Raw genomic sequence first — 55,033 nt, 5'->3', positions numbered from 1 at the left:
GGAGCGCACCCGATTCCGCCACGATCCGGGCGATGGCCGCCTCCACCGCGTCGAGCACCGTCACCTGCAGGAACAGGTCCTCGATGGCGTAGGCCGAGACGCAGAGCTCCGGGAACACCGCCACGGCGACCCCGGCGCGATCGCAGGACCGGGCGAGGGCGAGGATCGCCTCGGCGTTGCGGGCGGGGTCGGCCGGGTGGCTGCGGCCGGTGCAGGCGGCGACCCGGGCGAAGCCGTGCCGGTAGAGGGAGCGGAAGCCGGGATCGGCCGAGGGACTGGTCGCCGAGGGACTGGACAAGGGGCGGGGCTCCGGGCTGGTCGCGGCGGCACCTTAACCCCTGCCGCCATCCGCCTCCAGCGCAAGGGTTAAGCGCCGTGCCGGGGCGGTGCCGGGGCGCTCCGCAGGGAGGCCGGCCGAGCGGGCCGGGCGAGGGGGCTTCGGGTTCGGAGGACGGGTTCCGTGGTCTTCGCGAAGGCGATCGCGCGCCGTTCGCGGGGTCGGATCAAGCGTCTGTTAACGACGATGCCCCTAACTCAGCGCTGAACCGCGCCGCTCCCGGCGGCGGACCCGTTTTGAGTACATCCGGCCAATCATGCGCGCATCGGGACGGCTCCCCTACTCCCATCGTGATCCTTCGCGCCCCGTTCGCGGCGGCGACCGTCTCGGCCTGTCGATCGGCGCCCTGGCGCACCGGTTGATGAACCTGCGGGCGACCCTCTCGCGCCGCCTCGCCGGTCCGCCGCAGCGGCAGGACTACACCGTGGCGGCCACCCGCCCGACCCCGAGCTGGATGACGAGCCCGCAGGCCCTGGTCGGCCGCAACGAGGTCGGCCTCGCCTTCCGGCCCGCCCCCGCGATCCAGGCCTGGCCCGCCCAGGTCTTCGACGACCGCGCCACCCTCGACATGATCCCGAGCCGCGCCGCCCCCGCGGCCCGATTCGACGACGCCCTGACGGAGGCCGATTCGCCCGCCCCGCGGGTCCTGATCCGGACGCCGCGCCGTCCGGCCGCGATCATGGCGGAAGCGGGCGAGGCGCCCGCCTACGCCGCCCCGGCTCCGGCCGGCCCGGCCGTGCGCTACACCCGCACCCCCGATCCGGTCCTGCACGAGCGGCGCCAGCGGGCGCTGGACGCCGAGCGCGCCGCCCGCGCCCAGGCCCATGCGGAGGCCGAGGCCGAGGCCCTGCGGCTCCAGGCCGAGCAGGACGCGCGCCGCTTCGAGGCCGAGGCGCAGGAGCGCGCCGCCCTCGCGGCGCAGGCCGAGGCCGAGGCCCTGGCCGCCCAGGTGCCCGAGCCCCTCTGGCGCCAGCCCTTCGTCGCGCCCCCCGGCGTGCGCTTCTTCCGCAGCCCCGACCGGCGCCAGGTCCGCCCCGATACCGAGGCCGCCGCGCCCGCGCCGGAACCCGAGACCGGTCACGCCGAGACCGTTCAGGCGGAGGCCGCTCCGGTCGAGACCCTTCACGCCGAGACCCTTCATGCTGAGACCGCCGTGATCCCCGACGACCGCGACTGGTCGGACGTGCCGGACTGGTCCGAGGTCCATGCCTGGTTCGACGGGCGCGACGGCGCCGCGCTCGACGCCTGGTCGGCGATCCAGGCCGAGCCCGCGCCGGCGCCGGCGGCTCCTGAAAGCGTGGCGTCCGAGGCCGGCATCCTCCCGGCGGACGCGGCCGTCGAGGCGCCGGCCCGCGCCGCCTACCGCCTGGAACACCTCGTGCGGTTCGAGCCCTTCGGCCCGCCGCGTCCGGTCGAGGGCCAGGACAACGCGGTTCCGGGGGCCGCGCCGGTCCGTCCGGCCCCGCTCCACGCCATGGCCGCCCGCGCGGCGATCCGCGCGGGCCGGACCACGGTCCCGCCCGCCGCCCCGGTGGTCGCCGCTCCGATCCCGGCCCCCTCCCCTGCCCTGCCGGAGGCGATGCCGTTCGTGCCCGTCGCGGCCTTCGCGCCGGTCCCCGTCGCACCTGTCCCCTTCGTGCCGGCGCCCCGGGCGGCCGAGCCCGCCTTCGTGCCGACCCCGATCCCGGCGCGACCGGTGCTGCTGCGCAACCCCAAGGGCCTGTCCGCCCCCGAGGAGGCCGAGCCGTCCGCGTCCGTCGCCTCGACCGGTCCGGTCGACGCGCCGGTCCCGGTCGAGGCGCCCGTCGCCGAGGCGGAGGCGGCCGCGGTGCCGGAGGCTCCGGCCGTCCACATGCCGCGCGCGATCCTGCCCGAGCGCCCGCTCCTCATCCCCGCCGGCCGGCACGTGCCGATGTCCTTCGTGGAGAACGCCGACTACGAGCACCCCGCCCTCGACCTCCTGGCCGAGCCGCCCCCGAACGACACGGAGGAGGTCGATGCCGACGTGCTGGAGCAGAACGCCCTCAACCTCCAGCAGACGGTCCAGGATTTCGGCGTGCGCGGCGACATCCTGGCGGTGCGCCCCGGCCCGGTCGTCACCCTCTACGAGCTCGAGCCGGCGCCCGGTACCAAGTCGAGCCGCGTGATCTCGCTCTCGGACGACATCGCCCGCTCGATGTCGGCGGTCTCGGCCCGCGTCGCCGTGGTCCCGGGCCGCAACGTCATCGGCATCGAGCTGCCCAACGACACCCGCGAGACCGTCTACCTGCGCGAGCTCCTCGCCTCGGCCGATTTCGGGATGAGCAAGCACAAGCTCGCCCTGTGCCTCGGCAAGAACATCGGCGGCGAGCCGATCATCGCGGATCTGGCCAAGATGCCCCACCTGCTGGTGGCCGGCACCACGGGCTCGGGCAAGTCGGTGGCGATCAACACCATGATCCTCAGCCTGCTCTACCGGATGAAGCCGGAGGAGTGCCGCCTGATCATGGTCGATCCCAAGATGCTAGAGCTCTCCGTCTACGACGGCATCCCGCACCTGCTCTCCCCCGTTGTCATCGACCCGAAGAAGGCGGTCATCGCCCTCAAATGGGCCGTGCGCGAGATGGAGGAGCGCTACAAGAAGATGTCCAAGATCGCCGTGCGCAACATCGACGGCTACAACGCCCGCATGGCGGAGGCCCGGGCCAAGGGCGAGGTGATCACCCGCGAGGTCCATACCGGCTTCAACCGCGAGACCGGCCAGGCCGTCTACGAATCGTGGTCGACGAGATGGCCGACCTGATGATGGTGGCGGGCAAGGACATCGAGGGCGCGATCCAGCGTCTGGCCCAGATGGCGCGCGCGGCCGGCATCCACCTGATCATGGCCACCCAGCGCCCCTCGGTCGACGTGATCACGGGCACGATCAAGGCCAACTTCCCGACCCGGATCTCCTTCCAGGTCACGTCGAAGATCGACAGCCGCACGATCCTGGGCGAGATGGGCGCCGAGCAGCTGCTGGGCCAGGGCGACATGCTGTTCATGGCCGGCGGCGGGCGCACGACGCGCGTGCACGGGCCGTTCTGCTCGGATGCGGAGGTCGAGAGCGTGGTCGCCCACCTCAAGCGCCAGGGCCGGCCCTCCTACCTCGAGGCCGTCACGGCCGACNGTGCACGGGCCGTTCTGCTCGGATGCGGAGGTCGAGAGCGTGGTCGCCCACCTCAAGCGCCAGGGCCGGCCCTCCTACCTCGAGGCCGTCACGGCCGACGACGGCAGCGGCGACGAGAAGCCCGCCAAGGGCGCGAAGGCCGACAAGGCCGACCGGGCCGAGAAGGCCCAGGCCGCCGAGATCGAGGACAGCGACGCTCCGATCTTCGACGCGGGCGCCTATGCGGGCAGCGGCGGCATCGACCCCGGCGCCGAGCTCTACGACCAGGCCGTGCAGGTGGTGATGCGCGACCGCAAGGCCTCGACGAGCTACATCCAGCGCCGCCTGCAGATCGGCTACAACCGCGCCGCCTCGATCATGGAGCGGATGGAGATCGAGGGCATCGTCGGCCCGGCCAACCATGCCGGCAAGCGCGAGATCCTGATGGAGGGCGGCCACGCCGCCTCCGGCATGATGGACTACGACGACTGAGCCGGACCCTCCGGGTGGGGCATTCGCCGCCCCACCCGTCGCATATTCGCCACAGGGCGGGCTTCTAAGCGGGCACCACCCGCACGCCTTCGCATCGCCTCAAGGGAGCGTCCCGATGATCGGCCGCCGTCACCGCCTCGCCGCCGGTCCGTTGCTCGTCCTGGCGGCCAGCCTCGCCCAGCCGCAGCCGGCCGCCGCCCAGGTCTCCTCGTTCCTCGACGGCCTGTTCGGCCGCAAGGAGCAGCCGGCCCCGGCCCCCGAGCCGGAGCCCGCCCCGGCGGCCCCGCCCCCGGCCACCGCGCCGAAGAAGCCCGTCGCCCAGGCGCCGAAGGCCGGCAAGCCGTCCGACAAGGCGGCCGCGGACAGGGCGGCCAAGGGCGAGGGGAAGGCCCCCAAGGGCGAGGCCAAGGCCCTCGACCCGAAGGCCACCGACGCGAAGGCCGCCAAGGTCGCGGCCGTGGGCGCGCCCGCCGCGGCGGCGACCGCGGCGGAGGCGGACGACGCCACCGTGATCGCGCAGGCCAACGCCTACTTCAACGGCATGACCACGCTCACCGGCAACTTCGTCCAGGTCGGCCCGGACGGACGCCGGATCGGCGGCAAGCTGACCCTCGCCAAGCCCGGCCGCCTGCGCTTCGACTACGACCAGCCCTCTCCCCTGGAGATCGTGGCCGACGGCACCTCGGTGGCGGTCAAGGACCGCAAGCTCGGCACGCAGGATCTCTACTTCATCTCGCAGACGCCCCTGAAATTCCTGCTGCGCGAGAAGATCGACCTCGCCCGCGACCTCTCCGTCACCGACGTGGCGAACGATCCGGGTGGCCTGCGCATCTCCCTGGAGGACCGCTCCACGCTCGGCGGCACCTCGAAGATCCAGCTCTTCTTCGACCCCGAGGTGAAGACCCTGAGCCAGTGGCGGATCACCGACCCGCAGGGCTACCAGACCACGGTTCAGCTCGCGAACCTGCAGAAGGGCCGCCCCGTCGAGGGCAACCTGTTCTTCATCAATTACGGACGCAGCGAGGACAAGGCGGCCGAGCGCCAGATCCGCGCGCAGTAGCGGGCTCGCGCGCCGCCGCGCTTGTCGCGCCCGTGCCGATGCGGCTAAGCGTCGGGCTCGCATCCTACGAGCCTCAGCCCATGCACGACATCCGCGCCATCCGCGAGAATCCGGACGCCTTCGACGAGGCCCTGCGCCGCCGCGGCCTGGCGCCGCTCGCCGCCGAGCTGATCGCCCTGGACGACGCGCGCAAGTCCGCGATCTCGGCCGCGCAAGCCAACCAGGAGCGCCGCAACGCGCTGGCCAAGGAGATCGGCGGCGCCAAGAAGGCCCGGGACGAGGACCGGGCGCAGGCGCTGATGGCCGAGGTCGCCCGCCTGAAGGACGAGGCGCCGGCCCTGGACTCCGCCCAGGCCGAGGCGGGCAGGATCCTCGACGACCGCCTCGCCGCGATCCCGAATCGCCCGAACCCGGAGGTGCCGGAGGGCGCCGACGAGCACGGCAACGTCGAATACCGGCGCTTCGAGGCCCAGCGCCCGCGGCTCGCCACGGGCAAGCAGCATTTCGAGATCGGCGAGGCCTCCGGCCTGATGGATTTCGAGGCCGCCGCCCGGATGTCCGGTGCCCGCTTCGTGGTGCTCAAGGGCCAGCTCGCCCGGCTGGAGCGGGCGCTCGGGCAGTTCATGCTCGACCTGCACACCGGCGAGCACGGCTATACCGAGGTGGCCCCTCCCCTCATGGTCCGCGACGAGGCGATGTTCGGCACGGCGCAGTTGCCGAAGTTCCGCGACGACCAGTTCCAGGCGGGCGAGCACTGGCTCATCCCCACCGCGGAAGTCCCCCTCACCAACCTCGTCCGCGAGAGCATCCTGCGCGAGGAGGAGCTCCCCTTGCGCTTCACCGCCCTCACCCCGTGCTTCCGGGCCGAGGCCGGCTCGGCGGGGCGCGACACCCGCGGCATGCTGCGCCAGCACCAGTTCAACAAGGTCGAGCTCGTCTCGATCACCACGCCGGAGCAGTCGGCGGAGGAGCACGAGCGCATGCTCGGCTCGGCCGAGGCCGTGCTGAAGAAGCTCGACCTGCCCTACCGGATCATGACGCTGTGCACCGGCGACATGGGTTTCGCGAGCCAGAAGACCTACGACATCGAGGTCTGGATGCCGGGCCAGGAGACCTTCCGCGAGATCTCGTCCTGCTCGGTCTGCGGCGAGTTCCAGGCGCGGCGGATGAACGCGCGGGTGCGCGCCCGGGATGGCAAGGCGGTGAATTTCGTCCACACCCTCAACGGGTCCGGCGTGGCCGTGGGCCGCGCGCTCATCGCCGTGATGGAGAACTACCAGAACCCGGATGGCAGCGTCACGGTGCCGTCGGTGCTGAAGGCCTATATGGGCGGGATCGAGCGGATCGAGGGGTTCAAGAGCTGATGCGCATTCTCGTCACCAACGACGACGGCATCCACGCGCCGGGTCTCGAGACCCTGGAGGGGATCGCCCGGGCCATCTCGGACGACGTCTGGGTGGTGGCGCCGGAGACCGACCAGTCCGGCGTCTCGCACTCGCTCTCGCTGAACGACCCCCTGCGCCTGCGCCAGGTCGCGGAGAAGCGCTTCGCCGTGAAGGGCACGCCGTCCGACTGCGTGATCATGGGCGTGCGCCACATCCTCAAGGACCACGGGCCCGACCTCGTGCTCTCGGGGGTCAATCGTGGCCAGAACGTCGCCGAGGACGTGACCTACTCGGGCACCATCGCGGCGGCCATGGAGGGCACCATCCTCAACGTGCGCTCCATCGCCCTGAGCCAGGCCTACGGCGCCGGCGGGCGCGGCGCCATCAAGTGGCAGACCGCCGCCGAGCACGGCCCCGCCGTGGTGCGCAGGATCCTCGAGATCGGGATCGAGCCCGGCATCGTGATCAACGTGAACTTTCCGGATTGCGAGCCCGAGGAGGTGCTGGGCACGGCGGTGGCCGCGCAGGGCTTCCGCAACCAGGCGCTGCTGGCCATCGATGCCCGCCAGGACGGGCGCGGCAACCCCTATTTCTGGCTCGCCTTCGCCAAGGCGACGTTCCAGCCCGGCAACGGCACCGACCTCAAGGCCATCGCCGAGAAGCGCATCTCCGTCACGCCGCTGCGCCTCGACCTCACCGACGAGCCGAGCCTGACGCGCTTCGCGCAAGGATTCTCGGACAAAGGGTTCTCGGGCAAAGGGTTCTCGGGCAAGGGCTCTTCGCAGTAGCCCGACGGACCCGGAACCGGTCGAGATCCAGCCATGATGCACGAGGGCTCGATCGAGGATGCCGCCTTCGTCATGGCCCTGCGCGGCCGCGGCGTGCGCGACACCGACACCCTGCGGGCGATGGAGCGGGTGCCGCGCGAGCGCTTCGCCCCCGCCCATCACCGCGACCTCGCCCGGCGCGACCTCGCCCTGCCGCTGGCCTGCGGCCAGACCATGACGGCGCCCACCACGGTGGCGGCGATGCTGAAGGCGCTGGCCCTGCGCCCGGGCGCCCGCATCCTCGAGATCGGCACCGGCTCGGGCTACGTCACGGCCCTGATGCTGCGCCTCGGCGCCGCCCACGTCCACAGCGTCGAGCGCTACGCCACCCTGGCGGACGACGCCCGCGACAACCTCGTGCCGGAGGACCGGCTCCTGGCGACGATCGCCGTCGGGGACGGCCTGCACCCGGCGACCCTGCGGGGGGCGGAGCCCTTCGACGGCATCCTCCTCAACGGCACGGTCCCGGCGATTCCCGAGCACCTCGCGGCCCTGCTCGGCCCCGGCGGCCGCCTCGTCGCCCCGGTCGGGCGGCCGGAGGCGGCGGGCCTCGTCACCTGGACCCGGGCCCCGGACGGCACCCTGGAGCCGCGCCCGGGCGCGGCCGTCCGGCTGGCGCCCCTCACCCCCGGCCGCGCCCGCGTCCTCTAGGGCGAAAGGTTCCCGCAGGGGTCCCTTCGTGGCGCAAACGTGGTGAATCGGAACGGTTGCTTAACCTGAATCCGGTTTGAATGACGTCATCAAGTTGCGTCAGGCAAACAGGTGCGTCGATGCGGGTTCGCGGGACTGGTCGAGGGTTGAGGACGCTGTCGCGTTTCGCGCTCATCGGCGTGATTGGGGGCGGCGCGGCCGCCTGTTCTTCGGATGCGTCCCGGTTGGGCGATCCCTTCGGCAATCCGTTTGCCTCCAACCTGTCGAGCGAGCCCGCCGCGACGGGCAGCCTGCCCGACGGCGAGATCGCCCCGGCGCCGGTGGTGCGCACCAGCCGCATCCAGTCCCAGGCCCTCGGGGCCCCGGGCGCCGCGATGTCGCCCACCGCCATGTCGCCCCGCCCGATGGCGGCGGCCCCCGCCCCGGCCCGTGCCCAGACCACCCGCCTCGCCTCCACCGAGCCGGTCTCGGGTGGCATGACGTCCGGTGGCATGACCGGTTCGGCGGTCTCGGGCATGAACCCCGACGCGGCCCGCATGAGCACCCGCGCGGTGCCCGCCGCGCCGGCCCCGAAGGTGATCGACCGGGCCGCCGAGAAGCGCGCCGCCGACGCCCGCCGCGAGGCGGAGGCCGCCGAGGCCAGACGCGAATCCGAGGCGGCCAAGCTCGCCGAAGCCCGCAAGGCCCTGGAGGCCGGAAAGGCCGCCGAGGCCCGCAAGGCCGCGGACAAGGCGGCGAGCGCCGCCAAGCTCGCCGAGGCGCGCAGGGTCGTGGAGGCCGCCAAGGTCGCCGAGACCAAGGCTGCCGATGCCCGCAAGGCCCATGTTCGTCCCGGGCAGGCCGTCGCCAAGGCCGAGGACAAGCCGGTCCGCAAGATCGAGATCAAGGAAGCCAAGGCCGAGGTGAAGGCCGAGGCGGCCAAGGACGCGGCCAAGGACGCGGCGAAGAAGGCCGAGGCGGCCCGCAGGACGGCCGAGGCCGAGGTGGCCAAGCAGGCCAAGGCCGATGCCGCCAAGGACGCGGCCCGCAAGGTCGCCGAGGCGAAGGCCGCCGAGGCCAAGGCCGCGGAAGCCAGCAAGGCGCCCGTGAAGGTCGCCGCGGTCGAGGCCCCCAAGGCCGAGCCCGCCACCACCAGCTCGGTGCCGGAGCAGTCGTTCCGCTGGCCCGCCAAGGGCCGGGTGATCTCGGGCTACGGCACCTCCGGCAACGAGGGCATCAACATCTCGGTGCCCGAGGGCACCGCGGTGAAGGCGGCCGAGGACGGCACCGTCGCCTATGCCGGCTCCGACGTGAAGGGCTACGGCAAGCTCGTCCTGGTGCGCCACTCCAACGGCTACGTCTCGGCCTACGCCCATAACGGCGAGCTCGACGTGCGCCCCGGCGAGAAGGTCAAGCGCGGCCAGACCATCGCGAAGTCCGGCGCCTCCGGCAACGTGACCTCGCCCCAGCTCCACTTCGAGATCCGCAAGGGCGCGACCCCGGTCGACCCGATGCCCCACCTCGCCAGCAACTGACCCTCCGGCCGGAGCGTCCGACAGGAAAACGGCGGCCCCTCGGGGCCGCCGTTCGCGTTCGCGCGGCCTTGCGTGTCGCCGGTGCCTCAGCGCCCCGTCCGCACCCGGGTCCAGCTCCGGGTGACGAAGCGCTGGGTGCGGTCGTCCCAGGCGGTGTTGCTGGCGAGGCGCTGCATCGTCGCCTCGTCCGGGTAGATGCCGGGATTGCCCAGGATCTCCGGCTTGACGAACTTCCGGGCCGCCGCGTTGCCGCTGGCATAGGAGACGAAGTTGGTGTTGGCCGCCGCCACCTCGGGCCGCATCATGTAGTCGAGGAAGGCGTGGGCCTCGGCGGGATGGGGGGCGTCCTTCGGGATCGCGAAGGCGTCGAACCACATCAGCGCGCCCTCGCGGGGAATGACATAGCCGATCTCGACCCCGTTCTTGGCCTCCTCGGCGCGCTTGCGGGCCTGCATCACGTCGCCCGAATAGCCGACCGCGAGGCAGAGGTCGCCGTTGGCCAGCCCGTTGATGTATTCCGAGGAGTGGAACTTGCGCACCGAGCCGCGCACCTTGAACAGGGCGTCGGTGACCTGGGTGATGTCGTCCCAGCGCTTGGAATCCGGCTTGAAGCCGTAGAACGGCAGCAGGCTCGGGATCAGGTCCTCGGGGGAATCGAGCAGCATCACCCCGCAATCCTTGAGCTTGGCCATCAGGCCCGGATTGAGGACGAGGCTCCAGGTGTTGAGGGGCTGGCTCGCCCCCAGGCGCTCGCGTACCAGGGCGAGGTTCACGCCGATGCCGGTGGTGCCCCACATGTAGTCGACGGCGTAGGTGTTGCCGGGGTCGTAGGTGGCCAGCCGCGCCGCGATCTCGGGCCAGGCATGGACGAGGTTCGGGATCCGGGCCTTGTCGAGGGGCTGGAACACCCCCGCCCGGATCAGCCGCTGCAGGAACGGGCCGGAGGGCACCACCACGTCGTAGCCCGAGCGCCCGGCCAGCAGCTTGGTCTCGAGGATCTCGTTGTTGTCGTAGGTGTCGTAGACGACCTTGATGCCGGTCTCCTTCGTGAAGGCGTCGAGCATCTTCGGGTCGATGTAGTCCGACCAGTTGTAGATGTTGACGACGCGCTCGCCCTTCGGCGCGGGCGTCTCGGCCCGCGCCCCGGGCAGGCCGAGCGCCAGGGCGGCGAGCGCCCCGGCGAAGAGCCCCCCGGACAGGAGCGCGCGGCGGCTGCCGGCTCGGATCATGCCTGTCCTTTCGCGGCCACCACCACGATCTCGACGCGGTATTCGGGGGCGGCGAGCTTGGCCTCCACCGTGGCGCGGGCCGGCGGGTTGTCCTTGGCCACCCAGGCGTCCCAGGCGGCGTTCATCTCGGCGAAGGTGGCGATGTCGGCCAGGTAGATCGTGGCGGTGAGGATGCGGCTCTTGTCGGTGCCGGCCGCCGCCAGCAGGCGGTCGATCTCGCCGAGGATCTCCTGGGTCTGCGCGGTGACGCCGGCGCCCACCACCGTGCCGGCCACCTGGCCCGCGAGGAACACCATGTCGCCGTAGGTGACGGCCTGGCTCATGCGGGGACCGGATTCGAAGCGCTGGATCGTCATGACGGGAAAACGTGCCTCTTCGCGGATCGGCCTTGGGACGCCACGCGGCATCCCGGCTCGGGGCAAGCGTTGTGCCGCGCCGGGGACCCGAACGTAAAGAGGCCCGCGGCCCTGCGCGCGCGGGAATCCGGCCGCGCCGGCCGGTCTTCGCGTGCCACGCGACAAAGTCGCTTCGTGCAGCGCAACTCATCCCACGGATGCGGCGTTCTCACCCCATGCGCCAAGGCCAAGGCTGAGACGCCCGCCGCCACCGCCAGTGACGTCCGACCCAGAGGGTTCGGCCAAGTTCGAGGATCAGCTCATGGGTATCATCTGGACCATCATCATCGGCTTCCTGGCCGGTGTCATCGCCAAGTTCATCATGCCGGGCAACAACGAGCCGGCCGGCTTCATCCTGACCACGATCCTCGGCATCGTCGGCGCCTTCGTGGCCACCTTCCTCGGTCAGGCGCTCGGCTGGTACGGTCCGAACCAGGGCGCGGGCCTGATCGGCGCGGTCGTCGGCGCGATCGTGGTGCTGGCGATCTACGGCTTCATCCAGGGCCGCCGCTCGACCACCACGCTGTAAGTCCACGCGACATCGAAGTCCGATGCGAAAGGGGCGCCTCACCGAGGCGCCCCTTTTTCGTGTCCGATCGAGGGCCGCCCGGTGCCCGATACGCTCGGGCACCGGGCGCGGGGCCGGTTCAGGCCTCCGTCACGGCCTTGACGGCGCAATGGCCGGTGGCGCCGCGGATGGCGAGGCCGGCGCCGACCACGAGGGCCGCGAGGCTGAGCCACTTGTTCGGGCGCGGCTGGGCGGCGGCGGCGGCGATGCCGAGGCCGAGCACCACCGAGACGGCGCGCTCCGTGGTGGTGAGGTTCGGGGTGCCGCTGAAGATGTCGTGGATCATCGCATTGGCCATGCTGGCGTCTCCTATGCTGCGTCGCGGGGCGAACGCGGCGGAGGATCGGGCGTTCCACCGCCAGGGTGCGGCGCGGCACGGAGTCGTCGCCGCAAGGCCCTTCGCTGGACGGCGTCCTGCGGCCGCTTGGCCTCCGCTCCGGGAACCGGATCAGCGCGGATAGGCGGTCAGGCCGCCGGCCCGCGCGGCGGCGGCCTCGGCCTTCCGGTGGGCCTCCGCCTCGGCCGCACAGGCGGCCGCCTCGAGATCGTCCAGGGGTGCCCGCTTCGCGCAGCGCGCCCGCAGGTCGTCGAGCTCTTCCTCGGTCAGGCTCTCGATGCCGATGTAGCGGTTCTGCGCCGCGCTGGCCCGGACCAGCTCGTCGAGCTTGGCCTGGATCGCCGCGCCGTCGCGGTTCTGGGTGTTCTGGATCAGGAACACCATCAGGAACGTCACGATGGTGGTGCCGGTGTTGATGATGAGCTGCCAGGTGTCGGAGAAGCCGAACAGCGGCCCCGTCACCGCCCAGGCCAGGATCAGCGCGATGCTGACCGCGAAGGTCGCCGGGCGCCCGGCGGCGCGGGCCACCTTCGAGGCGAAGGCGGTGAAGAGCTGGGCCGATTTCAGGCTTCCGACGCGCATGCGACCTCCTCGCTCACGATGGCCGCGCTGACCGGAGGGAGAACCCGCGGCGGCGGGAAACCGTTGCCGCGCCCCTAGCGGGCGTTGGGCAGGCGCACGGTCACGCCGGGCTTCGCCGCCGGGGCCTCCGGGCCGGGCGCCGCCCCGCCCCAGCGGGTGGCCTCGATCCGCACCGTGCCCCATCCGGTGGCGACCGTGATCGACAGCGGCAGCAGCAGCGTCCCGTCGAGGATCGGGGCGAAGCGCACCCGCAGGTCGTCGTTGGCGGCCATCCGGCGGACGTTGCTCCCGCCGGAGCGGTGCCCGGAGATCGGCACCCAGCGCACCCGGCAGTCGAGGGCGGGGCCGCGATAGGCGCCCTCCGAGACCGTCACGAGGCTGCCGCGCGACAGGACGAGGTCGGCCCGGCTCGCCCCGTCGAAGACCGGGATGCGCCGGTCGCACAGGCTCACGTCCAGGGGGGCGGTCCCGAGGGGAATCGTCAGCATGGTCAGGGGGTCGACCACGCCGACCTTGTCCTCCGGCGCCACCGGGACCCGGTCCGCGCGCGGGGTCGGGGGCGGCTCGACGCTGGCGCTGCGCACGCGCCCGCCGGCGAGGTCGAGCGCCACCGCGATCGGCTTGCCGCCGTAGCGGCTGTCGATCCGGAAGGTGGCGGTGACCGCGCCGGCGCGGGTCGCCGAACCGGCGACCGTGGCCTTGCCGGCCCCGTCGAAGAAGAAGCCGGCGAGGCCGCGCAGGCCCGCATCGAGCTCGAGGGCATAGCGCTCGCCCGCCCGCTCGACCACGAGGCTGGCCTCGCCCGCCGGCAGGTTCAGGAAGCTGAGACCGTAGGCCGCGGTAAAGCGGCGGGCGGGGGCGTCGCCCACGGCCTTCGCGCCGGTCCCGCCGGCCGCGAGCAGGGCGGCCGACAGCGACAGGGCGTGCGGGGCCAGGGAATATCTGTGCCTGCGAGCGGACACCGGGGTCGCCTCATCGCGCCGCGTGCGGCGCCCACCCTGTCATATCGCCGTCGGGGGCGCGTAGTATGCGCGCTTCGGCACCTCGCGTACCGCCAAGATTCCGCGTGCAGCCGAGCATCCCGCGCGCCGCCAGGACAGGACCCCGTTGGACCGACCCACCCGATACGCCCTGTACGTCACGCCCGCCCCGGGCTCGGCGCTGGCCGCCTTCGGCGACGCGATCCTCGGCCCCGGCCCGGCGCCCGGCCCGGAGGCGCTCCGGGCGATCCTGGCCGCCCACACCGCCGAGCCGCGCCTCTACGGCTTCCACGCCACCCTGAAGGCGCCGATGCGCCTCGCCCCGGGGGCGACCGAGGCCGATCTCCTCGCGGCGGCCGAGGCCCTGGCGGCGCACCGGAGCCCGCTGCCCGTCGGCCCCCTGCGGGTGGCCGCCCTCGGGGCCTTCGCCGCCCTGGTGCCGGCGGCATCCCCGCCCGCCCTCGGGCTGCTCGCCGCCGAGTGCGTCGCGGCCCTCGATCCCCTGCGGGCGCCCCTCACCGAGGCCGAGCGCGCCCGCCGCCGGCCCGAGCGCCTCGATCCCCGTGGCCGGGCGCTGCTGGAGCGCTGGGGCTACCCGCACGTCTTCGAGGCCTTCCGCTTTCACATGACGCTCACCGGCCCCCTCGGGCCGGAGGACCGGGCGACCGCCCTGCCCCTGCTGGCCGAGGCCGCCGCGGGGTTGCCCGACCTCGCGATCGATGCGCTCAGCGTGGTCGTCCAGGACGGCGCGGCGCCGTTCCGCCTCCTGCGCCGCCTCCCCTTCTCCGCCTGACAGGATCGCGCGATGGTCTCCGATCGCCTCGGCCTCGAACCGGCCGTCCACCCCACGGCCCGGCTCTCGGATTGCCGCCTCGGCCGCTACACCGAGGTCGGCGCGCGCACGCGCCTCAGCGAGACGAGCCTCGACGATTACTCCTACATCGTCGAGGACGGGCAGGCGAACGCCACGAGCATCGGCAAGTTCTGCTCCATCGCCTCGCATGTGCGGATCAATCCCGGCAACCACCCGATGGAGCGGGCCTCGCAATCCCACTTCACCTACCGGGCCAGCGCCTACTGGCCGGGCGAGGCGGACGAGGCGGCCTTCTTCGCCCGGCGCCGGGCCCTGCCGGTCCGCATCGGCCACGACGTCTGGATCGGGCACGGCGCCGTGGTCCTGCCCGGGCGCAGCATCGGCACCGGGGCGGTCATCGGCGCGGGCACGATCCTGACCCGGGACGTGGCGCCCTACACCATCGTGGTCGGCAATCCCGGCCGCGTGGTGCGCCGCCGGTTCCCGGAGGCGATCGCCGAGCGCCTGCAGGCGCTGGCCTGGTGGGACTGGGACCATGCGCGCCTGGGCCGGGCGCTGCCCGACTTCCGCGCCCTGTCGATCGAAGCATTCCTGGAACGCCACGAAGCCGAGGCACAATAATGCCGGCTATTGGTTAGCCGGGGAATAGTCATTCTCCTGTCGCGTGGGGCGGCTCTACCGGCGATCGACCTGAATCGCCGGAGATTCCATGCTGATCCTCGAAGGTCTTGCCCGCCACTACGGCGACCGTCGCGCGGTGGACAGCGTCTCCCTCTCCATCCCCCGCGGCCAGTTCGTCGGCGTGATCGGGCGCTCGGGCGCCGGCAAGTCGACCCTGCTGCGGATGATCAACCGCCTCGCCGAGCCGACCGGCGGCCGCATCCTGTTCGAGGGGCTCGACGTCACCGCCCTGCGCGGGCGCGACCTGCGGCGCTGGCGGGCGCGCTGCGCGATGATCTTCCAGCAGTTCCACCTCGTCGGCCGCCTCGACGTGCTGAGCAACGTGCTGATGGGCCGGCTCTCCGAGGTGCCCCGCCACCGCTCCCTGCTCAAGCTCTGGTCCGAACGCGAGCGCGCCCTGGCGCTGGCCGCCCTCGACGAGTTCGGCATGGGCGACTTCGCCGGCCACCGGGCCGACCAGCTCTCGGGCGGCCAGCAGCAGCGCGTCGCCATCGCGCGGGCGATGATGCAGGCCCCCGACCTCATCCTCGCCGACGAGCCCGTGGCCTCCCTCGACCCGCGCAACACCCGCATCGTCATGGACGCCCTGGCGGAGGCCAACCGGCGCCACGGCCTCACCGTGCTGTGCAACCTGCATTCCCTCGACCTGGCCCGCGGCTATTGCGACCGCCTCGTCGGCCTCGCCGACGGCCGCCTCGTCTTCGACGGCGCTCCCGCCGACCTCACCGAGGCGGTCGCCCGCCAGCTCTACGGGCTGGAGGCCGGCGAGGTCCTCGATGCCCCCGAGCCGATGCGGCCCCAGGCCTATCCGGCCGCCCTCGTCGCTTGACCCCTCGTCGCTCAACCCCTTCGCTCCACCCCTCCGGGAGTTTCCCATGCTGACCCGTCGATCCCTCGCCGGAGCCTTCGCGCTCGCCCTCCTCGCCCTCCCGGCCGCCGCACAGGACTGGAAGGCGGCCTATCCGGAGCTGACCCTGGCGGTGATCCCGGCCGAGAACGCGTCGGGCACCGCCGATCGCTACGCGCCGATGACCGCCTACCTGTCGAAGACCCTCGGCGTCCCGGTGAAGCTGCGCATCGCCAACGACTACGCCGCGGTGATCGAGAGCCAGCGCGCCGGCAACGCCCAGCTCGCCTTCTACGGCCCCGCCTCCTTCGCCCGCGCGGTGATGACCGGCGTCAAGATCGAGCCCATCGTCAACCAGCGCCACGACAACGGCGCCTCGGGCTACTACTCGGTGATCTACGTGCGCGCCGACAGCCCGTACAGGACGATCGAGGACCTGAAGGGCAAGAACCTCGCCCTGGTCGACCCGAACTCCACCTCCGGCAATCAGGCGCCGCGCTTCTTCCTGCACAAGGCCGGCCACCCGGTCGACACGGTCTTCGGCAAGACGGTCTATGCCGGCAGCCACGAGAACGCCGTCCTCGCCCTGGTGCAGGGCACCGTGGACGCGGCGGCCAATCTCTACAACTCCGACACCGACACCATGGTCACCCGGATGGCCACCAAGGGCATGCTCAAGAAGCCGGACGGCACGGCGATGGGCCAGAGCGACTTCCGCGTGGTGTTCAAGTCCGACTTCCTGCCCGAGGGCCCCTTCGCCATGCTGGCGAGCCTGCCCGACGACCTCAAGGCGAAGATCCGCGACGCCCTCGTGGCGATGCCCAAGGCCGACAAGGCCGCCTTCGACCGGCTCTCGGACGGCAAGGACCAGGATTTCACTCCCGTGACCCTGAAGGACTACCAGCCGATCATCGAGATGCTGAAGTTCAACGACGACCAGCGCCGCAAGTCTTGAGCGGACCCGTCCCGATCGGCGCGGGCCGCCGGTGACCACCGATGCCTGAGCGGATCACGCCCCTGCCCCCGGACCGGGCCGCCGCCCTGGCGGGGGCCTACGGCGCGGCCGTGGCCGCGACCCGGCGCCGGACCTGGGCCGGCCTCGCCGCGCTCGTGGTGCTCGCCGGGCTCGCCGCCCAGGCCGCCGAGGTGCGTCCCCTCGTGCTGGCGGCCAATCTCGGCCGCTTCACCGACTACATCGCCCAGATCCTGCCCCACCTGACCCTGGCGAACCTGCCGGGGGACCTCGCCGAATGGTACTGGGGCTGGCCGAAATGGCTCGGTCTCCTGGGCGAGACCCTGCTGATGGCCTATCTCGGCACCCTCCTGGGGGCGCTCGGCGGCTTCGTGCTGTGCTTCTCCGCCGCCGCCAACGTGGCCGGCAGCCGGACGGCCTGCTTCCTCGTGCGGCGCGGCCTGGAATTCTGCCGCACCGTGCCGGAGATCGTGTTCGCGCTGATCTTCGTCATCGCCTTCGGCCTCGGGCCGATGGTGGGCGTGCTGGCGCTGGCGATCCACACCACCGGGGCCCTCGGCAAGCTGTTCTCCGAGGTCGTCGAGAACATCGACATGAAGCCGGTGGAGAGCCTCACCGCCGCCGGGGCCGGGCGGATCGAGACCCTGCGCTTCGCCGTTCTGCCCCAGGTGCTGTCGAACTTCGTCTCCTACGGGCTGCTGCGCTTCGAGATCAACGTGCGCGGCGCCGGCGTCATGGGCTTCGTCGGAGCCGGCGGCATCGGGCAGGAACTCCTCGTGGCGATCCGCAACTTCTACTACGCCGACGTCAGCGCCATCCTGGTCCTGATCATCCTCACCGTGATGGCGATCGACCTCGGCACCGAGCGCCTGCGCCACGGGCTTCTCGGGGGCTTGCGATGAAGGGTCCCGAGCGCGATCCGGCCCATCTCGGCCCCGCCGAGATCGCCGCCCTGCGCCGGCGCTTCCCCGACAGCTTCCGCCCGGCCTGGCGGGGGCGGCTCCTCGCGGTCCTCGCCCTCGCCGGCCTCGTCGCCCTGGCGGGCTACGCGATGGTCCGCCTCGATTTCTCCGCCACCCGCCTCCTCGCCGGGCTCGGGCGCCTCGGCGAGTTCAGCCTGCTGATGCTGCCGCCGGAGGCCGGCGGCCGGGCCTGGACCTTCCTGCAGGCCCTGGCCGAGACCCTCGGCATCGCCTTCATCGGCACGCTGACGGCCGCGCTCCTGGCGTTTCCGGTGGCGTTCCTCGCCGCCCGCAACGTCGTGCCGAACCCCTTCGTGCACTTCACCGTGCGGCGCGGCCTCGACGTGGTGCGCTCGGTCGACGTGCTGATCTGGGCGCTGATCTGGATCAACGTCGTCGGGCTCGGCCCCTTCGCCGGGGCGCTCGCCATCGCCTGCGCGGATTTCGGGGCGCTCGGCAAGCTGTTCTCCGAGGCGGTCGAGACCGTCGACGGCAAGGCCGCCGAGGGCGTCTCCGCCTCCGGCGGCGCCGAGCTGCACCGCATCCGCTTCGGGCTGATCCCGGCGGTGCTGCCGGTGCTCGGCAGCCAGGTGCTGTACTTCTTCGAATCGAACACCCGCTCGGCCACCATCATCGGCATCGTCGGCGCGGGCGGCATCGGCCAGTATCTCAGCGAGCTGATCCGCGTCCTCGAACTGCGCCAGGTCGCCTTCCTGATCCTGATGATCCTGGTGACCGTGGCGGTCATCGACGCCGTCTCGGGACGCCTGCGCCGGACCCTGATCGGCGGCGCGGCGCGGTAGGGGCGACGCCGGGTCCCGGTCACGCGGTCGACGAGGGACTTTCTGCCCGTCCGCCCAGGGCCGCCGGACCGCCAAGGCCGCCCTCCCAAGGCCGCCCCCCAAGGCCGCCCCCGGCGCATCCGGTCGCGGCTGGCCGTCACTTGCGCAGGGGCACGCCCTTGGTGGTGAAACGCGGCGCGCCCGGATGGCGCAGGGGCCGCTGCTGGCCGCGCGCCTTGCCCAGTCCGGTTCCGGACGGCTGCGAGGACGGCACGAGCTGGTCCGGCCGCGGCCCGATCAGGTCGGCCCGGCCCATCTCCCGCAGCGCCTCGCGCAGCAGGGGCCAGTTCTCGGGGTCGTGGTAGCGCAGGAACGCCTTGTGCAGCCGGCGCTGCCGCATCCCCTTGATCGCGTCGACCGGCTGGCTGCCGCCGCGCCGCACGCCCTCCAGCGGGTTGATCTCGGTGTGGTACATGGTCGTGGCGGTGGCCATGGGCGAGGGCAGGAACGTCTGGACCTGGTCGGCGCGGTAGTCGTTCTTCTTGAGCCAGAGGGCGAGGTTCAGCATGTCCTCGTCGGTCGTGCCCGGATGCGCCGCGATGAAGTACGGGATCAGGTAGTACTTCTTGCCGGCCTTCCTGGCGGCGGCGTCGAACATCTCCTTGAAGCGGTCGTAGGTGCCGATCCCCGGCTTCATCATCAGGTCGAGGGGGCCGCGCTCGGTGTGCTCGGGCGCGATCTTGAGACGGCCGCCGACGTGATGGGTCACGAGCTCCTCGACGTATTCGGGGCTTCGGACCGCCAGGTCGTAGCGCACGCCGGAGGCGACCATCACCTTCTTGACGCCCTCCACCTCGCGGACCTTGCGATAGAGCCGGATCAGGTCGTCGTGCGAGGTGTTCAGGTTCGGGCAGATGTCGGGGAAGACGCAGGAGGGCAGCCGGCACGCCGCCTCGATCTTCGGGTCCTTGCAGGCCATCCGGTACATGTTCGCCGTCGGCCCGCCGACATCCGAGATCACCCCCGTGAAGCCCGGCGTCTTGTCGCGGATCCGCTCGATCTCGCGCAGGATCGAGCCTTCCGAGCGGTTCTGGATGACGCGGCCCTCGTGCTCGGTGATGGAGCAGAAGGTGCAGCCGCCGAAGCAGCCGCGCATGATCGTCACGGAGAACTTGATCATGTCCCAGGCGGGGATCTTCGCGTCGCCGTAGGCGGGATGGGGGGCGCGGGCGTAGGGCAGGTCGTAGACCGCATCCATCTCCTCGCTGGAGAGCGGGATCGGCGGCGGGTTCAGCCAGAGGTCGCGGTCGCCGTGGCGCTGGACGAGGGGGCGGGCGTTGCCGGGATTGGCCTCCCGGTGCAGCACCCGCGAGGCCCGCGCATAGGCCTCCTTGTCGTCCTTGACCTCGTCGTAGGCGGGCAGCCGGATCACGGTCTCGCCGGGGCGGCGGCTGGCGGCCTCGTCGGCCGAATCGAGATCGTCGGCGGGCAGCTCGGTGTAGTGCCCGGGCACGCGGCGGAACAGGGCGACGCCGCGGACGGAGTCGAGGTCGTGCGGCGCCTCGCCGGCCGCGAGGCGGTTCGCCACCTCGACCACGGCGCGCTCGGCATTGCCGTAGAGGAGCAGGTCGGCCTTGGCGTCCGCCAGGATCGAGCGGCGCACCTTGTCGGACCAGTAATCGTAGTGGGCGATGCGGCGCAGCGAGGCCTCGATGCCGCCGAGGATGATCGGCACGTCCTTGTAGGCCTCGCGGCAGCGCTGCGTGTAGACGATGGTCGAGCGGTCCGGGCGGGCGCCGCCTTGCCCGCCCGCCGTGTAGGCGTCGTCGCTTCGCAGGCGACGGTCCGCCGTGTAGCGGTTCACCATCGAATCGAGATTGCCGCCGGTGACGCCGAAGAACAGCGTCGGCCGGCCCAGCGCCTTGAACGGCTCCGCCGATTGCCAGTCGGGCTGCGCGATGATGCCGACCCGGAAGCCCTGCGCCTCGAGCAGCCGGCCGATGATGGCCATGCCGAAGCTCGGATGATCCACGTAGGCGTCGCCCGTCACCAGGACGATGTCGCAGGCGTCCCACCCGAGCGCGTCCATCTCGGCGCGGCTCATGGGCAGGAACGGCGCCGCTGTCCCGGTCGGCGGCCGCTTGCAGGCGAGGGGAGCCGGGGATCGACTCGCGGAAGCTTGGAGGTCCATGGGCACAGTGCATAGACCGCCCGGGCCGCGAGCTCAACGAAGCCGCCCCTGGGCCGGGTCATCTCAGCGGCAGGAACACCTCCGCGATCGCCTCGTGCTCCGGCACCTCCGGGAAGAACGCGAGGCGCTGGCAGTAGAGGGGAAAGTCCCGCGCCGCCTCGCCGCTGGCGGGCAGCCACTGGCGAGAGAGGTACAGCGCGGGCGCCTCCAGGTCGTCGGTTCGGCCGACGACGCGCAGCACCGCGCAGCGTCCCGCCGGGATCTCCCCGACCGTGATCGGTGCGCCGTTCGCCGAGACCGGCCGGTCGGTTCCGACACAGAGGTCCACGCGAAAGTCGCCCGGCGCGGCGGGACGCCGCGCGGACCGCCAGACGTTGAAGGTCGGGTTCGTCCTGGGGGGCAGGCCGGCGGCCGTCCGCCAGGCGATGAACCGCTGGAGCGTGGCCCCCAGCATCGCCGGATCGCCGCGGTGCTCCAGGATCGCGACCCGCGTCGCCGACACATCGCGGATCGTCACGTCGTCGGGCGTGAACGGTCTTGTCATCTGCTTGCTCCTCGCTTCGTCGAGAGGCCCGAAGGCCGCGCGCCACGAGTCCCAGTCGGGAGCCTTCCGGAACGACGAGGGCGATTGCCCGAAACGTTGCCGGAAGGCGCGGGCGAAGGCGTCCGGCGCGTCGTAGCCGGCATCCATCGCGACGTCGGTGACGCTCTGGGCGTTCCTGTAGGCCAGCCGGTAGGACGCGCGCTTCATGCGGGCCAGCTGAACGTAGCGGTGCAGGGACAATCCGAAGGCCGCCGTGAACCGCCGATGGAAGTGGAACTTCGAGAAAGCCGCGATGCCGCTGACCGTCTCCAGGTCCAGATCGTCGTCCAGGTGCCGGTCGATGTGATCGAGCACCCGCTGCATCCGGGCCTGATGGTTTCGGAGCGCCGCACGCATCGTCCCGCCCTTCGTGACGCGATCAGCTACGCGCGAATGGGCCTGCCCGGCTCGACCGATCTTGCGGTTGGGCTCGGGCCGGGCGCTGCTCCGGGACCTGTTCGTGCGCAAGCCGTATTCCTCGCCGAATGGCAGCGTCGGGTGAAAGGCGGAATGTCCGCTGCGGGGCCAAGGACCAGACCTCCACCCACGAACCTCATCGCATGAGCGAACTGCTTTTCGCTCCGGACATCCCATGAGCGTCGCGGCACCGTCCCATGCGGCATCCGAATGCTCTGATGCGGAGCGCTGCCGGGCGGGTCCCTGGGTGCCCCGGCCGGACCGGTGGCCCCTCACTCCACCACCAGCTCCACCCGGTCCGCCGCGAACAGGCTGCGGGTGGCCTGGATGCGCTGGCCGGCGCCGTCCACGTTCACGCTCGACAGGGCGATCAGGGTCCGGCCGGGAGCGATGTCGAGGCGTTCCGCCTCCTCGGGGCTGGCCGGGCGGGCGCCGATCCGGGTCGAGAGCCGGGTGTAGTCGGCCACCCCGAAGCCCGCATAGGCGCGGGTGAGCGAGCCGCTGGCGGCGTAGGCGGCATCGAAGCCGGTGAAGCGCGGCAGGGGCAGGCAGGTCCGGGCCGTCGAGATCGGGGCGCCGTCGGCCCGGTGCACGGTGAGGAGTTCGAGGATCGGCGCGCCGGGGGCGAGCCTCAGGGCCTCGGCCCAGTCCGCATCCGCCGGCCCGGTGGCGGCCGCGATCAGGTCGCCCCAGGCCTCGCGCCCGGTGCGCGAGACGATCTCGGAGAAGCGGGTCCGCGGGCCGATCGGGTAGGGAATCGGACCCTGCTCCACGAAGCTGCCCCGGCCCTGCGTGGTGCGCACCAGCCCGCCCTCGGCCAGCACCCCGAGCGCCCGGCGCACCGTGTGCCGGTTCACGCCGAAGCGCGCGGCGAGCGCCGATTCGGCCGGCAGCTGCGCCCCGGCGCCCAGGGTTCCGCCGCGGATCTCGCCCGCCAGGGTGTCGGCGATCTGCCGCCAGGCGGCGAGGCCGCCCCCGCGCTGGAGCGCCGTCACGCGGGTGTCGCCCGCCTCCGTCATGAGTGCCTCGCCTGGCTCGCCCGCATCCGTCCTCGAAACCCCTTGTGCCCGCTCATCCGCTTGTCTATACATATAGACAAGTTTGGAGACCGATCGATGCCGAGCGCCAGCCAAACACCACCCGAGCCCGGGATGCCAGACCCCGCCGCGCGCCGACAGGCGATGGCGCGGGCCGGCGCGGCGACAACCGACGAATTGCGGGCCGCCCTGGCGCGGGCCGGCGCCGCTGCCGAGGCGGAGGACCTGCGGGCGCCGGAGACGGGCCTCGTCATGGTCCGCGGGCGGATCGGCGGCGACGGCCGGCCCTTCAATGCCGGCGAGGCCACGGTGACCCGGGCGGTGGTGCGCCTGCCCGGCGGCGAGACCGGCTTCGCCTACCATCTCGGCCGCGACCGGACCCGCGCCCGCCTCGCCGCCATCCTCGACGCGCATTGGCAGCGCCCGGAGGCGCGCCCGGCCCTCGAGGCGGCGCTGGCCGAGATCGCAGGGCGCCGGGCGGACGCGGCGTGGCAGGCCGCCCGCAAGGCGGCGGCCACCCGGGTCAACTTCTTCACCCTGGCGCGGGGAGAGGATTGATGGCGCCCCCCCTCGCCCACGGCTTCGCCGATCCCGTCCACGCGGGCCAGGCCATGTTCCGCGCCGCGATGGAGGCCCTGAGCCGGCCCGGCCGGATCCGGCCCCTGGTCACCGCCCTGGCGCCGCCCGCTCCCCTCACCCCCGAGCTCGCCGCCCTGGCCCTGGCGCTCACCGACCCCGACACGCCGGTCTGGCTCGATGCGCCCCTGCGGGCGGACCCGGCGGTCGCGGGCTTCCTGCGTTTCCACACCGGGGCGCCGATCGTCGCCGCACCCGCGCAGGCGGCCTTCGCGCTGATCGCCGATCCCGCCCGCTGCCCCGCCTTCACGGATTTCGCACCCGGCACCCCCGCCTACCCGGATGCCTCCGCCACGCTGATCCTCGCCGTCGACACCCTCTCCGACGGGGTCGGGCAACCCTTCGCGGGGCCGGGCATCCGCGGCACGGCGCGGCTCGAGGCCGGGCCCCTGCCCGCCGACTGGGCCGCGCGCTGGGCCGCGAACCATGCGGGCTTCCCGCTGGGGATCGACTGCTTCTTCGTGGCGCCGGGCCGCCTCGCCGGGCTGCCGCGCTCGGCCCGGCCCGTCGACGCCGAAACTCTGCCGGGTTCGGGCGATTCTGCGGGTTCGGACGATTCTGCGGGTTCGGAGGCGCTGCCATGTACGTCGCGGTGAAGGGCGGCGAGGCCGCCATCGACAACGCCCACCGGCTCCTGGCCGAAATCCGGCGCGGCGACCCGGCCGTGCCCGAGCTCACGGTGGCGCAGATCCGCGAGCAGATGCGCCTCCTCGTCGACCGGGTGATGACCGAGGGCTCCCTCTACGATCCGGATCTGGCCGCCCTCGCCCTGAAGCAGGCCCGGGGCGACGTGGTCGAGGCGGTGTTCCTGGTGCGGGCCTACCGCACCACCCTGCCGCGCTTCGGCGCCACGGAGGCGGTCGATACCGGGGCGATGACGCTGGCGCGGCGCATCTCCGCCACCTTCAAGGACCTGCCCGGCGGGCAGGTGCTCGGCCCGACCTTCGACTACACCCATCGCCTCGTGGATTTCGGCCTGGCCGACGGCGCCGGCCCCGAGCCCGCCGCCGAGGCGGAGCCGGAGGCCGATGCCGCCGCCTGCCCGCGGGTCACCGATCTCCTGGGCCAGGCTGGCCTCCTCGAACCCTCGCCCCCGGACGAAGGCGCCGCGATCGGCGACCTCACCCGCGAGCCGGTGGACTACCCCGTCGACCGGGCGGTGCGCCTGCAGGGGCTGGCGCGGGGCGACGAGGGCTTCCTCCTGGCGCTGGGCTACTCGACGCAGCGCGGCTACGGCCGCACCCATCCCTTCGTCGGCGAGATCCGGGTCGGGGCGGTAGAGCTCGCCTTCACGCCGGAGGAACTCGGCTTTCCCGTCAGCCTCGGCACGGTCGAGCTGACCGAGTGCCAGATGATCAACCAGTTCCACGGCCACGGCGCGGTGCCGCCGCAATTCACTCGGGGCTACGGCCTCGTCTTCGGCCAGGGCGAGCGCAAGGCCATGGCCATGGCGCTGGTGGACCGCTCGCTCCGGGCCGCCGAGCTCGGCGAGGCCGTGGCGGTGCCGGCCCAGGACCAGGAATTCGTCCTGGCCCATTGCGACAGCCTGCAGGCCACGGGCTTCGTCGAGCACATGAAGCTGCCGCACTACGTCGACTTCCAGGCCGAGCTCGAACTGGTCCGGCGCCTGCGGGCCGAGCACGCCGCCCGGTCGGCCGTGCCGCCTTCGCCCGATTCCGACGAAGCCCCCCTGCGGGAGGCCGCCGAATGAACGCGCCAGATCTCGCCAGCGCCACCGTCTCGGCCGGCACCGGCTACAACTTCGCCTATCTCGACGAGGGCACCAAGCGGATGATCCGCCGGGCCATCCTCAAGGCCATCGCGATTCCGGGCTACCAGGTGCCCTTCGCCGCCCGCGAGATGCCGATGCCCTATGGCTGGGGCACCGGCGGCGTGCAGGTCACCGCCGCGATCCTCGGCGCCGCCGACGTGCTCAAGGTGATCGACCAGGGCGCCGACGACACCACCAACGCGGTCTCGATCCGGCGCTTCTTCACCGCCACCGCCGGAATCGCCACGACGACGCGGACGGCCGAGGCCACCGTGATCCAGACCCGCCACCGCATCCCCGAGGCGCCCCTCGCCGAGGGACAGGTCCTCGTCTACCAGGTGCCGATCCCCGAGCCGCTGCGCTTCCTCGAGCCCCGCGAGACCGAGACGCGCCAGCTCCACGCGCTCGCCGAGTACGGCCTCATGCACGTGAAGCTCTACGAGGACATCGCCCGCCACGGCCACATCGCCACCACCTACGCCTATCCGGTGGAGGTGGCCGGCCGCTACGTGATGGACCCCTCCCCGACCCCGAAATTCGACAATCCCAAGATGGACGACTGCCCCGCCCTCCAGCTCTTCGGAGCCGGCCGCGAGAAGCGCATCTACGCGATCCCGCCCCATACCCGGGTGCGCAGCCTCGATTTCGAGGACCACCCCTTCCGGGTCCAGAGCTTCGACCGCCCCTGCGCCCTCTGCGGCGCCGAGGACGTCTACCTCGACGAGGTCGTCCTCGACGATGCCGGGGGGCGGATGTTCGTCTGCTCGGACACCGACCATTGCGAGACCCGCCGTGCCGACGGCCACACCGGGGAGGCCGCGTGATGGAACCGCTCCTGACCGTCGAGGGCCTGACCAAGCGCTACGGCCGCCGCCTCGCCTGCGACGGCATCGGCTTCACCCTCGACCCCGGCGAGGTCCTGGCGGTGGTCGGCGAATCGGGCTCCGGCAAGTCGACCCTGCTCTCGCTCGTCGCCGGCGAGGTCGCGGCCGATGCGGGATCCGTCGCCTACCGCCTGCGCGACGGCGCGACCCGCGACCTCGACACCCTGAGCGTGGTCGAGCGGCGGGCGCTGATGCGCACCGACTGGGGGTTCGTGCGCCAGGACGCGACCCAGGGCCTGCGCATGGCGGTCTCGGCCGGGGGCAATGTCGGCGAGCGCCTGATGGGCGTCGGCGACCGCCATTACGGCCGCATCCGCGCCACCGCCCTCGACTGGCTCGCCCGCGTCGAGATCGCCCCGGACCGGATCGACGATCCGCCCACCCGCTTCTCCGGCGGCATGCGCCAGCGCCTGCAGATCGCCCGCAACCTCGTCACCGCGCCCCGCCTCGTGCTCATGGACGAGCCGACCTCGGGCCTCGACGTCTCGGTCCAGGCCCGCCTCCTCGACATGATCCGGGGCCTGGTGGCCGAGCTCGGCCTCGCGGTCATCATCGTCACCCACGACCTCGCCGTGGCGCGCCTGCTCTCGCACCGCGTCCTCGTGATGCGGGCCGGCCGGGTGATCGAGACCGGCCTGACCGACCAGGTCCTCGACGACCCGCAGGCCGCCTACACCCAGCTCCTCGTCTCCTCGGTGCTCGCCGCATGACGCCTGGTCCTTCCCCTCTGCCCCTCCCGCCCCTTCTGGCCTTCGAGGACGTGGCCAAGAGCTTCACCCTGCACCTGCGCGGCGGCGCCGTGCTGCCGGTCATCGCCGGCGCCACCCTGGCGGTCCATCCGGGCGAATGCGTCGTGCTCGGCGGCGCCTCCGGCGCGGGCAAGTCCTCCCTGCTGAAGATGGCCTACGGCCATTACCGCTGCGCCGCCGGGGCGATCCGGGTCCGCGACGGAGCCCGCCTCGTCGACCTCGCCACGGCCGCGCCGCGCGAGATCCTGGCGCTGCGCCGCACCACCCTCGCCTATGTCTCGCAGTTCCTGCGGGTGATCCCCCGGGTCGGCGCCCGCGCCGTGGTGGAGGCCGCCGGAATCGAGGGCGGCCTCGCCCCCGCGGCGGCCCGGACCCGGGCGGCCGACCTGCTGGCCCGCCTCGACCTGCCCGAGCGCCTGTGGGCGCTCCCGCCCGCCACCTTCTCGGGGGGCGAGCAGCAGCGGGTGAACATCGCCCGGGGCCTCATCGCCGACCGGCCGATCCTGCTCATGGACGAGCCCACCGCCTCCCTGGATGCGCGCAACCGCGCCGTGGTGGTGGACCTCATCGCCGAGAAGCGGGCCGCCGGGACCGCCATCCTCGGCATCTTCCACGACGCCGACGTGCGCGAGGCGGTGGCGACGCGCATCGTCGACGTCTCGGCCTTCCGCGGGGCGCTGGCGGCATGATTCGGGATCGGGAACAGGCGGCCATGCGGGAACGGAGCACGATGGACCGGGTCGAGATCCTCGAGAATGCACGCCTCGTCCTGCCCGAGCGCGTCGAGGACGGCTGGCTCGCAATCGTCGACGGGCGCATCGCCGAGATCGGCACCGGGCGTGCCCCCGAGCGCGGCCTCGACTGCGACGGCGACACCCTCATCCCGGGCCTCGTCGAGCTCCACACCGACCACCTGGAGAGCCACTACGCCCCGCGCCCCGGCGTGCGCTGGCATCCCCTCGGGGCGGTGCTGGCCTACGACGCGCAGATCGCCGCGTCCGGAATCACCACGGTGTTCGATTCGCTGCGCGCCGGCACCGACCCGGACGGCAGCGGCCTCGGCACCGAGCTCAACCTGCTCGCCGCCGCCCTGGCGGAGGCCCAGGAGGCCGGCCTGTTCCGGGCCGAGCACCGCACGCACCTGCGCTGCGAGATCCCCTCCCCCGACGTGGTCGAGACCGTGCAGGCCTTCGCCGGGCGCTACGCCGTCGGCCTGCTGTCGCTGATGGACCACACGCCGGGCCAGCGCCAGTTCCGTGACGTCGACAAGTACTACGTGTATGCCGGGCGCGGCGGCCGCTCTCTCGAAGAGATAAAACTGAGCACCGCCCGCAAGATGCGCGACGGCCGCGCCCTCAACGCGGTGAACCGTCCCGCCCTGGTGGCCCTCGCCCACGCCCTCAGCATCCCTTTGGCCAGCCACGACGACACCACCCTGGAGGATGTCGCGCTGTCGCGGGACGAAGCGGTGGTGCTGGCCGAATTCCCCACCACCCTGGAGGCGGCAGAGGCCTCGCACGCGGCCGGCATCACCGTGATGATGGGCGCGCCCAACCTGATCCGAGGCGGCTCGCATTCCGGTAACGTCGCGGCCCACACCCTGGCGGAGGCCGGGACCCTCAGCATCCTGTCCTCGGACTACGTGCCGGCGAGCCTGATGATGGCGGCATTCGGGCTGCCCGAGCGCGTCCCCGGCATCACCCTGCCGGAGGCCATCGCCACCGTGACGGCCAACCCCGCCCGCGCCACCGGCCTGACCGATCGCGGCCGGCTGGAACCGGGCCTGCGCGCCGACCTCGTCCGCGTCCGACTCGCCCGCGGCGTGCCCGTGGTGCGCCAGGTCTGGCGGGCCGGCGAGCGGGTGGTGTGATGCGGGGCGGCTTCGTCCTCGTGGTCGGCCCCAGCGGGGCCGGCAAGGACACCCTGCTGCGGCTGGCCCGGGACGCGCTCGGCCAGGACCCACGCTTCGTCTTCCCTCGCCGCTTCGTGACCCGGGCCCCCTCGGCCCACGAGGACAACGTCGCGCTCACGGAGGACGCCTTCACCGAGGGAGCCGCCGCTGGTGCCTTCGCCCTGCACTGGCGGGCGCACGGCCTCGGCTACGCGATTCCCGGCGAGATGCTGGACCAGGCGCGGTCCGGGCGGGTGGTGATCTGCAACGTCTCCCGGCGGATCGTGGCGCAGGCCCGCGAGACCCTGCCGAATGTCGGCGTCGTTACCATCACGGCGGCACCCGAGGTGCTGGCCCGCCGCCTTGCCGCCCGCGCCCGGCCCGAGGACGGCGACCTGCGCACCCGCCTCGACCGCGTCGTGCCGGTCGAGGCCGAGTGCACGATCTGGAATGATCGCGACCCGGACAGTGCCGCTGCCGTCCTGGTCGCGCATCTGCGGAAACGGGCGGCCTTAGCCTTCGGTCGACCAGGACCGCACCCAGGACGCAGCAGAGCGTAGACGACGAGACCCGACCGACAGGACTCAAACGTGAAGAGCGCGGCCCCCGCCGGGACCGCGCTCTTCACGTTTCGACCGTTCGGCCGGGCACTCGCGCACCCGGCCAAGGCGTGCGGCTCACGCCTCCTGGCGGGGTCCGCGGGCGCGGTCCTGCTCGGCGTTGCGCTCGGCCTTGAGCTTCTCGGTGATGTCCTCGCCGGTCTCCTGGTCGACGACCTTCATCGAGAGGCGGATCTTGCCGCGGTCGTCCTGGCCGAGGAACTTCACCTTGACCTTCTGGCCCTCCTTGACGACGTCCGTCACCTTGGCGACCCGCGCGGCGGCGAGTTCCGAGATGTGGACGAGGCCGTCCTTGGCGCCGAAGAAGTTCACGAAGGCGCCGAACTCCATCGTCTTCACGACGGTGCCGTCATAGATCATGCCCGGCTCGGCCTCCGCCACGATCGAGCGGATCCAGTTGTAGGCGGCCTTGATGGCCTTGCCGTCGCTGGACGCGATCTTCACGGTGCCGGTGTCGTCGATGTTGATCTTGGCGCCGGTCTTCTCGACGATCTCGCGGATCACCTTGCCGCCGGTGCCGATCACTTCCCGGATCTTGTCGGTGGGGATCTGCATGGTCTCGATGCGCGGCGCGTACTCGCCGAGCTCGGGACGGGCGTCGGTGAGCGCCTTCGCCATCTCGCCCAGGATGTGGACGCGGCCTTCCTGCGCCTGATGCAGGGCGACCTTCATGATCTCCTCGGTGATGCCCGCGATCTTGATGTCCATCTGCAGCGAGGTGATGCCGGCTTCGGTGCCGGCCACCTTGAAGTCCATGTCGCCGAGGTGATCCTCGTCGCCGAGGATGTCGGACAGCACGGCGTAGCGCTCACCCTCGAGGATGAGGCCCATGGCGATGCCGGCGACGGGCCGGCGCAGGGGCACGCCCGCATCCATCAGCGACAGCGAGGCGCCGCAGACGGAAGCCATCGAAGAGGAGCCGTTCGACTCGGTGATCTCGGACACCACGCGGATCGTGTACGGGAACTCGTGGGCCGGCGGCAGCACGGGGTGCACGGCACGCCAGGCGAGCTTGCCGTGGCCGATCTCGCGGCGGCCCGGGGAGCCCATGCGGCCGGTCTCGCCCACCGAGTAGGGAGGGAAGTTGTAGTGCAGCAGGAAGGTCTCCTTGTAGGTGCCTTCGAGCGCGTCGATGAACTGCTCGTCCTCGCCGGTGCCCAGGGTGGCGACCACGAGGGCCTGGGTCTCGCCGCGGGTGAACAGCGAGGAGCCATGGGCGCGGGGCAGCACGCCGACCTGGGATTCGATCGGTCGCACGGTGCGCACGTCGCGGCCGTCGATGCGCGAGCCGGTGTCGAGGATGTTCCAGCGCACGACCTTCGACTGCGCTTCCTTGAACGCGGCCTTGACCTTCTCCGCCGGGAAGCGGGCCTCGCCCTCGGCGGGGCAAAGGGCGGCCATGACCTTCGCCTTCACGGCGTCGACGGCGGCGTAGCGCTCCTGCTTGACGGTGTTCTTGTAGGCGGCGCGGAGGTCGGACTCGCAGACCTCCAGAACCGCGGCCTCCACGTCGCCGTTCTCGGGCGCGGAGAAGTTGCGGGGCTCCTTGGCGGCCTTCTCGGCGAGGCGGATGATCGCCTCGATCACCGGCTGGAAATGCTTGTGGCCGAACATCACGGCGCCGAGCAGAACCTCCTCGCTCAACTCCTTGGCCTCGGACTCGACCATCAGGACGGCGTCCTGGGTGCCGGCAACGACGAGGTCGAGGGAGGAGGCTTCGAGGTCGGCGACCAGCGGGTTCAGGCTGTACTGGCCGTTGGCATAGCCGACGCGGGCGGCGCCGATCGGGCCCATGAAGGGCACGCCCGAGAGCGTCAGAGCGGCGGAGGCCGCCACCATCGCGAGGATGTCGGGATCGTTCTCGAGGTCGTGGGTCAGGACGGTGACGACGACCTGGGTGTCGTTGCGCCAGCCCTCGATGAAGAGGGGGCGGATCGGACGATCGATGAGGCGGGAGACCAGGGTCTCCTTCTCGGACGGACGGCCCTCGCGCTTGAAGTACCCGCCGGGGATGCGGCCGGCGGCGTAGGCGCGCTCCTGGTAATTCACGGTGAGGGGCAGGAAATCGATGCCGGCCTTGGGCTCCTTGGCGGACACGACGGTGGCGAGCACCGAGGTCTCGCCATAGGTCGCCATCACGGCGCCGTCGGCCTGGCGGGCGACCTTGCCCGTCTCGAGGACGAGCTTGCGGTCGCCCCACATCAGCTCTTCGCGTTGGATATCGAACATATGTCTCACCTTCCTGCGGTCGGGCGAACCCGGCGCCGTCAGGGGCAAGATGGCGGGGGGCGCCGCGCGCTGCACCCCCCGCGATCCTGTCCCCGACGCATCCGCCTTCAAGTCGCCCGGGTCTTCGGGTGGCCGGACCCATTCCGGCAGCCCGAACTGTCGAAACGCGGCCCCGGGCCGGGCCCGGAACCGCGTGAACGCCGTGCTTAGCGGCGGATGCCGAGACGCTCGATGAGGCTGCGGTAGCGGGCCTCGTCCTTGCGCTTAACGTAGTCGAGCAGCGAGCGGCGCTGCGAGACCATCTTCAGGAGGCCGCGGCGGGAATGGTTGTCCTTGCCGTGGGTCTTGAAGTGGCCGGTGAGGTTGGTGATCCGCTCGGTGAGGATCGCCACCTGAACCTCCGGAGAACCGGTGTCCTTGCCGCCGGTCGCGTATTCCTTGATGAGCGCGGTCTTGCGCTCTGCCGTGATCGACATCGCAGTGCCTTTCGGTACGGGTTTTCGGAAAGGGCGGCCTCGTCGCGAGGGCCGCGCCACGCTCGTGGATGGCCGGTGCCGGGATGTCGTCCAGCACGGTCAAGCCCACAAGCAGCTTGTGCCCCGGCCCCGTTCGCACGGGTCGGAGCGGCGCGGACCATACACGAAACCTGCCCCGACGCCAGCCCTCGGGGTGTCGCGGCCACCCACCGGTGCCTGGCAGGGTGGCTCAGGCCGCGGCGGCCTCGGTGCCGGCCACCGCGCGGAGGTCCCTGACCAGCGCGTCGATTCGGGCCGGATCCGAATCCCAGGCGAACATGAAGCGGGCACCGCCGCCGATGAAGGTGTAGAAGCGCCAGCCCCGGACGCGCAGGGCCTCAAGGTGCTCGGGCGCGGCCCGCAGGAACACCGCGTTGGCCTCCACCGGAAACATCAGCGCGAAGGCGGGCACCTCCGACACGGCTGCGGCGAGACGCTGGGCGCAGGCATTGGCATGAGCCGCATGGCGCAGCCAGGCCCCATTCTCCAGCACGCCGACCCAGGGTGCCGAGAGGAAGCGCATCTTCGAGGCGAGCTGCCCCGCCTGCTTGCAGCGGTAGCCGAAATCCTCGGCCAGTGCGGCATCGAAGAACAGGATCGCCTCACCCGCGGCCATGCCGTTCTTGGTGCCGCCGAAACAGAGGAGGTCGACGCCCGCCTTCCAGGTCATGTCGGCGGGGCTGCAGCCGAGGCTGGCGCAGGCATTGGCGAAGCGCGCGCCGTCCATGTGGAGGCGCAGGCCGAGATCCCGGCAGGTGGCGGCGATCGCACCGATTTCGGCGAGGCTGTAGAGTTGGCCCGTCTCGGTGGGCTGGGTGATCGTCACCACCCGGGGCTTCGGGAAGTGGATGTCCGACCGCCCCGTGGCGACGCCGCGGATCAGGGCCGGATTCAGCTTGCCGTCGGGGCTCGCCACCACGAGGAGCTTCGAGCCGTTGGAGAAGAACTCGGGGGCGCCGCACTCGTCGGTCTCGACATGGGCCGAGGCCGAGCAGATGACGCTGTGGTAGGACTGGCAGAGAGAGGCCAGCGCCAGGGCGTTGGCGGCCGTGCCGTTGAAGGCGAAGAACACCTCCGCAGACTCCGTCTCGAACAGGCTCCGGAAGGTGTCGGCCGCCCGCTTCGTCCAGGGATCCTCGCCATAGGCCGGTACCGAGCCGCGGTTGGCCGCCTCCATCGCGCGCCAGGCCTCGGGGCAGATGCCGGCGTAGTTGTCGCTCGCAAATTGCTGGGGCTCGGGGGACATGGCTCGCTCTCGTCTGGCACGGCGCGCATCAGGAACGCAGGGACCGACCGAAACGAAGATATGGCGAAGCCCGTTTGGTTGCCGGTCCGGCCACATCCCCGCCGTTTGCCGGAGGGTGCCACCTTGCCCGGGAGAGCAGGTTGGCGTCAGGGATCGCCCCGACTCTTGATGCTGGCCGACTTCCTAACAGAGGGGCGACTGGCTGACAACGCGGACAGGTTGCCGCCCGGCCGGGTGGCCCCGGTTCGATGCGGGATGACCCCGGCGGAACCTCTGGCGTGGGACTTGCGCCGGTTGGCGCGCGATCTGCTCCCATGCCAAGGTCCGGCCGATGACGGGCAACAGCCTCACCGTGCGCAAATCCGTCGCCGACATCCTGGCCGCCGCTGAGGGCGGCGAGGCGGCGCAGCTGCCGCGGTCCCTTTCGGCCTTCGACCTCGTGGCCCTCGGTGTCGGGGCGACCATCGGGGCGGGCATCTTCGTCCTGACCGGCACGGCGGCGGCGCACTATGCCGGCCCGGGCCTGACTCTGTCCTTCGTGCTCGGCGGCATCGCCTGCGGATTCGTCGCCCTCTGCTACGCCGAACTCGCCGCTATGGTGCCGGCTCCGGGCAGCACCTACACCTATGCGTACGCAACCCTGGGTGAAGTCTGCGCCTGGATCATCGGCTGGGACCTCGTCCTGGAATACGCCATGAGCGCCGCCACCGTGGCGGTGGGCTGGTCGGGCTATGCCCGCTCGCTCCTCGGCAGTGCCGGCCTCCACCTGCCGCCATTTCTCACGGCGGCCCCCTTCAGCGCCCTGCCCGGCGGGGCCACCGCATGGTTCGACCTTCCGGCGGCGGCCATCATCGGCGTGCTGACCCTGCTGCTGATGCGCGGCAACCGCGAAACGGCCCGGGTGAACGCCGGGATGGTGGCCATCAAGGTCGCGATCATCCTGGCCTTCGTGGGCATCGGCGCCGCCCACGTGGACCCGGGCCTGTGGTCGCCCTTGGTGCCGGAGAACACCGGCACCTTCGGCGAGTTCGGCTGGAGCGGGGTGCTGCGCGGGGCGGGCGTGGTGTTCTTCGCCTTCATCGGCTTCGAGACGATCTCGACGGCGGCCGGCGAGACGCGCCGGCCCCAGCGCGACGCGCCGATCGGGCTCCTGGGCTCGCTGGGCATCAGCACCCTGCTCTACGTGGCGGTGGCGGCGGTGCTCACCGGCCTCGTCCCCTATCGGGCTCTCGACGTGCCCGACCCCATCGCCAAGGCGGTGGAGGTGATCGGGCTCTCCGCCTTCTCGGTGGCGATCAAGATCGGGGCGATCCTCGGTCTCACGACGGCGGCGCTCGCGGCCCTGTACGGGCAGGCGCGGATCTTCTACGCGATGGCGCGCGACGGGCTGTTGCCGCCGGCCTTCGCCCGGGTGCATCCCCGCTTCCGCACCCCGGTGACCAGCCAGGGCACCATCGGTGCGGTGACGGCCCTGGTGGCGGGCCTGGTGCCGATCGATCTCCTCGGCGAACTGGTGAGCATCGGCACCCTCTTCGCCTTCATAGTAATTTGCACCGCCGTGCTGGTCCTGCGCCGGACCGATCCGGGGCACCCCCGCCCTTTCCGGGTGCCGGGCATGCCGGTGGTGCCGATCCTCGGCATCCTGTCCTGCCTCGGGCTGATGCTCGGCCTGCCCGGGGACACCTGGCTGCGGCTCGCCCTGTGGCTCGCTTTGGGGCTGGCGATCTATTTCGGCTACGGCCGAAGGGCGGCGCGGCTGCGCCGGATGGGTGCGCCGGGCCTGCAGGAGAGCCCGGCGCGCTGAAGCTCAGGAATAGTGGCGCGGGCTCGGGCGGCCGGAATAGCGCCGGCGCAGGTAGGAGACGAGCTTCGGGAGCAGGAAGGCGACGAGGAGCTTGCGCATGGTGAGACCTCCGGTTGCGGTCGGCAGCCTGGCGGCCGCCATGTCGGAAACCCAATGCGAGGCCGCGCCCGGGCGTTCCGGAGTCGGCTGAATCAATCTGCGATCTGCTGGCGCCGATACGGTCCTGCGCCGCCCCGGCGCGTGATCACCGCGTGCACGCAGTAGCCGCGGAAGCGCTGGGACACCCGCGCCTCTGCGTCCGAGGCGGAGGCCACGGCCGCGACCGCCTGCGGCAGGGCTGCACGCGGGGTCACCGCGAAGGCTGCGAGCCATCGGTTGAGGAGATTGCGGGCAGGCCAAGGCAGGCCCGCCTGATCGCCGAAATCCACCAAATGGAGGCGGCCGCCCGGCGCGAGGTGTCCCGCGGCCTCGGCCAGGACCCGCTCCCACGGCGGGATCATCGACAGGGCGTAGGAGATCACGATCCGGTCGAAGCTTGCCCGCCCGAACAGGGCCTCCGGATCGAAGTTTGTGGCGTCCCCGCGCGCGAGGCGAATGCGGGGCTCGAGCCCGGCGCGCACGACGCTGCGCGCGGCCGTGGCGAGCATCGCCGCCGAGACGTCGAGGCCGTAGCAGGCGACCTCCGGGTAGGTTCGGGCGATGCGCACGAGGTTGCGTCCGGTGCCGCAGCCGATCTCCAGCACCGCGCCGGCCGCAGGCACGGCCAGCTCCGCGATCGCCCGGTCGCGCCCGAGGAGATAGAACTTGCGGCTGGCGTCGTAGAGGTGGCGCTGGCGCCGGTACATCCGGTCCATCGCCTGCGCGGCGTCGCTCACGCGGCACGCAGGCGGTAGAGATGGAAGCCGCCGTAGATGGCCGAGCGGTCGCGGGCCTGTCCCGCGCGGCTCTCGGCCTCGGCATAATCCCAGGCGTCCAGGATCCCGTCCGGCACCCGGCCCGGCAGACAGCGCTCGTCGGCGGCCGTGCGGAAGATGACCCGGGCGCCCGGCCGGGCGGTGCGGGTGATCTCGGTCCACAGGGCGGTCAGGTCGGCGTCGCTCATCCAGTCCTGCGCGTCGAGGAGCACGTAGGCATCCGCACTCCGGTCGGGGCTGGCGGCCAGGAACGCCGTCATCGATTGCTGGCGATAGCTCACGCGTCCGGCCCGGGCCCGCAGGGTCTCGAAGTGGCGTGGCTGGAGGTAGGGCGGCAGGGCGGCGTCGGAGCCCGGCGCGTAGCCGCGCCCGAAGGCCTGCCAGGCGAAGTAGTTGTCGGCGAGGTCGAAGTCGCAGGCGAGGCGCTCCAGGCGGTGGCGCAGCACGTCGACCATGCCGCCCGGGTGGTCCTTGGCGAGGATGCGGTACTGGGCCGGAGGGATCCCGAGGCCGTAGAGGGAGGCCGGGCGCCGGATCAGCCAGCGCACGAGGCGCTTCTCGAACAGCGGCGCCACATCGGCATCGAATAGGGTCCGCTGCTCGGCCCGGTCGCGGGCCTTGAGAACGGCGGAAAGATCGCAGCCGTAGAGCCGCGCCAGCCGGTGCCCGGTTCCGATGAAGCGTCCGAGAAGGCCGTGCCGGAAGACGTTCTCCGAGAAGGCCGCGATGCGCCGGTGTCCATCGAGGCGCCGGGCCTCCCAGTACGCTCGCGCGGAGGCGTCGAGATGCGGTGCGATCCGCGCATCGTAGGCGGCGATGTTGTCGGTCGTGTCGGCGCGCCCGAAGAAGCGCAGATAGGCTGCTGAATCCGGCAACCGGGTCAGGGCCGCGAGCTTCAGGCGCCCGAGGGCGATATGCGCCCCGTTGAGGTCGACCGCGCTGATCCGTGCCGGACCGGCGGTGAGATAGGAGAGGACGTTGCAGCTGCCCGACGCGATCGCGACGACGTGGTCCTCCGGTCCCAGCGCCAGGGCCTCCAGGTCGACCGCCGGATCCTCCCAGATCTGGGGATAGACCAGCCCGCTGAAGGCCAGGGTGAAGAGCCGTTCGGACAGGCCGGCGCGGGACAGGGCGCGGCTGCGATGCACGGCCTGGGTCAGGCCGAGGCTGGTTTCGCGGCGGACCGCCCGTGCTGCGGGGTTCATGCGGGCTCTCGGGCTGTCCATCGGGGATGATGGACGCCGCCCCTACGCCTCGCGCATGACCGGCCGGTGACAGCCCTCAGAGTTCCAGGGTCAGCGTCACCGGCGCGTGGTCGGAGGGGCGCTCCCAGCCGCGCGCGTAGCGGGCCACGGTGACGTCGCGGACCGTACCGGCGAGGTCGGAAGAGACCCAGGCATGGTCGAGGCGGCGCCCCTTGTTGGCGGCGGCCCAGTCTGGGGAGCGGTAGCTCCACCACGTGTAGATCTTCTCCGGCTCCGGCACGAGCAGGCGGGCGGCGTCGACCCAGCCCGCCTCGCCCCGCAGGGTCTCGAGGCGCTCGGTCTCGACGGGGGTGTGGCTCACCACGTCGAGGAGCTGCTTGTGCGACCAGACGTCGTGTTCGAGCGGCGCCACGTTGAGGTCGCCCACTAGGATCGCCGGTCCCGTGACCCGCCGCCCGCCCCAGGCGCGCAGTTCGTCGAGGAAGTCGAGCTTGTGCGCGAATTTCGGGTTGAGGCCGCGGTCGGGCACGTCGCCGCCGGCCGGCACGTAGAAATCGTGCAGCACGATTCCGGCCGCCTTCCCTGCCTCCGGCCCCAGCACCGCCGAGATGTGGCGGGCGTCCTGGCGTTCGCAGAACGCCATCACGTCGCGCGTGAGGAGGGGAAAGCGCGAGAGGATCGCGACGCCGTTGTAGCCCTTCTGGCCGGCGAACACGACGTGCTCGTAGCCTGAGCCGCGCAGGGCCTTGAGGGGGAACGCGTCATCCGGGCACTTCGTCTCCTGCAGGCAGAGCACGTCGGGCTGCGCCTCGGCGAGGAAGCGCAGGACCGAGTCGATGCGCAGGCGCACCGAGTTGATGTTCCAAGTGGTGACGGTGAGGCGCACGGCGTTCGGCTCGCGTGAAACTGGAAAATGTTTAAAGGATCGTGCGCGCGTCGGCGCGGCGGGCCGGCATAGACCGGATCGCCGCGCCCGTCGCCGGGAAATGCTGCGCTGGGGGGTCGCGATCCGTGCGGACCCTGGGCGAGATCGAGGGATCGTCACCGTGTCGCGCATCCGTTCCGCGCTCTTCAACGCCTACTGGGCCGGCTGGACCGCCCTGTTCATCGTACCGCTGGCGGTGCTCGCCCTGCTGGGCGCGCCCGCGCGACCCATCCGCGCCTTCACCCGCCTGTGGTCGCGCGGCATCCTGTTCGGCCTCGCCCGCATCGTCGGGCTCACCTACGTCGAGGAGGGACGTGCCCGCATCCCGGCCGAGCCCTGCCTCATCGTGGCCAACCACCAGTCGGCCTGGGAGACCCTGGCCTTCCTCGTGCTGGTGCCGAACGTCGCCATCGTGGCCAAGCGCGAGCTGGTGGCGATCCCCATCGTCGGCTGGTTCCTGCGCCGCTCGCCGATGATCATCATCGACCGGGCCAACGGCACACAGGCCCTGCGGGTGATGATCGACGAGAGCCGCGCGGCGATCGCGCAGGGGCGCTCGGTGCTGATGTTTCCGGAAGGCACTCGCGGCGGCATCGCCGAGCCGGTCCAGTTCAAGCGCGGGGTCGAGCTGCTCTATGCCAAGCTCGGCCTCTCCGTGCTGCCGGTGGCGGTGAATTCCGGCCTGTATTGGCCCCATGGCGGCGCCCGCCACCGGCCCGGCGCCGTCACGGTGAGCTACCTGCCTCCCCTGCCCCCGGGCCTGAGCGGTGCCGAGTTCATGCGCGGGACGCAAGGTGCGATCGACGCCGAGCTGAATCGCTGGCGTGACCCCGCTGCGCCGGTGGCCCCGGCGCTGCGGGTCGAGGCCTCGTAGGGGCCGGGTCCTACGCGTCGAGCCCCTCGGCCTTGCGCTGGGCGGCCCGGCGGCGCTCGACGCGGGCCACCGAGAAGATCGAGGCCTCGTAGAGCAGCAGCATCGGGATCGCGAGGGAGAGCTGCGAGATCACGTCCGGGGGCGTCAGCACGGCGGCGGCGACGAAGACGAGGACGATGGCGTAGCGGCGCTTCTCGCGAAGGAACGCCGTGTCGATCACACCGATCTGCCCGAGCAGGGTCAGGATCACCGGCAACTGGAAGGCGATGCCGAAGGCGAAGATCAGCGTCATAATGAGCGAGAGGTACTCGTCCACCTTCGGCAGGAGGGCGATCGTCGCCTCGCCCGGTTGCCCGATCTGCTGCAGCGAGACCGAGAACTGGATCAGCAGCGGCATCGCCAGGAAGAACACCACCAGGGCGCCGAGGATGAAGAAGATCGGCGTGGCGATGAGATACGGCAGGAAGGCCTGGCGCTCGTTGCGATAGAGGCCCGGGGCCACGAAGGCGTAGATCTGGGTCGCGATGACCGGGAAGGCCAGGAAGCCGGCTCCGAACACGCTGAGCTTGATGTTGGTGAACACCTGCTCGAGGAAATGCGTCGCGATCAGCTTGGCGTTCTCGACGCCCACCACGGAGACGTAGGGGTAGACGAGAATGTTGTAGATGTGCCGCGAGAAGAAGAAGCACCCGAAGAACATCACCACGAAGGCGGCCAGCGACTTGATCAGCCGCGACCGCAATTCGATGAGATGGTCGAGGAGCGGGGCCCGCGAGGCTTCGATCTCGGCTTCGTCAGTCTCGTTGATCATCGGCCGGAATCAAGCTGGGGTTTGGCCGGCGTCTCGGGACGAGGCGACGCGGTGGGAATCGGGTCGGCGGGGGCGACCGGGGGTTCGGCCGTCCAGGCATGGGTCGCCGGTGCGGGAGCGTCCGGCACCGGGCGCGGCGGCAGGTCGGGCAGCGATTCCACCGGGCCGGCCGCGTGCGCGTCGTGCGCGGGCGGAGCCTGGATCGTGTTGTCCCGCTCGGCCAGCCGATCGGCCACGTTGGCGAGACCTTGGGCCGGCGAGGGCGTGGTCTTCGTCTCGACCCGGCCGTCGACCGCGCCCTTCAACTCGTCGCGAATGGTCTGCACCGGGTTGAAGGTCGGTCCCATCGTGCTCGCCGAGCGCTTGACCCCGTCCACCTCGCGGCGAATCTCGTCGAACTCCGCCTCGCGGATCGCCTCGTTGAACTGCGACTGGAACTCGCCGGCCATGCGGCGCATCTTGCCCGTGATCTGGCCGACCGTGCGCAGGGCCTTCGGCAGATCCTTCGGGCCGATGACGATGAGGGCGACGCCGCCGATCAGCATCACCTCGCCCCAACTCATGTCAAACATGGTGTCGACTGTCCCGCGACCGTGCGCCGCCCATCAACGGCGCGCTGCCCATGGCAGGTCGCGGCGCCGTGCGCCAGACCTACGATCGGCCGCAGCGCCCCATTCTCGTGTGGCGGATCAGACGACCTTGCGGTCGGCCGACACCGTGTTGGCGGTGGCGGGCTCGCCCTGGTGGGGCAGCGTGCGCACCGGCTCGCCTGCGCTCGGCGGCGGCACGGCCGTGGTGGTCGGCGCCTCGTCCTCGGCCATCCCCTTCTTGAAGGCCTTGATGCCCTTGGCGACGTCGCCCATCAGGTCCGAGATCTTCCCGCGGCCGAACAGCAGCATCACGATGCCGGCGACGATGATCCAGTGCCAGATACTCATGCTGCCCATGGCAACCTCCCGCGCCGCAACCAGAACACTGCGCGGCGCCGTCTCGTGTGTCGATTGAGGGCGAACCTAAGGATCGGGCACCCCGAGCACAAGAAGTGCCGGTGACGCGCTCCGTTCCGATCGCCGCATCGCGGGCATGCAAGTTCCGGCCCGCCGCCGGTTCATAGACCAGTCCCGCGCCCTTGTCGCCCGATCCGGCGCTGGCGTTCAGGCGGCCAAGAGCTCAGGCGGCCAAGAGCTCAGGCGGCCAGGGACAGGGCGGCCTCGAAGCGAGCGCGGGCCTCGTGAACGTCGAAGGCGTCCGGCTCGGCGGGCAGGCGGGCCAGGGCGGCTTCGGCCCGGCGCAGGGCCGCGCCGGCCAGGACAGGCGCCCCCTCGGCGACGCCGCGCATCTCGTCCGGGTCGCCGTTGCAGTGCAGTCCGACATCGATCCCGGCGGCGAAGCACGCCTCGGTGCGGGCGCGGAACGTCCCCTGGAGAGCGTGCATCGAGAGGTCGTCGGTCATCAGAAGGCCGTCGAAGCCGATAGTGCCTCGGATGATGTCACGGATCACGATGGCCGACTGCGTCGCCGGATGGGCCGGGTCGAGGGCGGTCAGGACGACGTGGGCGCTCATGGCCATCGGCAGGTCGGCGAGCGCCCGGAACGGCACGAAGTCCTGGCCGCTCAGGGTGGCGAGGTCCGCCTCGACCACGGGCAGACCTTTGTGACTGTCGCAGCCGGCGCGGCCGTGGCCGGGGATGTGCTTCATCACCGGCAGAACCCCGCCCTGCATCAGGCCCTCGGCGACGGCCCGGCCGATCTCGGCCACCCGATCGGGTGCTGTGGCGTAGGCGCGATCGCCGATCACGTCGTGGGCGCCGGCCACCGGCACGTCGAGGACGGGGGCGCAGTCGACGTTGATGCCGACGCTGGCGAGGTCGTGGGCCATCAGCCGGGCTCCGAGACGCGCGATGGTCGCGGCCGAGCCGTTGAGGCCGCCGAAGCGGCGACCCGCCGGATAGGCCGGCCAGTGGGGCGGTCCCATGCGCTGTACCCGGCCGCCCTCCTGGTCGATGAGGATCGGGACGTCCGTGTGGCCCACCGTGGCCCGCAGCGCGTCGGTGAGCGCCCGGACCTCGTCGGGCGTGCCGATGTTGCGCTTGAACAGGATGAAGCCCCAGGGCGCCACGTCCCGGAAAAAGGCGGCCTCCTGCGCCGAGAGGGTCTTGCCGGCGCAACCGAGGATCAGGGCACGGGAGGTCATAATCGGGGACGCGTCCTCGGAGGGGTGAGCCGGCGCGGCGGGGCGGGGGTCGAGACAGGTTTGCCGCCGAATCGACCCGATGCCTACCGCAGCAGGATGGGGCCGGACGACATCGAACGGAATGGGACGCGTACGGGAACGCGGGCACGTGGCGCCGTGGTCACAGGGCGATCCGCCTCCGAACGCGTCCAATCGGTCTGCCGGCGGCGTGACCGGGCGGCCGGAGGCTCCCGGTCTCTGTTGCCGGACCTCAGTTCTTGGCCACGAAGCACTGGCCGCCGGCGCCCTGGAGCTGGGTGCAGAGGCTGGCCGCCTCGGCCTTGCCGAGGGGGCCGACGCGGACGCGGTAGATCGTCTTGCCGTTCACCTCGGCCTGACGGATCAGGGCGGGCTGTCCGGAGAGCTGGCTGTACTTGCCCTGCATCTGACGGAAGGCGGCCTGGGCTTCGCTCTCGCTGGTACGAACGCCGAGCTGGACGGCGTAGCCGCCAGCACCGCCGGACGCTGCGGCGGCGGGCGCCGCCGTCACGGGCGGCGGCGCGGCGATGGCGGATGTCGCCTCGGGTGCCACGGCGGCGACGCGCTGCGGCGCCTTGACGCGCGGAGCCGGGGCCGGGGCTGGCTCCTGCGGAGTCGCAGCAGGCGTCTCGGCCACCGGAATCGTCGCCACGGGCGGCGGCAGCCGACTCGCGCGCTGGCGCAGGGACGGGCTGGCCGTGGCGCCATCGCCGGATGCACCCGGCAGGGTCATGGTCGGAATCACCGAGGTCGGCGTCGCCGTCGCCTCGGCGGAGGCCTCGCGCTGCGGCGGGGGCGGCGGGGTGTCGGGCTTGACCGAGACCGTGCGGACCCGGCGAGGCTCACCGAGGGAATCGGCAAGACCGCCCTGCTGGGCAGGCGCGGGCGCGGCCGTCGGCGCGGCACTGCCGGGGGTCGCCCCACCCTCGCCGCTCCCGAGGGCCGCACGGGCGGCCTGGGCCACGTCGAGAGGCTGCTCCTCGCGATTGACGATCCGGATCTGGCCGTCCTTGGCTGCGCGTTCGTAGATCTGCTTGTTCTGGTCGGGAATCTCGACGCCGTCGGATTTCTGAGGCGCGATCTTCAGGGGCGCGGTGTCGGCCAGGATCGTGGGGACGCCGCCGCCGGTGCCGGAATGGCCGTGCAGGCCGCGCCAGGCCAGGGCGCCGGTGACGCAGAGAGCGAGGACGCTGAGGCCGGCACCCACCGATACGAGGCGGCTGCGCTTGCGCGGCCGTTCGAGGGGGCGGACGCGGTCGTCGGCGTCGTTGGGGGCGAATTCGGCCGCGTTCGGATCCGGATACCCGCTCTGTGTGTCGGCATAGGCGCCGTTGTCGACGGATGCGAGGTATTGGTCGAAGGCGTCTGTGGGCGAGACCGGGTGCGGGGCGGCCTGATGGGCCGGTGCCTGGGCATAGGACTGGGTTCGGGCCTGGGCCGGCGCATCGACGAAACTCGGCTCGATACGGCCGCGCGCGGCTGCATCGGTCCGTGCATCGCGGGCCTGGAGCAGGGCCCGGAACGGATCGTCCTGTCCGACGATGCGGGCGAGTTCAGCCAGGGGGTCGGCCTTGGCCGCGCCCGGAGCCTGTACCGGAGCGGGAGCCTGGGCAGGAACCGGGGCCGGCGCCTGAGGCTGCTGCAGATCCCGCGCAAAGGCGTCGAAATCGACCGTCGCCCGCGAAGCGTTCGTCGTCATGGCAGCATCCCTCTTCACGCCGAGATCACCTCACCGCATTTCGTCCGGCGCGGTGACGCCCAACACCGCGAGGCCGGAGGCGACGACGCCTCGCAGAGCCTCAACGAGGGCCAATCGGGCCCGTGTGGAGTTTCGGTCGTCAGGATTAATAAACCGTAATTGCGGCAAGTCTTTGCCTTTGTTCCACAAACCATGCAGCGACGAGGCCAATTCGTAGAGGTAGAACGCCACCCGGTGCGGTTCATGCGCGGTCGCCGCTGCCTCGATGACGCGGGGATATTGCGCGACGAGTCGCATGACCTCGACTTCGCTCGGGTCGGTGAGCAGCGACAGGTCCGCCTCGCCGAGCAGGCTGGCACGGGAGAAGTCCTCGTCCGGCATCGCTTGCGCGGCCTGGCGGAACACCGAGACGCACCGTGCATGGGCATACTGCACGTAGAAGACCGGGTTCTCCTTCGACTGCTCCACCACCTTGGCGAGGTCGAAATCGAGAGTGGCGTCGTTCTTCCGGTAGAGCATCATGAAGCGCACGGGATCGCGCCCGACCTCGTCGACGACCTCGCGCAGGGTGATGAACTCGCCGGCGCGCTTCGACATCTTCACGGGCTCACCCGCGCGCAGCAGCCGTACGAGCTGGCACAGCTTCACGTCGAGGGTGGCGCGGCCGTCGCTGACCGCCTTCACGGCGGCCTGCATGCGCTTCACGTAGCCGCCGTGATCGGCACCGAGCACGTCGATGAGGTCGGTGGCGCCGCGGGCGATCTTGGTCCGGTGATACGCGATGTCGGAAGCGAAGTAGGTGAAGGAGCCGTCCGACTTGAGCAGCGGTCGGTCGACGTCGTCGCCGAATTCCACCGTGCGGAACAGGGTCTGCTCGCGGTCCTCCCAGTCGTCGGGCAACTGGCCCTTGGGCGGCGGCAGGCGCCCTTCGTAGACGAGGCCCTTCCCGCGAAGCTCCGCCAGCAGGGCCGGCACCTCCGCCTTGAGAGTGGCTTCGGAGAAGAAGACGTCGTGATGGATGCCGAGACGTGCGAGGTCGTCCCGGATCAGGTCCATCATCGCCGCGATGGCGAAGGCCCGCACCGTGGGGAGCCATTCGGCCTCGGGCTGGTCGAGGAGGGCGCGCCCGTGGATCTCGGCCAGCCGGGTGCCCACCGGCACGAGGTAGTCGCCCGGATAGAGCCCCTCCGGTACCGGGCCGACGGGCTCGCCCAGGGCCTCGCGGTAGCGCAGGAAGGCCGAGCGGGCGAGCACGTCGACCTGGGCGCCGGCATCGTTGATGTAGTACTCGCGCGTCACGTCGCGCCCGGCCGCCACGAGCAGGTTGGCCAGGGCGTCGCCGAACACCGCGCCGCGCCCGTGGCCCACATGCATCGGGCCGGTGGGGTTGGCCGAGACGTACTCGATATTGACCCGTCCCCCCGCCATGGCGCCGCGCCCGTAGGCTTCGCCCTCGGCGAGCGCCGCCCGGACGACGCCGTGGAAGGTGCCCGGGGCCAGCCGGAGGTTGATGAAGCCGGGGCCGGCGACGCTCGCCTCCGCCACGTCCGGGTCCGCGCGCAGGGCTGCGGCCAAGGTCTCGCCCAGGGCCTTCGGATTGGTCTTCGCCTCCTTGGCCAGCACCAGCGCGGCGTTGGTGGCGAGGTCGCCGTGGCTCGCATCGCGCGGCGGCTCCACCACAACGCGGGCGAGGTCGAGCCCCTCGGGCAGCCGTCCGGATTGGATGAGGGCCTGCACGGCGCCGCGCACGCGGGCCTCGAAGGTGGCGAAGATGTTCATGGTGCCGTAAAATTCCGTGTCCGGGGCTCGGCGGGGACATCCGTCCCGCGGGGAACGCTCCGCCCCCTCGCCCAGGCCGCGGCATAGCAAGGGCGCTCCCGGGTGTCACGGCGGACCCGCCCGCCCCGCTTCGCGAAGACCTTCTCTCCGAGCACGGTTACCGGCCCGTTGGCGTGATCGCGCCGTTTCGCGACATCGCCGAGACGACCCATTCGGCCTGCCGCGCGAGAGCCGCGATCCTGCCCGCGGATCGATAAAATTGCGCGGATCGATTTCAGCGCGGAACAGGTCCCGGAGCGGCACCCTGGCGGCATAGGACGTGAGGACGCCGCCATGGACCGGACGAAGACGATTGCGCTGATCCTGCTCGCGGTACTCGCCGCGCTGACGACCGGCGCGTCGCAGGCCCAGACCCTGGCCGCCCTGCCCACACCGACTCCCGCGGCGTTGACGCTGGCCGAGGCCCGGCCGCTGCCGGCCTGGGCCGCCTTCTGCCAGCGCTATGCCGCAGAATGCGCGATCGACGCCAACGAGCCGAACCGCATCGCCCTCACCCCGGCGAACTGGAACACCATCTTGTCGGTCAACCGTCGGGTGAACAAGTCCCTCGTCGCCGTCACCGACCAGGAGCACTGGGGCGTGCCGGACCGCTGGGATCTCGCCGAGGACGGCTCGGGCGATTGCGAAGATTACCAGCTCCTCAAGCGCAAGCTCCTGGCCGAGGCCGGCCTGCCGCGCCGGGCGATGCGGATGACGGTCGTGATCGACGAGAAGGGCGAGGGGCACGCCGTCCTGACCCTGGTGACCGATCGCGGCGACTTTATCCTCGACAACAAGACCACCGAGGTCCTGGCCTGGTACCGGACCGGCTACGTCTTCATCAAGCGCGAGTCGGCCGATACGGTGGCATGGGTCTCGCTTGGCGGAGTCACCTCGCCCGTCACCACCGCCAACCGCTGAGGGCGCAGGGGGATCGGGCTCGCGCGCGCCGGCTGTGCGGAGAGCGAGGTGCGAGACAGAAACATCGTTTCGTGTTGCAGAGCCGGTGTGGAACCAATGCCCGCGCCCACGCGTTAACGCGGGTTTAACTTTCCGATTGAGCCTGGATCGTTCCCGTGTAAACCTTGTCGCTCTACCAGGGAATGGCAGGGCGACCGGCATGCGGCACGCGATACTGCGAAGCGTCGAGGGACTGCCGCACGGGGAGCGCGGCCCCTTCTGGCGACGCCTCGCCCGCACCGCGCAGCTCGGTCTCGTCGGTACCATCCTGCTGATCGGCGGTGCCAGCACCGAGGCTCAGACCGTGGCCGCCCTGCCCGATGCCCCGGCGCTCGAGGAAGGTGTCCCGGCTCGACCCGTCGCCGCCTGGACGGCCTTCTGCGCCCGGATGCCCGGAGAGTGCACGGTCGATACGACGCAGCCTGCCGTCATCACCCTGACGCCGCGCATCCGCGACCTCCTCAGCCGCGTCAATCGTCGGGTCAACGCCCGGATCAAGCCGATCACCGACTTGGCTCACTGGGGCGTGGTCGATCGCTGGGACTATCCCGACGACGGCTTCGGCGACTGCGAGGATTATCAGCTCCTGAAGCGCCGAATGCTGGTGGAGCGCGGCCTGCCGCGTCGCGCCCTGCGCATGACCGTGGTCATCGACGAGATCGGTGAGGGACACGCGGTGCTGATGGTCCGGACCGATCGCGGGGACCTGATCCTCGACAACAAGACCAACGCGGTCCTGTCCGGCCCGCGCACCGGCTACACCTTCATCAAGCGTGAGGGCCAGGACGGTCTCGCCTGGGTCACCTTGAACGGCGGCGCCTCGCCGGTCGCCACCGCGAACCGCTGAAAGCGGCGCGTCAGGGCGAGGCCCATAGCAGGGCTGCCCCGGGCACGGCCTTCTGGCCGTGTCGATCCGGCGACTTGGTGCGCTCCCTCTCCAGAGGCGCGAAGGCCTCTCAGACGCCCGCGATCATGTGGGCGAGGTCGAGGGCGACGCGGCCCGACATCAGGCTCCAGCCGCAAGCGATCATCGTGGCAATCATCACGAACGGGATCGGGCGGCGCTCCAGCCGGCGTCCGCGCACGGTGTTGCGCAGGATGATAAAGGGCGCACCGAAGGCCAGCATCGGCAGAGCCGCCACGGCCGTGACGCCGCCGCGCTCGAGCAGGCTGAAGCTCGCGCGGCGCTCCGTGAACAGCTCGAAGGCGCTGGCGAGAAGGCCCGAGAGGGCGAGGCCGACGCAGAGTGTCTGCAGGGAGTCGAGGGCCGAGGGGCTGAGTGTCATGACGCGTACGCTCCACCATCGAGAGGCGATGTGATGCGCAGTGTGCCGCGTCGTTTACGAAACGTTAAGGGTTTCCTGCCGTCAGGGTTAAATCCGCGCACAGGCTGGTGCGGCCGGACGACCCCGCGGCAGGGGGAGCCCTCAATCCTCGAGGTCGATGTCCAGGATCGCCATGGCGAAGTTGAACGAGCGGTCGCCGTCCTCGTCGTCCACCGAGACCACCCCGAGGAACTCCTCGCCGATATAGACCTCGGCCGAATCGTCCTTCTTCGGACGGGGAACGAGGCGGATGTTGGTGTTGGCGAAGGTCCGGCGGAGGTAGTCCTGCACCTTCACAATGTCGGTCTTGTTCACGCTGATCGCCTCTCGCGTTCGGGTCGGTCGGGGCCTCCGGCTCATGGCCGGTCGCGCGGGGCGGCCCCGAGGGCATCTGAGTCCGGGCGGACCGCGTTGGCGGCCAGGGCCGGGCTGGTCCCCGCTTGCCACGCCGTCGGGGCATGGGCAAGCCGGGTCCCTGCCTCGGCTGCCCGGCGAGGCAGGGTCCGCCTCAGATGCCCTCGGCCATGTGGATGAACTGGTCCATGGCGACCAACTGGTCCATGGCCCGCGAGGGTTCGGCACAGCCGGCGGTGCCGACCACGCGGGCGGGCACGCCGACCACGGTCGTGTTGGCCGGCACCGGGCGCAGCACCACCGAGCCGGCGGCAATGCGGGCGCAAGCCCCCACCTCGATGTTGCCCAGGATCTTGGCGCCGGCGCCGATCATCACGCCGTGGCGGATCTTCGGGTGGCGGTCGCTGCCCTGCTTGCCGGTGCCTCCGAGGGTGACGGCGTGGAGGATCGACACGTCGTCCTCGATCACCGCCGTCGAGCCGACCACGAGGCCGGTGGCGTGGTCGAGGAAGATGCCGCGTCCGATCCGGGCCTGCGGGTGGATGTCGGTCTGGAACACCTCCGACGACCGGCTCTGCAGGTAGAGAGCGAGGTCGCGTCGCCCGGCCGCCCAGTACCAGTGCGCGAGGCGGTGGGCCTGGATGGCGTGGAAGCCCTTGAAGTACAGCACCGGCTCGATCGCCCGGCTGGTGGCCGGGTCGCGGTCGAGCACGGCGGCGATGTCGGCGCGGAAATCCTGGCCGAGGCTCGGCTCGGCGGTGATCGCCTCGAAGAAGCCGTGGGCGATGAGCTCGGCCGGCAGCGAGGCGTGGCCGAGCCGGGCCGCGACCCGGTGCGCCACCGCGCCCTCAAGGGAAGGATGGTTGAGAATCGTCGCCACGATGAAGGAGGCGAGCTGCGGCTCCTCGCGGACGATGGCCTCGGCCTCGGTCCGCAGGCGTGCCCAGATCGGATCGCACACGGCCAGCGGCTCGGAGCCTTTCGCGGCGATGGGGAAGGGGCTGGCGGACATCGGGTCCTCCTCTGGACCGGGCTCGTCGCGGCGGGCCGGAGTATACCGCGAGTCGACGCGCAGGTCGCGCCGCGCCGGCGGGATTCTGCTCTCGCTCCGCGGCGCTCCGGGATGGTTGTGCCTGTGGTGGTCGGGTCCGGCAGAAGAGACCGGTGCCGGACCGCTCCTCCCTTAGCTTGGTGTGCATCGCACAGTCGATCAAGTCCGTGCGGGTCCGGCGGACAGGACGCGCCCGAACGTTCAGGCGCTGCGGCGGTGATCGAGGGTGCCGAATCGCGCCTCGATGGCTTCGGCGAGGCGGTCGACCATCACGTCCACCGGCACGTCGGAGGTGTCGACCACGGACGAGGCGCGGGCGTAGAGGGGTTCGCGGCTGGCGAGCACGGCCCGCAGTTCCTGCATCGCCGAGGGGTGGTCGCCGGTGGTGGTGAGCTCGCCCTGGTCGCGCACCCGCTGCATGTGCTCCTCGGGCCGGGCCCGGAGCCAGATCGTGAAGAAGGCCTGGAGCAGCAGGTCGTAGGTCAGCGGCTCGGCGACGATGCCGCCGCTGGTGGCGAGCACCAGGGGACCGGGATGCTCGGTGAGGCGGCGCAGGGCCGCCTGCTCCAGGCGGCGGTAGCCCTCCTGGCCGTAGATCGCGAAGATCTCCTTCACCGAGAGCGCGTTCTCGCGCTCGATCTCGGCGTTGAGCTCGACGAAGGTCCAGCCCAGGCGGTCGGCGACCCGGCGGCCGAGGGTCGACTTGCCGGCGCCGCGCAGGCCGATCACCGCGACGCGGGGCTGCGGCGCCTCGCCGCTCGCCGAGGATTGGCCCGACAGGATGCCCTTGGCCAGGGCGATCTGCTCCGGCGAGGCATTGCCGAGGAGGTCCCGGATCACGTGCCAGTCCGGCAGCGTCTCCTGGCCGGCGATCAGGTCGTCGAGGCGCACGCCCATGGCGTTGGCGACCCGGCGCAGCAGGATGATCGAGACGTTGCCCTGCCCGCTCTCGAGCTGCGCGATGTAGCGCTCGGACAGACCGGAGGTCTGCGAGAGGAGCTTTCGCGACAGGCCCCGCACGGTCCGGGCATGACGAACCCGCCGGCCGAGATCAGCCAGGAAGGTCGATTCTTGTTCTACCGCGCCGGCCATGCCGTCGTCCGTTTCCTCGGTTCGCGTTCGGCCCAAGGGGACCGTGCGCAGGTGGCTACATCAGGGTGCCGATTCCGGAACTATGACCACGGGTGTGGAAATATTGTGCCCGGATTCGGCACTTCGGTGAGGTCGAAAAGCAACAACGCGGTATCCGGTGTCGGGACAGCGCTTCCGGGTCGTTGCGATGATCATGCCGAAACGGGCCGGAGCCCGTCACTTCGCATTGCACCATGTGAGGCGAGGCGCGCTCCGACGCAAGCGGTTCGGGGGCCGGAACGGGGGAAACTCGGAGAATCGGGCGAAGGTTGTCTCGGCCGGATGCGCGTCCGTGCCGGGATGGATGGGGGGCCGGGCGCCGCCTACTGCGCGGCCGGCAGGGCCGAGGCCTCGAGCACGGTGCCGGCCACCGGCGCCTTCTTGGCGACGGCCGGACGCCCCGCGGCGGCGAGCGCCGGAGCCGACGGGCGGCGGGGCGGCAGCGGCACCTCGATCGTCTCCGTGAAGGCGGCCTCGACCTGCGCGCCGGCCGGAGTCATCGCCGGAACGATGCCGGGATGGGGGCTGATGGCGGCCGGGGACGTGGCGTCGGCGGGCGCCAGGGCGGCGATTTCCACGGTGGCGAGGCCCGCGAGGGAGGCGGGACGTCGCGGCGGCAGCGGCACCTCGACCGTCTCGGTCGGGACGCCGTTGGCGGCGGGGCTCGGCGCGTAGGCGAGCGCGGTGTTGGCGGCGATGACGGCGGGGCTGTCGGCGCGGGCGAAGGCGCTGGCGAAGGCCTCGCCGGATTTCGGCGTTCCGAGGTCGTCGGGGACGCTGGTCTCGATGCCGAGGCGCTTGGCGGCGTAGTAGTAGCCCCGGTTGTAGAAAGCGTAGGCCTGGGCGATGTCGCCCTTGGCGGCCCGGTAGGCGCCGGCGAGGTAGGCGATCCCGTAGCGCAGGTTCACCCGCGGATCGAACAGGCCGGCCGCATCCCCCTGGTAGCCGAGGCCCTTCGCGGTGGCGTGCTTGATCTGCATGAGCCCGAGGGCGCTGCCGCCCTTGGCGTTCGGGTTGTAGTTGCTCTCGCGCTTCACGACCTGGTGGACGAAGCTCAACGGCACCCCGTTGGCCTTGGCCTGCTGCTCGATCAGCGCATCGATGTTGTCCCGCGCCGCCGTGCCCTGGGCCAGGGCCGCGCCGGGCGGGAGCATCCCGCACGGCAGGGCGACCGCGGCGACGGCGAGGAGCAGGAAGCGCTGGTTCATCGGAGACCCGGATCGTCCTTGTTCTTGGACGGTCAAGGTCCGGGCGAATTGAGGCCGGAAAGCGGCTCGGACGGGCCGAGCGTGGCCGTTTCCCCATGTGCTGTGTCGCACATGGCACAGTCGGCGCGCCCGTGTCCGGATTGTGTCCGCCGCGATTCGCCAATGTTGCCAAGGACCTCACGGATTCGCGAGGCTGCCGGCGCGGCAAGCGCGTCAGCGCCGCAAAATGAATTCGTCGACGGCTTTCGCGAAGCCGTCCGCATCGTTCGTGGACGTGACGGCCCGTGCCGCCGCCTGGACAGCCGGCGCCGCGTTGCCCATCGCCACCGAGAATCCGCTGCGGGCGAACATCGGGACGTCGTTGGCGGCGTCGCCGAGGGTCGCGATCCGCGAGCGGTCGAGGCCGAGGTGCCGGCTCATGGCATCCACGAAGGCGGCCTTGCCGGAGCCGGGCGGCGTCACGTCGAGATAATAGGCCTGTGACCGGTGGACGTCGGCCCGACCCGTCAGCGCCGCGGCGATCTCGGTCTCGCACGCCTCCAGATGCGCCGCATCGGCGCTGACGCCCACGATCTTGGCGGCTTCCCCGAGGAGGGGCGCGAGGTCCGCGACCACGTTCGGCTCGGCCTGCAGGGTCCGACGCTCGAGGTCGGTGTAGGCGCCGTGCGGATCGGTGAGATTCCACTGCCCGCGCGCGAACACCCAGGTGTCGAGGCCGGCCTCGGTGAAGCGCCGCACGGCCTCGCGGGCGGCCTCGGCCGGGATCAGCGTCTCCGACAGGATGGTGAAGTCGGGCGCGACCAGGGTGCTGCCGTTGTAGGCCCCCATCGGCAGGGTCAGGCCGAGCTCGGCCGCCAGGGACCTCAGCCCCACGGGCGGGCGGCTCGACGCGATGGTGAAGGCGATCCCCGCCGCCGCCAGCCGCCGCACGGCCGCGCGGGTCGCCGGCGTCAGGGCCTTGTCCGTGGTCACCAGGGTACCGTCCACGTCCGAGATCACCAGGGCGATGTCGGCGGGCGTCGAATCGGGAGGCAGGGGCATGGAATCCGGCTGGGTCTCAGGGCTGCGGGGCACCCTCCCCCAATCCCAACCGGGCCAGGATCGTTGCGACGATGGCCTCGGGCGCCCCGTCGATGCCCACCGCCACGGCGTTCTCCTCCGGCCCCGGCGGCTCCAGGATCGCGAACTGGGTGTCGAGGAGACCCGCGGGCATGAAATGCCCCTGCCGGCGCGCGAGGCGCCCCTCGATCACGGCGCGGTCGCCCTCCAGGTAGACGATCCGCACCCCGGCGCGGCCACGCACCAGCACGTCCCGATAGGCCCGGCGCAGGGCCGAGCAGACCACCACGCCGGATGCGCGCCGCTGCAGCTGCGTATCGATCCAGGCCCCGATCGCCGCGAGCCAGGGCGCGCGGTCGTCGTCGTCGAGGGGATGTCCGGCCCGCATCTTGGCCACGTGCTCGGGGGTGTGAAAGCTGTCGCCGTCGACGAAATCCCAGCCGAGGCGCTCGGCGAGGCGGGACGCCACGGTGCTCTTGCCCGAGCCCGAGACGCCCATCACCACGAGGACCATGGGCGCGCGGCCCGGCGCCGGGTTCTGGCCTGACGACATCGTGCGTTCCTCTCCCGGCGTCCGCATCGGACCGACCCGGCATCATGTACCGATCGGGCCAGGCCGGCCCGATGCCGTGCGCAGGCATGCCCCGCGGGTGCCGTCCTGCCTCGACCCTCAGGAGGCGAGCGCCCTGTCCGGGCAGGGGCCGAGCGGATCGGGCACGGGCAGGATGGGGTCGAGGGCCCGCTCGCGCAGGCGCTGGGGCCCGAGGGTCATCGCGAAGAAGTCGTAGTACCCGCGCCGGTCGTTGGCGAGGAGGAACTGGAAGTGCATCCGGAACGGCCGCCAGCGCACCTTGCGGTAGGTCTCGGTGCTGATGATCTCGCGGAACCGGGCCGAGCGCACCAGGGGGTTGGCGACCGGCAGGCCCTGCAGGTCGAGGTCGAGATGCACCACCGGGTTGAAGCCGGGAAAGTTCATCCAGTCCTGGGGCGCCTGGAAGTCGACCCAGACGAGGCGCTGCGAGGTCACGAGGCTCGCGATCTCGCGGCGCAGGCCCCGCGCCGTGCCCTGCATCGCCACCAGGGGAAGTCCGGACCCGAGGGTGACCAGGGCGAGCGTGGACGGGCCGGTGCCGAGGCCGGGGTCGCGGGCGAGCACCCGGGCGGCCACCTCGACGGCGCTCAGGCCCCCCGAGGAGTGACCGAGGATCATGATCTCGTCGGGGGGATCGCTGGCCGCCGACAAGGCGGCGCAGCGGGCGAGCACATGGTCGGCGAAGGCTTCCAGCCGGCCTTCGTAGTCGGGCCGACGCCCCTGGCCGTGCTGCCAGTTGAAGACCCAGTCGTTCAGGAGCTGCCAGAAGAACACCCGGTTGAGGAGAGCCTCCATCGCCTTGATCCAGGCGAGCCCGATGAGGAGGCCCGCCGGAAGCGTGGCCCAGAGCGGCCATCCGAGGCTGTGGCCGAACGCCGTCCCGAGATGGGCGTGCACGAAGGCCGCGATGGCCAGGGTGCACAGGGCGAGGAGCAGGACCATCACCAGCGGGTAGAGGATGACGTTGCCGTATTTCCAGTTCAGCCGGTAGAATCGCAGCAGCAGGCCGGTGACGATGGACTGGAGCGTGCCCACGACCAGCAGGGCGACGCTGATCGGGCGGCGGCGGCGGAAATCCGCGCGGACGATGTCGTCCCACAGGAGGACGTCGTAGGTGGTCTCGGCCCCGCGCGTCTCGGCTTGGGCCGAAACGCGCCAGCTCTGCACCAGTCCGTCCGCACTCAGCGTCGCCCCGGAGACGGTGCGCTTGGGCTCGCCGAAGCGTTTGGCGTGGCGGGCCAGCTCGCGCACGAACAGCATCCGGTAGCGGCTGCAGCCCTCCGGATCGTAGCCCGGAAGATAGAAGACGTGCCGTCGCGCGACCGACCCCGGAACGCCCTGGGCTAATCCGGGTGGCGTGTAGTCGAACGACGATGTCATCGAATGCGGTTCTGCCGAAACCAGGTTTATGCAAATTCAATCGGGGCGCCCGGACGAGAACGCATATCGCAGGATTCCTTTCAAGCATCTTCCGGAACACGTTTCGTCCGGTGAAAGGCGTGGGTAGCGGGGATGGCCATCGGGCGTCGGCCGCTCGCCGTCGGACTGTGACCCCACCGCCACGGACAGCGCCCCGGCGATGGTCTAGGCAGCCCATGAGAGAAACCGACAGGCGATCCCGCATGCGCGCACTGCCTCTGGCCCTCTGCACCGTTCTGGGCACCGCCCTGACGGTGTCGGGCTGCTCGTCGCTGCTTCCTGCGGCCGGCCCGACGACGGGTGCGGTTGTGGAGGGGGCCGACATCTCGACGAGCGAGGGCACGTTCGCGCGCTACGAGA

General features: G+C 71.6%; 54 protein-coding genes, 2 pseudogenes and 1 riboswitch (1 of these 57 cut by a window edge). Of the genes and pseudogenes, 27 read left to right on the top strand and 29 right to left on the bottom strand.

Features of this window, described 5'->3' with window-relative positions; genetic code table 11:
- Nucleotides 1–298, bottom strand: partial view of an NAD(+) synthase gene (locus tag ASF49_RS04155; RefSeq protein ID WP_056468249.1) — the beginning only. Its footprint begins 1,781 nt before the window's first position; only the first 298 of its 2,079 coding nucleotides appear in the window; the start codon lies at nt 296–298; its stop codon lies off the left edge, out of view.
- A gap of 400 nt (nt 299–698) precedes the next feature.
- On the opposite strand from ASF49_RS04155, the pseudogene ASF49_RS22905 reads away from it, so the two are divergent.
- From ASF49_RS22905 to ASF49_RS04125, 7 genes and pseudogenes are all read left to right on the top strand, one after another.
- Nucleotides 699–3,484: pseudogene (locus ASF49_RS22905) on the top strand (DNA translocase FtsK); the annotation flags it as partial.
- 1 nt (nt 3,485) lies between these two features.
- Nucleotides 3,486–3,956 (top strand): DNA translocase FtsK (locus ASF49_RS22900; RefSeq protein WP_272481491.1); only part of this gene is annotated, 471 nt, incomplete at its 5' end.
- A 115-nt stretch (nt 3,957–4,071) separates the two neighbouring features.
- On the top strand, nt 4,072–5,016 hold the full coding sequence (locus ASF49_RS04145) for a LolA family protein (RefSeq protein WP_056468246.1): 945 nt from the start codon (nt 4,072–4,074) through the stop codon (nt 5,014–5,016).
- Nucleotides 5,017–5,096: 80 nt separating this feature from the next.
- The gene (gene serS, locus ASF49_RS04140) at nt 5,097–6,380 is read left to right on the top strand and encodes a serine--tRNA ligase (RefSeq protein ID WP_056468241.1); all 1,284 of its coding nucleotides are present in this window, start codon (nt 5,097–5,099) and stop codon (nt 6,378–6,380) included.
- A complete protein-coding gene (gene surE / locus ASF49_RS04135) occupies nt 6,380–7,189 on the top strand; it encodes a 5'/3'-nucleotidase SurE (RefSeq protein ID WP_056468238.1) in 810 nt (269 codons plus the stop codon). Before serS ends, surE begins: the two co-directional genes overlap by 1 nt.
- A 33-nt stretch (nt 7,190–7,222) precedes the next feature.
- Nucleotides 7,223–7,879, top strand: a complete 657-nt coding sequence (locus tag ASF49_RS04130) for a protein-L-isoaspartate O-methyltransferase family protein (RefSeq protein ID WP_056468235.1) — start codon at nt 7,223–7,225, stop codon at nt 7,877–7,879.
- Between the two features lie 119 nt (nt 7,880–7,998).
- Nucleotides 7,999–9,393 (top strand): M23 family metallopeptidase, encoded by a 1,395-nt coding sequence (locus ASF49_RS04125; RefSeq protein WP_056468232.1) that lies wholly within the window; start codon nt 7,999–8,001, stop codon nt 9,391–9,393.
- Between the two features lie 86 nt (nt 9,394–9,479).
- On the opposite strand, the gene ASF49_RS04120 is transcribed toward ASF49_RS04125, so the two are convergent.
- Nucleotides 9,480–10,622: a polyamine ABC transporter substrate-binding protein gene (locus ASF49_RS04120; protein ID WP_056468229.1), complete on the bottom strand. Its 1,143-nt coding sequence runs from the start codon at nt 10,620–10,622 to the stop codon at nt 9,480–9,482.
- A complete protein-coding gene (locus ASF49_RS04115; protein WP_056468225.1) occupies nt 10,619–10,978 on the bottom strand; it encodes a RidA family protein in 360 nt (119 codons plus the stop codon). The genes ASF49_RS04120 and ASF49_RS04115 overlap by 4 nt, the downstream gene beginning before the upstream one ends.
- 301 nt (nt 10,979–11,279) lie before the next feature.
- Here ASF49_RS04115 and ASF49_RS04110 point away from each other — a divergent pair, with 301 nt between their 5' ends.
- Nucleotides 11,280–11,546 carry a GlsB/YeaQ/YmgE family stress response membrane protein gene (locus ASF49_RS04110; protein WP_056468223.1) on the top strand — a complete coding sequence of 89 codons (267 nt, stop codon included), beginning with the start codon at nt 11,280–11,282 and terminating at the stop codon, nt 11,544–11,546.
- A 118-nt stretch (nt 11,547–11,664) separates the two neighbouring features.
- Here ASF49_RS04110 and ASF49_RS04105 read toward each other — a convergent pair whose 3' ends face one another.
- From ASF49_RS04105 to ASF49_RS04095, 3 genes are all read right to left on the bottom strand, one after another.
- Complete coding sequence (locus tag ASF49_RS04105) at nt 11,665–11,883, bottom strand: YgaP family membrane protein (protein ID WP_056185312.1); 219 nt, start codon at nt 11,881–11,883, stop codon at nt 11,665–11,667.
- Nucleotides 11,884–12,033: 150 nt separating this feature from the next.
- Nucleotides 12,034–12,504 carry a low affinity iron permease family protein gene (locus ASF49_RS04100; protein ID WP_056468220.1) on the bottom strand — a complete coding sequence of 157 codons (471 nt, stop codon included), beginning with the start codon at nt 12,502–12,504 and terminating at the stop codon, nt 12,034–12,036.
- Between the two features lie 74 nt (nt 12,505–12,578).
- Entirely contained in the window at nt 12,579–13,466 is an 888-nt protein-coding gene (locus tag ASF49_RS04095) for a DUF3108 domain-containing protein (protein WP_156652839.1), read from the bottom strand.
- Between the two features lie 145 nt (nt 13,467–13,611).
- Between ASF49_RS04095 and ASF49_RS04090 the strand changes: the two genes are divergently transcribed.
- The 6 genes from ASF49_RS04090 (at nt 13,612) to phnE (ASF49_RS04065) (ending at nt 18,564) form a co-directional block, all read left to right on the top strand.
- A complete protein-coding gene (locus ASF49_RS04090) occupies nt 13,612–14,277 on the top strand; it encodes a DUF1045 domain-containing protein (protein ID WP_056468216.1) in 666 nt (221 codons plus the stop codon).
- Between the two features lie 12 nt (nt 14,278–14,289).
- A complete protein-coding gene (locus ASF49_RS04085) occupies nt 14,290–14,919 on the top strand; it encodes a DapH/DapD/GlmU-related protein (RefSeq protein WP_056468212.1) in 630 nt (209 codons plus the stop codon).
- 88 nt (nt 14,920–15,007) lie between these two features.
- The gene (phnC, locus tag ASF49_RS04080; protein ID WP_056468208.1) at nt 15,008–15,808 is read left to right on the top strand and encodes a phosphonate ABC transporter ATP-binding protein; all 801 of its coding nucleotides are present in this window, start codon (nt 15,008–15,010) and stop codon (nt 15,806–15,808) included.
- A 46-nt stretch (nt 15,809–15,854) separates the two neighbouring features.
- Nucleotides 15,855–16,781, top strand: coding sequence for a phosphonate ABC transporter substrate-binding protein (phnD, locus tag ASF49_RS04075; protein WP_056468205.1), 927 nt, complete (start codon nt 15,855–15,857; stop codon nt 16,779–16,781).
- 41 nt (nt 16,782–16,822) lie between these two features.
- Nucleotides 16,823–17,701 carry a phosphonate ABC transporter, permease protein PhnE gene (gene phnE, locus ASF49_RS04070; RefSeq protein ID WP_056468203.1) on the top strand — a complete coding sequence of 293 codons (879 nt, stop codon included), beginning with the start codon at nt 16,823–16,825 and terminating at the stop codon, nt 17,699–17,701.
- Entirely contained in the window at nt 17,698–18,564 is an 867-nt protein-coding gene (phnE, locus tag ASF49_RS04065) for a phosphonate ABC transporter, permease protein PhnE (protein ID WP_056468200.1), read from the top strand. Before phnE (ASF49_RS04070) ends, phnE (ASF49_RS04065) begins: the two co-directional genes overlap by 4 nt.
- A 136-nt stretch (nt 18,565–18,700) precedes the next feature.
- Here phnE (ASF49_RS04065) and ASF49_RS04060 read toward each other — a convergent pair whose 3' ends face one another.
- The 3 genes from ASF49_RS04060 to phnF form a co-directional block, all read right to left on the bottom strand.
- Entirely contained in the window at nt 18,701–20,734 is a 2,034-nt protein-coding gene (locus tag ASF49_RS04060; RefSeq protein WP_056468197.1) for a YgiQ family radical SAM protein, read from the bottom strand.
- Nucleotides 20,735–20,792: 58 nt separating this feature from the next.
- A complete protein-coding gene (locus tag ASF49_RS04055) occupies nt 20,793–21,674 on the bottom strand; it encodes an AraC family transcriptional regulator (RefSeq protein ID WP_056468194.1) in 882 nt (293 codons plus the stop codon).
- A gap of 332 nt (nt 21,675–22,006) precedes the next feature.
- Nucleotides 22,007–22,753 carry a phosphonate metabolism transcriptional regulator PhnF gene (phnF, locus tag ASF49_RS04050; RefSeq protein WP_056468193.1) on the bottom strand — a complete coding sequence of 249 codons (747 nt, stop codon included), beginning with the start codon at nt 22,751–22,753 and terminating at the stop codon, nt 22,007–22,009.
- Between the two features lie 162 nt (nt 22,754–22,915).
- Between phnF and phnG the strand changes: the two genes are divergently transcribed.
- Genes phnG through phnN form a run of 8 tightly spaced genes read left to right on the top strand, consistent with a single transcriptional unit; the run spans nt 22,916 to nt 29,262 of the window.
- On the top strand, nt 22,916–23,329 hold the full coding sequence (phnG, locus tag ASF49_RS04045) for a phosphonate C-P lyase system protein PhnG (RefSeq protein ID WP_056468189.1): 414 nt from the start codon (nt 22,916–22,918) through the stop codon (nt 23,327–23,329).
- Nucleotides 23,329–24,003 (top strand): phosphonate C-P lyase system protein PhnH, encoded by a 675-nt coding sequence (phnH, locus tag ASF49_RS04040; RefSeq protein WP_082510839.1) that lies wholly within the window; start codon nt 23,329–23,331, stop codon nt 24,001–24,003. Before phnG ends, phnH begins: the two co-directional genes overlap by 1 nt.
- Complete coding sequence (locus ASF49_RS04035; protein WP_056468186.1) at nt 23,988–25,118, top strand: carbon-phosphorus lyase complex subunit PhnI; 1,131 nt, start codon at nt 23,988–23,990, stop codon at nt 25,116–25,118. The genes phnH and ASF49_RS04035 overlap by 16 nt, the downstream gene beginning before the upstream one ends.
- Nucleotides 25,115–26,002 (top strand): alpha-D-ribose 1-methylphosphonate 5-phosphate C-P-lyase PhnJ, encoded by an 888-nt coding sequence (locus ASF49_RS04030; RefSeq protein WP_056468183.1) that lies wholly within the window; start codon nt 25,115–25,117, stop codon nt 26,000–26,002. Before ASF49_RS04035 ends, ASF49_RS04030 begins: the two co-directional genes overlap by 4 nt.
- Nucleotides 26,002–26,772: a phosphonate C-P lyase system protein PhnK gene (phnK, locus tag ASF49_RS04025; protein ID WP_056468180.1), complete on the top strand. Its 771-nt coding sequence runs from the start codon at nt 26,002–26,004 to the stop codon at nt 26,770–26,772. The genes ASF49_RS04030 and phnK overlap by 1 nt, the downstream gene beginning before the upstream one ends.
- Nucleotides 26,769–27,500 (top strand): phosphonate C-P lyase system protein PhnL, encoded by a 732-nt coding sequence (gene phnL / locus ASF49_RS04020; protein WP_056468177.1) that lies wholly within the window; start codon nt 26,769–26,771, stop codon nt 27,498–27,500. The genes phnK and phnL overlap by 4 nt, the downstream gene beginning before the upstream one ends.
- 23 nt (nt 27,501–27,523) lie before the next feature.
- Nucleotides 27,524–28,681, top strand: coding sequence for an alpha-D-ribose 1-methylphosphonate 5-triphosphate diphosphatase (locus tag ASF49_RS04015; RefSeq protein WP_243214716.1), 1,158 nt, complete (start codon nt 27,524–27,526; stop codon nt 28,679–28,681).
- Nucleotides 28,681–29,262, top strand: a complete 582-nt coding sequence (gene phnN, locus ASF49_RS04010; RefSeq protein ID WP_056468172.1) for a phosphonate metabolism protein/1,5-bisphosphokinase (PRPP-forming) PhnN — start codon at nt 28,681–28,683, stop codon at nt 29,260–29,262. Before ASF49_RS04015 ends, phnN begins: the two co-directional genes overlap by 1 nt.
- 117 nt (nt 29,263–29,379) lie before the next feature.
- Here the strand turns inward: phnN and pnp are convergent, their stop codons facing one another.
- From pnp to ASF49_RS03995, 3 genes are all read right to left on the bottom strand, one after another.
- Nucleotides 29,380–31,551 (bottom strand): polyribonucleotide nucleotidyltransferase, encoded by a 2,172-nt coding sequence (gene pnp / locus ASF49_RS04005; RefSeq protein ID WP_056468169.1) that lies wholly within the window; start codon nt 31,549–31,551, stop codon nt 29,380–29,382.
- Between the two features lie 206 nt (nt 31,552–31,757).
- Complete coding sequence (rpsO, locus tag ASF49_RS04000) at nt 31,758–32,027, bottom strand: 30S ribosomal protein S15 (protein WP_055950756.1); 270 nt, start codon at nt 32,025–32,027, stop codon at nt 31,758–31,760.
- Nucleotides 32,028–32,256: 229 nt separating this feature from the next.
- Entirely contained in the window at nt 32,257–33,312 is a 1,056-nt protein-coding gene (locus tag ASF49_RS03995; protein WP_056468166.1) for a threonine aldolase family protein, read from the bottom strand.
- A gap of 64 nt (nt 33,313–33,376) precedes the next feature.
- Nucleotides 33,377–33,489, bottom strand: a riboswitch (SAM-I-IV-variant riboswitch).
- A gap of 154 nt (nt 33,490–33,643) precedes the next feature.
- Here ASF49_RS03995 and ASF49_RS03990 point away from each other — a divergent pair.
- The gene (locus ASF49_RS03990) at nt 33,644–35,116 is read left to right on the top strand and encodes an amino acid permease (RefSeq protein ID WP_056468162.1); all 1,473 of its coding nucleotides are present in this window, start codon (nt 33,644–33,646) and stop codon (nt 35,114–35,116) included.
- Nucleotides 35,117–35,307: 191 nt separating this feature from the next.
- Here the strand turns inward: ASF49_RS03990 and ASF49_RS03985 are convergent, their stop codons facing one another.
- The 3 genes from ASF49_RS03985 to xth form a co-directional block, all read right to left on the bottom strand.
- The gene (locus tag ASF49_RS03985) at nt 35,308–35,961 is read right to left on the bottom strand and encodes a class I SAM-dependent methyltransferase (protein WP_056468159.1); all 654 of its coding nucleotides are present in this window, start codon (nt 35,959–35,961) and stop codon (nt 35,308–35,310) included.
- Between the two features lie 26 nt (nt 35,962–35,987).
- Nucleotides 35,988–37,235 (bottom strand): DUF3419 family protein, encoded by a 1,248-nt coding sequence (locus ASF49_RS03980; protein WP_056468157.1) that lies wholly within the window; start codon nt 37,233–37,235, stop codon nt 35,988–35,990.
- A 76-nt stretch (nt 37,236–37,311) separates the two neighbouring features.
- Entirely contained in the window at nt 37,312–38,121 is an 810-nt protein-coding gene (gene xth, locus ASF49_RS03975) for an exodeoxyribonuclease III (RefSeq protein ID WP_056468154.1), read from the bottom strand.
- 160 nt (nt 38,122–38,281) lie between these two features.
- Here xth and ASF49_RS03970 point away from each other — a divergent pair, with 160 nt between their 5' ends.
- Nucleotides 38,282–39,034 carry a lysophospholipid acyltransferase family protein gene (locus ASF49_RS03970; protein ID WP_056468152.1) on the top strand — a complete coding sequence of 251 codons (753 nt, stop codon included), beginning with the start codon at nt 38,282–38,284 and terminating at the stop codon, nt 39,032–39,034.
- A 10-nt stretch (nt 39,035–39,044) separates the two neighbouring features.
- Here the strand turns inward: ASF49_RS03970 and tatC are convergent, their stop codons facing one another.
- From tatC to argS, 6 genes are all read right to left on the bottom strand, one after another.
- Entirely contained in the window at nt 39,045–39,845 is an 801-nt protein-coding gene (tatC, locus tag ASF49_RS03965; protein ID WP_056468149.1) for a twin-arginine translocase subunit TatC, read from the bottom strand.
- Nucleotides 39,842–40,417, bottom strand: coding sequence for a Sec-independent protein translocase protein TatB (gene tatB / locus ASF49_RS03960; RefSeq protein ID WP_056468146.1), 576 nt, complete (start codon nt 40,415–40,417; stop codon nt 39,842–39,844). Before tatB ends, tatC begins: the two co-directional genes overlap by 4 nt.
- A gap of 117 nt (nt 40,418–40,534) precedes the next feature.
- A complete protein-coding gene (locus ASF49_RS03955; RefSeq protein ID WP_056468142.1) occupies nt 40,535–40,792 on the bottom strand; it encodes a twin-arginine translocase TatA/TatE family subunit in 258 nt (85 codons plus the stop codon).
- A 239-nt stretch (nt 40,793–41,031) separates the two neighbouring features.
- Nucleotides 41,032–42,039, bottom strand: coding sequence for a beta-N-acetylhexosaminidase (nagZ, locus tag ASF49_RS03950; RefSeq protein WP_056468139.1), 1,008 nt, complete (start codon nt 42,037–42,039; stop codon nt 41,032–41,034).
- A gap of 250 nt (nt 42,040–42,289) precedes the next feature.
- Nucleotides 42,290–43,756 carry an SPOR domain-containing protein gene (locus ASF49_RS03945; protein ID WP_056468136.1) on the bottom strand — a complete coding sequence of 489 codons (1,467 nt, stop codon included), beginning with the start codon at nt 43,754–43,756 and terminating at the stop codon, nt 42,290–42,292.
- 30 nt (nt 43,757–43,786) lie between these two features.
- Nucleotides 43,787–45,535, bottom strand: a complete 1,749-nt coding sequence (argS, locus tag ASF49_RS03940; protein ID WP_056468133.1) for an arginine--tRNA ligase — start codon at nt 45,533–45,535, stop codon at nt 43,787–43,789.
- A gap of 333 nt (nt 45,536–45,868) precedes the next feature.
- Between argS and ASF49_RS03935 the strand changes: the two genes are divergently transcribed.
- Together ASF49_RS03935 and ASF49_RS03930 are read left to right on the top strand one after the other, a co-directional pair.
- Entirely contained in the window at nt 45,869–46,495 is a 627-nt protein-coding gene (locus ASF49_RS03935; protein WP_082510833.1) for a transglutaminase-like cysteine peptidase, read from the top strand.
- A 199-nt stretch (nt 46,496–46,694) separates the two neighbouring features.
- The gene (locus ASF49_RS03930; protein WP_056468128.1) at nt 46,695–47,381 is read left to right on the top strand and encodes a transglutaminase-like cysteine peptidase; all 687 of its coding nucleotides are present in this window, start codon (nt 46,695–46,697) and stop codon (nt 47,379–47,381) included.
- A gap of 109 nt (nt 47,382–47,490) precedes the next feature.
- On the opposite strand, the gene ASF49_RS03925 is transcribed toward ASF49_RS03930, so the two are convergent.
- From ASF49_RS03925 to ASF49_RS03890, 8 genes are all read right to left on the bottom strand, one after another.
- Nucleotides 47,491–47,820, bottom strand: coding sequence for a DUF6949 family protein (locus ASF49_RS03925; protein ID WP_056468125.1), 330 nt, complete (start codon nt 47,818–47,820; stop codon nt 47,491–47,493).
- 141 nt (nt 47,821–47,961) lie between these two features.
- Complete coding sequence (locus ASF49_RS03920; protein ID WP_055950709.1) at nt 47,962–48,174, bottom strand: DUF3126 family protein; 213 nt, start codon at nt 48,172–48,174, stop codon at nt 47,962–47,964.
- A gap of 193 nt (nt 48,175–48,367) precedes the next feature.
- Nucleotides 48,368–49,225: a serine O-acetyltransferase gene (gene cysE, locus ASF49_RS03915; protein ID WP_056468122.1), complete on the bottom strand. Its 858-nt coding sequence runs from the start codon at nt 49,223–49,225 to the stop codon at nt 48,368–48,370.
- A gap of 240 nt (nt 49,226–49,465) precedes the next feature.
- Nucleotides 49,466–50,392, bottom strand: a complete 927-nt coding sequence (locus ASF49_RS03910; protein WP_272481489.1) for a helix-turn-helix transcriptional regulator — start codon at nt 50,390–50,392, stop codon at nt 49,466–49,468.
- A gap of 326 nt (nt 50,393–50,718) precedes the next feature.
- Nucleotides 50,719–51,603: a transglycosylase SLT domain-containing protein gene (locus ASF49_RS03905; protein ID WP_056468119.1), complete on the bottom strand. Its 885-nt coding sequence runs from the start codon at nt 51,601–51,603 to the stop codon at nt 50,719–50,721.
- Nucleotides 51,604–51,816: 213 nt separating this feature from the next.
- Nucleotides 51,817–52,644: a Cof-type HAD-IIB family hydrolase gene (locus ASF49_RS03900; RefSeq protein WP_056468625.1), complete on the bottom strand. Its 828-nt coding sequence runs from the start codon at nt 52,642–52,644 to the stop codon at nt 51,817–51,819.
- A 16-nt stretch (nt 52,645–52,660) separates the two neighbouring features.
- Nucleotides 52,661–53,215 (bottom strand): gluconokinase, encoded by a 555-nt coding sequence (locus ASF49_RS03895; RefSeq protein ID WP_056468111.1) that lies wholly within the window; start codon nt 53,213–53,215, stop codon nt 52,661–52,663.
- 117 nt (nt 53,216–53,332) lie between these two features.
- Entirely contained in the window at nt 53,333–54,634 is a 1,302-nt protein-coding gene (locus ASF49_RS03890) for a hypothetical protein (RefSeq protein WP_056468105.1), read from the bottom strand.
- 242 nt (nt 54,635–54,876) lie between these two features.
- On the opposite strand from ASF49_RS03890, the pseudogene ASF49_RS24360 reads away from it, so the two are divergent.
- Nucleotides 54,877–55,033, top strand: a pseudogene (locus ASF49_RS24360) (polysaccharide biosynthesis/export family protein); the annotation flags it as partial.

Source organism: Methylobacterium sp. Leaf104, assembly GCF_001422885.1.
GTDB lineage: Bacteria > Pseudomonadota > Alphaproteobacteria > Rhizobiales > Beijerinckiaceae > Methylobacterium.
The sequence above is the reverse complement of the archived record's forward strand: the minus strand, read 5'-3'. Positions and strand labels throughout refer to the sequence as shown.

Bases quoted from the DNA above. Each gene is read 5' to 3' on its own strand.
- ASF49_RS04145 (WP_056468246.1), top strand. From the start codon at position 4,072: ATGATCGGCCGCCGTCACCGCCTCGCCGCCGGTCCGTTGCTCGTCCTG.
- serS (WP_056468241.1), top strand. From the start codon at position 5,097: ATGCACGACATCCGCGCCATCCGCGAGAATCCGGACGCCTTCGACGAG.
- surE (WP_056468238.1), top strand. From the start codon at position 6,380: ATGCGCATTCTCGTCACCAACGACGACGGCATCCACGCGCCGGGTCTC.
- ASF49_RS04130 (WP_056468235.1), top strand. From the start codon at position 7,223: ATGATGCACGAGGGCTCGATCGAGGATGCCGCCTTCGTCATGGCCCTG.
- ASF49_RS04125 (WP_056468232.1), top strand. From the start codon at position 7,999: ATGCGGGTTCGCGGGACTGGTCGAGGGTTGAGGACGCTGTCGCGTTTC.
- ASF49_RS04120 (WP_056468229.1), bottom strand. From the start codon at position 10,622: ATGATCCGAGCCGGCAGCCGCCGCGCGCTCCTGTCCGGGGGGCTCTTC.
- ASF49_RS04115 (WP_056468225.1), bottom strand. From the start codon at position 10,978: ATGACGATCCAGCGCTTCGAATCCGGTCCCCGCATGAGCCAGGCCGTC.
- ASF49_RS04110 (WP_056468223.1), top strand. From the start codon at position 11,280: ATGGGTATCATCTGGACCATCATCATCGGCTTCCTGGCCGGTGTCATC.
- ASF49_RS04105 (WP_056185312.1), bottom strand. From the start codon at position 11,883: ATGGCCAATGCGATGATCCACGACATCTTCAGCGGCACCCCGAACCTC.
- ASF49_RS04100 (WP_056468220.1), bottom strand. From the start codon at position 12,504: ATGCGCGTCGGAAGCCTGAAATCGGCCCAGCTCTTCACCGCCTTCGCC.
- ASF49_RS04085 (WP_056468212.1), top strand. From the start codon at position 14,290: ATGGTCTCCGATCGCCTCGGCCTCGAACCGGCCGTCCACCCCACGGCC.
- phnC (WP_056468208.1), top strand. From the start codon at position 15,008: ATGCTGATCCTCGAAGGTCTTGCCCGCCACTACGGCGACCGTCGCGCG.
- phnD (WP_056468205.1), top strand. From the start codon at position 15,855: ATGCTGACCCGTCGATCCCTCGCCGGAGCCTTCGCGCTCGCCCTCCTC.
- phnE (WP_056468203.1), top strand. From the start codon at position 16,823: ATGCCTGAGCGGATCACGCCCCTGCCCCCGGACCGGGCCGCCGCCCTG.
- phnE (WP_056468200.1), top strand. From the start codon at position 17,698: ATGAAGGGTCCCGAGCGCGATCCGGCCCATCTCGGCCCCGCCGAGATC.
- ASF49_RS04060 (WP_056468197.1), bottom strand. From the start codon at position 20,734: ATGGACCTCCAAGCTTCCGCGAGTCGATCCCCGGCTCCCCTCGCCTGC.
- ASF49_RS04055 (WP_056468194.1), bottom strand. From the start codon at position 21,674: ATGCGTGCGGCGCTCCGAAACCATCAGGCCCGGATGCAGCGGGTGCTC.
- phnF (WP_056468193.1), bottom strand. From the start codon at position 22,753: ATGACGGAGGCGGGCGACACCCGCGTGACGGCGCTCCAGCGCGGGGGC.
- phnG (WP_056468189.1), top strand. From the start codon at position 22,916: ATGGCGCGGGCCGGCGCGGCGACAACCGACGAATTGCGGGCCGCCCTG.
- phnH (WP_082510839.1), top strand. From the start codon at position 23,329: ATGGCGCCCCCCCTCGCCCACGGCTTCGCCGATCCCGTCCACGCGGGC.
- ASF49_RS04035 (WP_056468186.1), top strand. From the start codon at position 23,988: ATGTACGTCGCGGTGAAGGGCGGCGAGGCCGCCATCGACAACGCCCAC.
- ASF49_RS04030 (WP_056468183.1), top strand. From the start codon at position 25,115: ATGAACGCGCCAGATCTCGCCAGCGCCACCGTCTCGGCCGGCACCGGC.
- phnK (WP_056468180.1), top strand. From the start codon at position 26,002: ATGGAACCGCTCCTGACCGTCGAGGGCCTGACCAAGCGCTACGGCCGC.
- phnL (WP_056468177.1), top strand. From the start codon at position 26,769: ATGACGCCTGGTCCTTCCCCTCTGCCCCTCCCGCCCCTTCTGGCCTTC.
- ASF49_RS04015 (WP_243214716.1), top strand. From the start codon at position 27,524: ATGCGGGAACGGAGCACGATGGACCGGGTCGAGATCCTCGAGAATGCA.
- phnN (WP_056468172.1), top strand. From the start codon at position 28,681: ATGCGGGGCGGCTTCGTCCTCGTGGTCGGCCCCAGCGGGGCCGGCAAG.
- pnp (WP_056468169.1), bottom strand. From the start codon at position 31,551: ATGTTCGATATCCAACGCGAAGAGCTGATGTGGGGCGACCGCAAGCTC.
- rpsO (WP_055950756.1), bottom strand. From the start codon at position 32,027: ATGTCGATCACGGCAGAGCGCAAGACCGCGCTCATCAAGGAATACGCG.
- ASF49_RS03995 (WP_056468166.1), bottom strand. From the start codon at position 33,312: ATGTCCCCCGAGCCCCAGCAATTTGCGAGCGACAACTACGCCGGCATC.
- ASF49_RS03990 (WP_056468162.1), top strand. From the start codon at position 33,644: ATGACGGGCAACAGCCTCACCGTGCGCAAATCCGTCGCCGACATCCTG.
- ASF49_RS03985 (WP_056468159.1), bottom strand. From the start codon at position 35,961: ATGTACCGGCGCCAGCGCCACCTCTACGACGCCAGCCGCAAGTTCTAT.
- ASF49_RS03980 (WP_056468157.1), bottom strand. From the start codon at position 37,235: ATGAACCCCGCAGCACGGGCGGTCCGCCGCGAAACCAGCCTCGGCCTG.
- tatC (WP_056468149.1), bottom strand. From the start codon at position 39,845: ATGATCAACGAGACTGACGAAGCCGAGATCGAAGCCTCGCGGGCCCCG.
- tatB (WP_056468146.1), bottom strand. From the start codon at position 40,417: ATGTTTGACATGAGTTGGGGCGAGGTGATGCTGATCGGCGGCGTCGCC.
- ASF49_RS03955 (WP_056468142.1), bottom strand. From the start codon at position 40,792: ATGGGCAGCATGAGTATCTGGCACTGGATCATCGTCGCCGGCATCGTG.
- nagZ (WP_056468139.1), bottom strand. From the start codon at position 42,039: ATGACCTCCCGTGCCCTGATCCTCGGTTGCGCCGGCAAGACCCTCTCG.
- ASF49_RS03945 (WP_056468136.1), bottom strand. From the start codon at position 43,756: ATGACGACGAACGCTTCGCGGGCGACGGTCGATTTCGACGCCTTTGCG.
- argS (WP_056468133.1), bottom strand. From the start codon at position 45,535: ATGAACATCTTCGCCACCTTCGAGGCCCGCGTGCGCGGCGCCGTGCAG.
- ASF49_RS03935 (WP_082510833.1), top strand. From the start codon at position 45,869: ATGGACCGGACGAAGACGATTGCGCTGATCCTGCTCGCGGTACTCGCC.
- ASF49_RS03930 (WP_056468128.1), top strand. From the start codon at position 46,695: ATGCGGCACGCGATACTGCGAAGCGTCGAGGGACTGCCGCACGGGGAG.
- ASF49_RS03925 (WP_056468125.1), bottom strand. From the start codon at position 47,820: ATGACACTCAGCCCCTCGGCCCTCGACTCCCTGCAGACACTCTGCGTC.
- cysE (WP_056468122.1), bottom strand. From the start codon at position 49,225: ATGTCCGCCAGCCCCTTCCCCATCGCCGCGAAAGGCTCCGAGCCGCTG.
- ASF49_RS03905 (WP_056468119.1), bottom strand. From the start codon at position 51,603: ATGAACCAGCGCTTCCTGCTCCTCGCCGTCGCCGCGGTCGCCCTGCCG.
- ASF49_RS03900 (WP_056468625.1), bottom strand. From the start codon at position 52,644: ATGCCCCTGCCTCCCGATTCGACGCCCGCCGACATCGCCCTGGTGATC.
- ASF49_RS03895 (WP_056468111.1), bottom strand. From the start codon at position 53,215: ATGTCGTCAGGCCAGAACCCGGCGCCGGGCCGCGCGCCCATGGTCCTC.
- ASF49_RS03890 (WP_056468105.1), bottom strand. From the start codon at position 54,634: ATGACATCGTCGTTCGACTACACGCCACCCGGATTAGCCCAGGGCGTT.